This window comes from Pseudotamlana agarivorans, assembly GCF_018860245.1.
Lineage (GTDB): Bacteria > Bacteroidota > Bacteroidia > Flavobacteriales > Flavobacteriaceae > Pseudotamlana > Pseudotamlana agarivorans_A.
In genome coordinates this window covers 1-57,671 of sequence record NZ_JAHKPD010000011.1, presented here as the reverse complement: position 1 = coordinate 57,671, position 57,671 = coordinate 1, and the positions used below count along the sequence as shown (strand labels likewise).

The window sequence follows — 57,671 nt, the reverse complement described above, 5'->3', positions numbered from 1 at the left end:
AAATTTAGTGCTTTTTATTTTAGATATAATAGTTGTTATCAAAGTCACAATCTTTTCCAAGGTGTTCAAACTTTGCTAATTCTTCTATTAAACCATTGTTTACTTTTTCAAAAACTTCATAAGCTATTTTACCTAATGGTAAATGTATAGGGGCTTCGTCCAATTGTGCTAATTTATAAATAGCATCTGCGGCTTTAGCAGGATCTCCCGGTTGATTTCCACTTAAATTTTGAAGTGCCGTAATTCGTTCGCCTACGGTACTTTCGTAATCTTTAATTTTAGTGTTTTCGTAATCGGCAGAACTTCCAGCCCATTCTGTGCGGAATGGTCCAGGCTCAACATTTGTAACCTTAATATTTAAAGGTTTCAATTCAGCAGCAAGTGCTTCACCTATACCTTCTAAAGCAAATTTAGAACCATTGTAAATGCCTAATCCTTGTGAACCAACACGACCTGCAATAGAGGTGACATTGATTATATGTCCCGATTTACGAGCACGCATAGCTGGTAAAATTTCTCTAATTGTTGTTAGCACCCCGAAAACATTGACTTCAAATTGTCGTCTCACTTCTTCGTCTGAAACTTCTTCAACACTCCCCATAACGCCGTAACCAGCATTATTTACCAATACATCAATTTTACCGAATTGATCTAAAATGGATTTTACGCCACTTACAATCATCTCAGTTGATGCTACATCCATTAGGACACCAAAAGACTTTCCTGGAACTTCACTGTTAAAGGTTTCAACTTGTTCTTGTTTTCTAAAGGTACCTACTACAATTTGGCCTTGCGCTAATACTTCCTTTGCTAATTGTTTTCCTAAACCCGATGAAACACCAGTGATAAACCACACTTTTTCTTTAATATCCATTTTAATTTTAATCTATTAATTATAATAACAGAGCAATTTAATAAAAGAATTAAACTTTTTTGTGACTTGTTTTAATGTTTGGTAAATGAGGGTGAAATGATTACAATATTTAGATTTTTAATTTAATAATGGTAAATATTGAAACTTGTGGGGTTGCTTTAAATTTTGAATTGTTACTTAATTTTGGAGGAATTATAAACAACTGATAGTCAATCTATAACAAGCCGTTTTATCGATGAAGTGTTTTTTTAAGACGATTAAGTGTTGTTTTTCTTGCGGAAATTCGTTTTGTAATTTATTTTTACCGCTGAACCTAACTAATGTTGTTGGATGTCCCCATATCTAGCAATGAATGAAAAAAAGGATAGAAACCCAAATCTCTAACCTTTTTTAACCATTTTATAGTTAGGTTTTTTTTTATGCCTTATTTTTATTCTAAACTTTGCATGGCCACAAGCTTTTGGTATGCGCCTTTTTTAGCTAAAAGTTCACTGTGTTTTCCTTGTTCTACAATTTCGCCTTTACTCAGTACTATAATTTCATCTGCCTTTTGTATGGTTGAAAGTCTGTGAGCAATTACAATAGATGTTCTGTTTTTCATCATGTTGTCTAGGGCATCTTGTACTAAACGTTCACTTTCAGTATCTAGAGCCGAAGTGGCTTCATCTAAAATCATAATTGGTGGGTTCTTAAGTACCGCTCGAGCAATACTTAAACGTTGTTTTTGTCCGCCAGAAAGTTTGTTTCCAGAATCGCCAATATTGGTATTAATACCAAGAGGTAAGTCTTTTACAAATTCCCAAGCATTAGCAACTTTTAAGGCATCAATAATTTCAGCCTCTGTTGCTGTGTCCCTTCCAATTAGTAAGTTGTTTTTTATAGATTCGTTAAATAAAATAGAGTCTTGTGTAACAAGCCCCAATAATTCACGTAGCGAATGTTTTGTTAAATCGCGAATATCGATGTCATCAATGGATATATTTCCTTCATTAATATCGTAAAAACGTGTAACGAGATTGGCAATGGTGCTTTTTCCGCTACCAGATTGACCAACAAGGGCAACGGTTTTACCTTTAGGAACTTTTATAGAAAAGTTTTTTAAAACCAGCTCGTCTTCATATTTGAAAGAAATGTTGTTGATAGCTATACTTGATGTGAAATCTTTTTTAATGATAGCGTTTGGCTTATCTTCAAGAGGTGATTCGGTGTGTAAAACTTCCAAAACACGATCGGCAGCAGCGTTACCCGCTTTTACTTTATAACTAGCCTTGCTAATGGCTTTGGCTGGTGTTAATATTTGATAAGCTAATGCCATATAGGTGATAAAAGCACCACCTGTTAGTGTTTTTTCAATTAAAACCATGCTTCCGCCATACCAAAGTAAGGCTGCAATAGTTACAATACCTAAGAACTCACTAGTTGGTGAGGCTAAATTTTGTCTGTTTAAGAGGGTGTTGGAGTAATGATAAAAACGATTCGTAGATTCTTGGAATTTCTTATTGAATTTACTTTCAGCATTGAAGCCTTTTATGACTTTTAATCCACCCAAGGTTTCTTCTAAGGTAGAAATAAAGACGCCTTGTTCGGCTTGAACTTGACCCGATTTTCTTTTTAAACTTTTTCCTATTCTAGAAATTATAAATCCTGAGATGGGTATGAAAACAAATACAAAAATGGTGAGTTTTGGTGAGAGGGTAAACATCATTATTATGGCAAAAACAATGGTTAGTGGTTCTTTTACTATAAGTTCTAGAACCGCTAGTAATGAGTTTTTAACCTCACTGACATCACCAGAAATACGTGCTATAATATCACCTTTTTTCTTTTCAGAATAATATGAAATTGGTAGGGTGATAACCTTGTCATAGATAGCATTACGGATATCCTGCAATACACCATTTCGAAGAAAAGTAATAGAATAAAGAGCTAAATAATTAAATATGTTTTTAAGAAGAAATAAACTTATAATTAAAACAATCATGTATAACAAAGTGCGTTCTGGGCCTTCGTTAGCATTGGTTATTGTTACAAAATAATTTAAATAATCTTGAGCGTAGTCTTTAATGTGGCTAAGCCCTGGGTACACGGGCTTGGTTGTAAGCTTTTCGGTTTCACCAAATAAAACGCTTATCATAGGCATTAAAGCAACCATTGCTAGTGTGCTAAATAATGCATATAAAATATTAAAAAAAATATTTAAAAAACCGTACTTTTTGTACGGTTCTATAAAGCGATAAAGTTTTTTTAAATACTCCATTAAATGAGATTCATATCTTTTAAGATGGCTTCGGCCTTAGCATCTAGTTGCGCTTCGGCAGTTTTGAAATCACTTACATTTTCTAAAGCATCATTCACACTCACGTAGAATTTGATTTTAGGTTCTGTACCACTTGGCCTTAAAGCAACTTGGCTACCATCTTCAGTATAATAAATAATGACATTAGACTTAGGAATATCAATCGAATGAGTTTCGCCAGTCACCATATTTTTTGCAACTGATAAATCGTAATCTTCAATTTTAACAACTTTAGAGCCATTAATGATTTTAAGTGGATTTTCTCTAGCATCAATCATCATTTGTTTGATTTCTTCGGCGCCTTCAATACCTTTTTTAGTTAGTGAAACCAGTTTTTCTTTATAAAAACCATGTTCTGTGTACAGATTGATTAATTCTTTGAAAAAAGAACTGTTGTTCGATTTTGAAATCGCAGCAATTTCACAAGCTAAAAGAGTAGAGGTAACCGCATCTTTATCTCGAACAAAATCGCCAACCATAAATCCGAAGCTTTCTTCACCACCACCAACAAAATCTAATTCTGGGAAATCGTGAATTAATTTAGCGATCCATTTAAAACCGGTTAAAACAATTTTACTTTCAACGTTATAAGATGCCGCTAATTTGCTTAGCATTGGTGTTGAAACAATTGTAGAAGCAATAAACTCTTTGCCTTTAATTTTATCTTCAGCTTTCCATTGTTTAAGTAGGAAATCTGTCATCATTAACATGGTCTGATTTCCGTTAAGTAATTGTAATTCATTTTCAGAATTACGAACGGCAACACCTAAACGGTCACAATCAGGGTCGGTTCCTATAACAATATCAGCATTTACTTTTTCAGCTAATTCTAAGGCCATTTTTAAAGCTGCTGGTTCTTCTGGATTTGGTGATGTAACCGTAGGGAAACCACCGTCAGGAACTTCTTGTTCTTTTACAATATGTACATTTTTGTAACCAGCACGTTTTAAAGTTTCTGGCACAGCAGTAATAGATGTACCGTGAAGTGATGTGAAAACAATAGTTAAATTGTCTTTAGCGTTTTGTGTAGCTCCAACACTTCCGTTTTCAACTGAAGCATCAATGAAGATATCATCTACTTCTTTACCTATATAATGAATTAAGCTATCGTTTGCTTCAAATTTAATATTTGCGTATTCAATTGTATTTATAACATCAATAACACCCTTATCATGTGGTGGTACTAGTTGTCCGCCATCTTGCCAATAAACCTTATATCCATTGTATTCTGGAGGGTTGTGGGATGCTGTTAAAACAATGCCACAATGGCAATTTAAATGTTTTACTGCAAAAGATAATTCTGGAGTGGCACGTAAATCTTCAAATAAATAAACTTCCACACCATTTGCAGAAAACACATCGGCAACTACTTTAGCTAAGGACTTGCTGTTGTGTCTGCAATCGTAAGCAATAACGGCTTTAGGGGTTTCGTTAGGGAATTGTTGGTGTAAATAATCACTTAAGCCTTGGGTGCTTTTTCCAAGTGTATATTTATTAATTCTGTTGGTTCCAACTCCCATGATACCACGCATACCACCAGTTCCAAATTCTAAGTCTTTATAAAAACTCTCTTGAATGTCTTTAGGATTGAGTGCAATACTGTCTTTAATCGTATTTTGCGTTTCTTCGTCAAAAGCAGGGGTTAACCAGCTGTTTATTCTTTCTAAGATTTTTGGTTCAATGTGTATCATAATGTTGTGAAATAAAGGATTACAAAAATAAGCAATTCCTCTTTTTATTTAGTTGTTAATACAGAAAACATAAACAAATGATAATACTGTATTTTATAAAGTTAATTTAAATTTAATGCGGCTTTAATCGCATAGCGTTTTTTGTCTTGTTTCATTCTTAATATAATTTCACCTAAAAAGCCAGCAACAAAAAACTGGGTACCTATGATCATGGTTGTTAGTGATATATAGAATTGTGGTCGCTCGGTAATCAATCGCCCTTGCTGATTTAAAAAGAGTTTATCAATACCTAAGTAAAGCGCAAAAACAAAACCAATGGTAATCATTATGAAACCAAGGGCGCCAAACAAGTGCATTGGACGTTTTCCAAAACGAGATAAAAACCAAATGGTGATTAAATCGAGAAAACCATGAACAAATCTATCTATGCCAAATTTAGTAACGCCATATTTTCGAGCTTGGTGTTGTACCACCTTTTCGCCTATGTTGCTAAAACCAGCATTTTTGGAAAGCACGGGAATGTAACGGTGCATTTCTCCGTTAACATCAATGTTTTTTACAACTTCAAGTTTATAGGCTTTTAAGCCACAATTAAAATCATTTAATTTGACCCCTGATGTTTTTCTAGCGGCCCAATTAAATAATTTTGAAGGTAGATTTTTCGAGATTACTGAGTCGTAGCGCTTCTTTTTCCAGCCCGATACCAAATCAAAACCTTCGGTTTTAATCATGTGGTAGAGTTCGGGGATTTCATCAGGATTGTCTTGTAAATCGGCATCCATGGTAATAACGACCTCACCTTGCGCTTTTTCAAAACCAGCGTGAAGTGCTTGTGATTTCCCGAAGTTTTTTAAAAACTGAATCCCTTTTACATGGATGTCTTGTGAGGCTAATGTGGAGATAATCTCCCAAGAATTATCGGTGCTACCATCGTCAATAAAGATGATTTCATAAGAAAACTGATTGGAAAGCATCACTCTTACAATCCAATCATGTAATTCGGTTAAGGATTCTTGTTCGTTAAGTAGTGGAATAACTACAGATATGTTCATTTGAATATTTTCGAAAATAATATTCAAAAATACTGAATTTATTCGGCCTCTGGGTTACTTTTTTTCATTACTGCGGCAACTATAAGCCCGATAACACTAAAAAACACAAGATAACCAGCTAATCCTTTAGCAATGTTGCCTAACGAGTATTGGTTTTGAGATTCAATTTGTGTTACGGCTTTATCTATCGCGTCTGTAGGTGAATTAAAGCCTTCTAACATTTCAACGGTTTTTTCAATCGTTTTTTGTTTTAAAACTTCTGCGGCCTCAGTATCAATAAAATTGAATAATAAATAGGAGACGAAAGTGCTAATTAATAATCCAATTAAAACGGTAATAAAATATGAAGTAAAAGCCTGTTTAAAGGAAACAAAACCTGCTTGAGCTTGTTTTACTTTAGCCACGCAAATAATACCAAGAACAATTATGGCAATCATTATGAATATACCAACCCACATATTTGTTAGTAATTCCAAATCTATAGCATAGCATAGCACTGTGATTAAAGCTAGTAAAGCACCTAAATATAAGCCGTAATGCGTTGAGATCGATTTTAATGAATTTTCCATAATAATTTGATTGATTAATTTAGTTGTAATAATTAGATTTCAAATATAGTAAAACCTTATCTTTGTTTTTTTGAAATAAAAACAAAAAAAGTGTTGTGTAGTTGTAAAAAATAACTAAATTTGCACTCCAAAATTGAAAGTAACAATAAAGCATTTAGCGATGAGAAAAGGTATACATCCAGAAAATTATAGAATTGTAGCATTTAAAGATATGTCTAACGACGATGTATTCTTAACTAAGTCTACAGCAGATACTAACGAAACTCTTGAAGTTGATGGCGTTGAATACCCATTAGTAAAAATGGAGATTTCTAGAACATCGCACCCTTTCTACACAGGAAAATCTAAATTAGTAGATACAGCTGGTAGAATTGATAAGTTCAAAACTAAATACGCTAAGTTTAAGAAATAAGTTTAGCCAAAAATATATTTTTAAAAGCCTTTCTATTGTAGAGAGGCTTTTTTTATTTAATGAATTAAGCTATTTTTGGTCTACCAAACTTGAGTTAGGTGTTATTGATAAAATTCATGACAGCCTAACTTTTAATTTTATATCTAAAAATGAATTACATTCTTTTTGATGGTCCTTCGCGTAACAATTTGTTACCCTTTACTTATACTAGACCCGTAGCCGATATTCGTGTTGGTGTGTTAACCATTCGAGAAAAATGGGAGTCCTTTTTAGATTGCACAACTACGACAATTACTGAAGATTATCTCTCTGATAAATTTCCTATGGTTGAAATGGAAAATAATGTGATGATTAATGCATCCTACCTTCCTAATTATGAATTGGCAGAAATGGTTAAAGAACTTCAGGAAAATCAAGCCATTTTTAACGGAGAAGATGTCATCGCTTTTTTTGCCAAAGAAGAACAAGAGGATATCGATTTTGATGCATATGAGGCCATAGAGTTTGATGCAGATGCTATTCAAATAAATAATACATGGGATATTTTTTCTAAAAATGGAGAAGCGATTCAAGAAGATTTTGACTTAATTACTGACGGTAGAAAGTCTAAACCCATTCCTACAAGTAACCATGTTATTGCTGCTGAAAATATATTTATTGAAGAAGGGGCTAAGTTAGAGTTTGTAACCTTAAATGCTTCAAGCGGGCCTATTTATATTGGAAGAAACACCGAAATTATGGAAGGCGCAATTATTCGTGGGCCTTTTGCTTTGTGCGAAAGTGCTACTGTAAAAATGGGGGCTAAAATTTATGGGCCAACAACTGTGGGGCCTCATAGTAAAGTAGGTGGTGAAGTTAATAATTCGGTGTTGTTTGGGTATTCAAATAAAGGTCATGATGGCTTTTTAGGAAACTCTGTATTGGGTGAATGGTGTAATTTGGGTGCCGATACCAATAATTCTAACCTGAAAAATAACTATGCTGAAGTTCGATTATGGGATTATCAAACGGAAGGTTTTGCGAAAACGGGCTTACAATTTTGCGGACTCATGATGGGGGATCATAGTAAGTGCGGTATTAATACCATGTTTAACACAGGAACTGTTATAGGCGTAAGTGCCAATATATTTGGAAGTGGTTTTCCTCGTAATTTTGTACCTAGCTTTAGTTGGGGAGGTAGTAGCGGCTTTACAACTTATTTAACTAAAAAAGCATTTGAAGTGGCCGATGTTGTAATGTCAAGACGAGGGCCAAACCTTTCTGAACAAGATAAAGCCATTTTGGAACATGTCTTTGATGCATCTAAGAGGTTTAGGCGCGAGTAGGATACGACGTATAGCCAGAGTAATTAGTCTTATGGCTTTTAATAATAATGTTATTTAATAAATTTTTAATGTAAAGTGTTTATGGATATTAATTCCAAATAACGCGGCTTTTGTTGGGAATTCAAATTTTTTTGTACTTTGTCCGAGAATGTAATAGGTGTTCATTCCTTAAAACTGGAATCCATTATGCCCAAATTAAATGGTGTTTTAAAATTTTTAAAGGATAAAAGAAAGTTTGCAGTACTTTTTTTTGTCTTCCTAATTATAGATACGGTAGTTAAATCCAACTATCCTTGGCCTTATCGTTTCGTTTCTAAACCACCAGTTATATTACTTATTGTATTTTATTACTATTATAATTATAGTGCATCAAAAACGCGTAACTTTACTTGGGTTATGTTGGCGTTGGCTTGTTTTTTTATAGCAGATTTGTTAATTATAAATAGGGAGAATACGACGTTGTTAATTTCTAGTTTTGTGGTCTATACCTTAGCGAAGGTGTTTTTATGTTTCCGGTTTTCGCATAAATTCGACTTTAAAGTAAGTCGGTTAATTCCCTTTTCAATTGTCATCTTTATTTATACAGTTGGTTTAATAGTGTATATCTATGAAGGTCTTGGAAACTACTTTTTATTTGCCTTGATAAGCTATTTTATATCGCTTTTACTGTGCCAATTTGCTTATTTAAGAAAAGAGGCGGTAGATAAAAAAAGTTACCTATATGTGTTAATAGGTGTTTTATGTTATATGGTTTCCGAAGGGTTTACGATTGTGAACACTTTTAAAACTGACTTGCCTTATCAAGATTTTTGTATCATGTTCTTTTATGCAACTGGTATTTATTTAATAGTTCATGGGATCATTATAGAAAAAAGAATTACGCCTAAATATATTTTATAATTCGATATGGAATGCGCTCAAATTTTTTAATTCAATTTGAGTTGTAGTATTTAATCCTTTAAATCAATTTAATTCATTTCATCTAATGCATCCCTTAGCATGTTGAACATATTAAAAAATAAGAAAAAGTTTTTTATTGTTTTTTTTATCGTTCTATTTATAGATACTATTGTTAAAATCAATTTACCGATTTGGCCATATCGCTATGTCTCAAAACCACCGGTTATCGGATTATTGTTTCTATACTATTACTATAATAATTCAGCTTCCAAAAGTAATTTTTCATGGACGATGATTGCGCTTCTTTGCTTTGTTGTTGCTGACTTTTTAATAATAGATCATGAAAATATCTACCTTTTGGTTATTAGTTTAGTTATATATTCTGTAGGGAAATTATTTTTATGTTTTCGGTTTTCGCATAGATCAGATTTTAGGGTTCGCCGATTAATTCCGTTTTCTATAGTGATATTTATTTTTACCGTTGGCTTGGTAAGGTATATTTATGAAGATCTTGGGAATTTCTTTCTGCCAGCATTAATCAGTTATTTTATATCGCTATTACTGTGTCAATTTGCTTTTTTAAGAAAAGGTGTTGTAGATGAAAAGAGTTACCTTTTCGTGTTTGTAGGTGTGTTGTGCTATATGCTCTCTGAAGGTATTATGGTTATAAAAACCTTCAAAACCGATGTTCCATATCAAGATTTTAGCATTATGTTCTTTTATGCTACAGGTCTCTACTTAATTGTTCATGGGATTATAACAGAAAAGGTAATTGAGCCTAAAAGCCCTTTTTAACATACTTTAATTCTAACAGGTTTATAGGGTTAACGCCTAGGCCATTTATGTTTTTGCGAGTAAAACGAATCACTTCATCATAGTATAAAGGTACCATGAGTGCTTTTCGCATGGCTAAAGAGTCCATTGTCGTATAGATCTTTTTTCTTTTTTCGATATCGGTAACTGTAAAAGCTTTGTTATATAAGCTGTCAAACTTTTCATCCTTGTAATGAAAATAATTTGATCCATTTGGGGCAAAGTTTTTACTGTAAAATATGGATAGGTAGTTTTCGGCATCTAAATAATCGGCAATCCATGAACTTCTAAACATGTCTACCTTACCGTTTGATCGTGCCGAGCGCAATGAGGCTTCAGGCATCACGTCTACATGGATATTTAAGCCTGTTTTTTCAAGTTCACGTTGAATAAATTCACAAAAACTTAGGTAATTGCTTGTGGTAACTAAAGTGATTTGCGGATTGTTAATACCGGTTTCAGTAATAAATTGGGAAACAAGTTCCTTGGCTTTTTTTGGCTGGTAGGTATAGCCTATAGATGCGTTATACCCAGGAAGGCCAATTGGAATAAAACCACCGTTAGCAGGGTTCCCGATGCCGTTTCTTAAATATACAATCATTTTTTTGCGATCAAAACCATAGTTTATAGCCTGTCTAAGTAGTACAGATTGTATTTCTGGAGTTTCAGAATCTAAATAAAAACCTAAATATTCAGTGTTTAGGTAGGGACCGCGAATCATATTTACGGTTTCGGCGTATCGCGTTTGCAGTTTTCCGCTAGCGGTTAATAATTCATCTTTATAGGAAGCATCAAGCCCTGAAATATAGTCGATATTTCCTTGTGCAAACTGTAAAAACTCACTTTGTTTATCGGGGAGAAAAGTTATAGCTACAGCCTCTAAATAGGGTAGTGAGATTCCTTTTTTGTCTTTCTCAAAGTAATTAGGATTTTTTCTAAAAACTAATTTGATGTTTTCTTCCCAGCGTTTAAATTTAAATGGGCCTGTTCCAATAGGGTGGCTCCTGAAATCGGAACCATAAAAATTAGCAACTTCTTTAGGGATAACCGAGCAATATTTCATGGTTAATAGGCCTATAAATGCAGGAAAAGGTTGCTTCAGTTTAATTTCAAAAATCGTATCGTTAACAGCACTAAAGTCATCAACTTTATTTAAAACCCAGCTGCCTGGAGAAGCTATTTTTTCATCCCTTAAACGGTTCAAACTGTATTTGAAATCGGTAGCATTAACCGTTCTTGTGGAGTCTTTGCCAAATAATTCGTGATTATGAAAATAAACATCGCTCCGAAGGTTAAATTGGTAGGTCATGCCGTCTTCAGAAACGGTCCAGTTCTTAGCAATACATGGTAAGATGTTTAATTCATCATCCAGCTGTACTAATCCGTTAAAAATTTGATTGCATACCGAGTTGTCTTGAAGTGTTCTTGAAAAGGCAGGGTCTAAAGTGTTTATGTTGGCATATTCATTATACCTAAAAACCAAATGATCTCTGTTTATGTCGGAATTTGACTCGCAAGAAAAAAACAAAAGTGCTATATAACTAATTGATAAATAGTTGATTATTTGTTTGAGTTTAGGTTTTATCATATAACTAATTAGTTGTAAATTTGCACGCTCATATCGAGATGAACAAAGTGTCCTAATTTCCTGAAAGAAATTCTTCTTTTCGTTCATAATGAGAAAAGGTAAAGATAATTTTTAAAAGATCTTGAAACAAATTCGGGATAACAAAATACCATGAATAAGAAAGTCGCATTTTATACTTTAGGTTGTAAATTAAATTTTTCAGAAACGTCTACCATAGCAAGGGATTTTAGTAAGGAAGGGTTTGACAGGGTTGATTTCACGGAGAAAGCAGACATTTATGTTATTAATACCTGTTCGGTTACCGAGAATGCCGATAAGCGTTTTAAAACCATAGTTAAGCAAGCCCAAAAGGCAAATGAAGATGCTTTTGTTGCTGCTGTAGGGTGTTATGCGCAATTGAAACCTCAAGAATTAGCCGATGTTAATGGTGTTGATTTGGTGCTTGGAGCGACCGAAAAATTTAAAATTACCGATTACCTAAATGATTTAACGAAAAATGATTTTGGGGAAGTGCATTCTTGTGAAATTGAAGATGCCGATTTTTACGTGGGTTCGTATTCCATTGGTGATAGAACGCGTGCCTTTTTAAAGGTTCAAGATGGTTGCGATTATAAATGTACTTATTGCACGATTCCTTTAGCGCGAGGCATTTCAAGAAGTGATACTATGACTAACGTTTTAAAGAATGCTAAGGAAATTTCTGAGCAGAATATAAAAGAAATTGTTTTAACCGGAGTGAATATTGGTGATTACGGAAAAGGGGAGTTTGGGAATAAAAAACACGAACATACTTTTTTAGATTTGGTTACAGAATTAGATAAAGTAAAAGGTATCGAACGTTTAAGAATTTCTTCTATCGAGCCAAATTTATTAAAGAATGAAACCATCGATTTAGTAGCTAAATCAAGAGCGTTTGTACCACATTTTCATGTGCCATTACAATCTGGTACTAACGAAATTCTTAAAAAAATGAAACGTCGTTACATGCGTGAATTGTATGTAGATCGTATTTCAAAAATTAAGGAAGTGATGCCTCATGCTTGTATTGGTGCGGATGTTATTGTTGGGTTTCCTGGGGAGACTGATGAACATTTCTTAGAAACATATAACTTTCTTGCCAATCTTGATATTTCTTATTTACACGTGTTTACATATTCAGAACGTGATAATACGGAAGCCGTGGGTATGGAAGGTGTGGTTCCTGGAAATGTAAGATCTAAACGTAGTAAAATGCTTAGGGGATTATCGGTTAAGAAGCGTCGTGCTTTTTATGAAAGTCAGTTAGGTACAACCAGGACAGTGTTATTTGAAAGCGAAAATAAAGAAGGATATATTCATGGATTTACCGAAAATTACGTAAAAGTTAAAACACCTTGGAATCCAGAGTTGGTGAACACATTACATGATGTAGCACTTACGGAAATTGATGATGATGGTTTAGTGCGTTTCGAGTTTGTAGATGCACTTACAGCTTAAAACAAAAAAAATCTGAAGCGTAAAACTTCAGATTTTAATTCTATTATAAATCGATTTAGCGCTTATATTCTTACGCCAACAGGAAGCATACGTTTGTACTTTCTGTTGCCTCTTACAAATTTTGCGATTTCAGGGCTTGTTGGAACAACACTTAAATTGCGTTCTTGTATTTGTTCGAAAACTAAGGTTAGAAATTCTTTTGAAAAATTTTCATCGGTGATCTCCTCTGGGATAATCATTTTAGTTAGAAAAATTTTTCGTTCTTGTAAAGAGTATTCAATTATTGCTAAATGATCTTCAATCTTAATCTCATATTGACGTAGAAAATCATTGTCAATTAATTCTGCAGCTTCAACCATTTTGTCTTATTTTAGTTCTATAGGAATCTTAAATAGTGAGGGCTATTTATTCAAACTTTGCGCAAAAGTACGAAAAAAAATCGTTAAGAAAAAGTAAAATTATAGTTAATGCCTTATGAGTCAAGAGATAATACCTGTTTACCTCATGCCTGGGATGGCTGCCAGTCCAATTATTTTTGAATATATAGACTTGCCGGAAGATACATTTCAACTGCATTTTTTAGAGTGGATGCTGCCTTTAAATGAAGAGTCGCTTTCCAATTACGCTTTACGAATGACTAAGTGTATTAAGCATGAAAACCCCGTTTTACTTGGGGTTTCCTTCGGAGGCGTTTTGGTCCAGGAAATGAATAAACACATTTCAGTTCGTAAACTTATTATTGTATCTAGCGTTAAAACAAAGTTTGAATTGCCTAAAAGAATGCAATTAGCTAGGCTTACAGGGGCTTATAAAATAGTTCCAACGCAACTGGCAAGTAAAATTGATGTTTTTGAAAAATATGCCTGCGGAAAAGAAATGACCAAACGTTTAGAGCTTTATAAAAAATACCTTTCGGTAAACGATCCTAAATATTTAAGTTGGGCTATTAAAGAAATGGTCTGTTGGAATCAAGAAGAATGTACTTCCGATATCGTCCACATTCATGGCGATAAAGACCCGGTTTTTCCTATACAGTATATATCAAATTGTGTGACGATTTCTAAGGGCACACATATTATGATTATTAATAAATACAAGTGGTTTAACGCGAACTTACCTGGAATTATATTAGCAGAATAATTGATTTTTTTTTACCTTTAAAGGAAAATTGAAGAAATGAAAATGATACAAAAAGGACTGCTATTTATTGGGTTGCTTAGTTTATGTGGCGTGTTTATTTATGCCATGCAAGACGCCCCTACAGATGAAAATTTTGAAAAGCAAAGTGTTAATGGATATAATGTTTACGCTTTACAAGTTCCAGATAATTTGGATTTGGCGGGTGAACCTCTGCCTTTAAAAAATCCGGATATTTATGAGCGTATGGATAGAGAGCTACTAGTAAATACCTACTGGCAATCTAATGGTTTATTGATGTTTAAACGCGCGCATAAATACTTTCCTGTCATTGAGCCTATTTTGAAAAAATATGGTGTTCCAGATGATTTTAAATATTTAGCTGTTATAGAAAGCGGTCTAGTAAATGTAGTGTCTCCTGCTGGAGCACGCGGTGTTTGGCAAATTATGCCAGCAACCGCAAAAGAATACGGTTTAGAAGTTAACACTAATGTAGACGAACGTTACAATCTTGAAAAATCTACCGAAGCCGCTTGTCAATATCTTTTAGAATCTAAAAAACTATTAGGAACATGGACGCTTGCCGCAGCTGCTTATAACGCTGGAAATTCGGGGGTGTCAAGACGTTTAAAGGAACAAATGGTAACTGATTATTATGATTTATTATTGGGGGAAGAAACGGGGCGCTATGTTTTTAGAATTGTAGCCTTAAAAGAAATCTTATCTAACCCGCTTAAATATGGGTTCAATTTTAGAGAAAAAGATTTGTATAATGAAGTGCCAACTTATAAAGTAAAAGTAGATACAGCAGTGACCGATTTTGCGCTTTTTGCTAAAAAGTTTGATATCAACTATAAAATATTAAAACTTCATAATCCTTGGTTAAGAGAGCCAGAACTTAATAATGCCAGTAGGAAGCTGTATCAAATCGAAATTCCAGTGAAAGGTTCTTATCCGCAATAAATGTCGCAAGGCAATGAGATGATTTGTTTTTACATAAAAAAAGCTCAAAACTTTATAAGTTTTGAGCTTTTTATTTTTTTTGAAAGGATGATTTTTTACCCTCTACGCTTTTGCGCTCTTATCGATCCGCCAGCTCCATAATGTTGGTTTGGCATTTGAGCACGTTTCATATTATCCTTCATCATTTTTATTTGATCGGTTAACATGCCTTGTTTGTCAAGTTTCGTTGCTTCAGTTAATAGTTTTTGAGCTTCTTGTTTTCTACGTTTAGAAAAAGCAATACCTGCTAAATTCAATTTTGCCATCGCTAAATCATGATCCATAGATAAACCCAGATCAATGGCTTTTTTGAAATATTTTTCAGATTCGTTCATATTGCTTTGCGCCAGCATTACCCCATGAAGATAATTAAAGTACCCTTGTTGCTTTTTTACTAGAGCACCTTCTGGGTTTTTAATTTTATTCAACCATTTTTGAGCACCTTCAAAATCTTGCTTACGTAACTTTAAAAAAGCTAATAAGATAAACTCATTCTTAAAATAAAGGAAAATAAAAATTCCTGCTAATAAAATAAGCATGATACCATTTCCTATGTTACTTTCTGTAAATTGATAAATGGCATAAGCGAAAATGCCTGCGGCAATAATAAGTTTTATAATTTTATTGAACATATTGTCTTGTTTCGATTAACTTTGAAGTGTGTTTTTCTTGGAATTGACACTTTTTCGTTGGTTTAAGACTGCAAAGAAACTAAAATTTTATCAAATTCAATATAAAGTTGTATAACAAAAGGAAGGGCTTATCCTTAATATATAAAGGTCTTACATGCTTTTGGTTAGAAAATAAAATTTATTGAATTTTTTTTTAATTATGGTTTGTGAAAGTTAAAACTCTTTGTATATTTGCCCTCGGTTTTGAAGAAAGACCAAGGGTATAAAAAAATACATTTTCAGAATTAAAGATATAAGACAATGAGTAAAAGAACATTTCAGCCTTCTAAAAGAAAGAGAAGAAACAAACACGGTTTCAGAGAAAGAATGGCTTCTGCTAACGGTAGAAAGGTATTAGCACGTAGAAGAGCTAAAGGGAGAAAAAAATTGTCTGTATCTACTGAAACTAGACATAAAAAATAATAATGAACAATTGTTTATAATATAAAAGGTGTTACTTAAGTGTAACGCCTTTTTTTATATCTCCTTATTGTTACTTTTGTAAAATATTATAATACAACATAATAACTAGTAAAATGCCGAAAAATCCAAAACTTAAATCAATACTTATTATTGGGTCAGGTCCGATTGTAATTGGGCAAGCATGTGAATTTGATTATTCAGGAACTCAAGCATTACGTTCTCTAAGAGAAGATGGGATTGAAACGATTTTAATCAATTCTAACCCCGCAACTATCATGACAGATCCTACGATGGCCGATCATGTTTATTTGCTTCCTTTAACAACAAAATCAATTGTTCAAATCCTTAAAGAGCACCCTCAAATTGATGCTGTTTTACCTACTATGGGTGGGCAAACGGCATTAAACTTATGTATTGAGGCTGATGAAAAAGGTATTTGGAAAGATTTTGATGTAGAGATTATTGGTGTTGATATTGATGCGATTAATATTACCGAAGATCGTGAGAAGTTTAGAGAATTAATGCTTAAAATTGGGATTCCAATGGCGCCTCAAGCAACAGCGACTTCTTTCTTAAAAGGTAAAGAAATTGCTCAAGAATTTGGTTTCCCCTTAATCATTAGAGCTTCATTTACCCTTGGTGGAGCAGGAGCCTCTTTTGTATATAAAGAAGAAGATTTTGATGAGTTATTAAGACGTGGTTTAGAGATTTCTCCAATCCATGAAGTCATGATCGATAAGGCTTTAATAGGCTGGAAAGAGTATGAGTTAGAGTTGCTTAGAGATTCAAATGATAATGTTGTTATCATTTGTTCTATTGAAAATATGGACCCTATTGGTATTCATACGGGTGATTCTATTACCGTAGCTCCAGCGATGACTTTAAGTGATCGAACTTACCAAAAAATGCGTGATATGGCTATCCATATGATGCGTAGTATTGGTGATTTCGCCGGAGGGTGTAACGTGCAGTTCGCAGTTTCTCCAGATGAAAAAGAAGATATCATCGCCATTGAAATTAACCCTCGTGTATCACGTTCTTCTGCATTGGCGAGTAAAGCAACAGGATATCCTATTGCAAAAATTGCAGCTAAATTAGCCTTAGGCTACCATTTAGATGAATTAAATAATCAAATTACAAAATCTACTTCAGCTTTATTTGAGCCTACTTTAGATTATGTAATTGTAAAAATACCACGTTGGAATTTTGATAAATTTGAAGGGTCTGATAGAACTCTAGGGCTTCAAATGAAATCTGTTGGAGAGGTTATGGGAATTGGACGTTCGTTCCAAGAAGCTTTACACAAAGCCACCCAATCTCTTGAAATTAAACGTAATGGTTTAGGCGCAGATGGTAAAGAAAATACCAACTACGAGCAAGTTATTGAGAAGTTAACTTACGCATCTTGGGATCGTGTATTCATTATTTATGATGCGATTCGTATGGGTATTCCATTAAGTAGAATCCATGAGATTACTAAAATCGACATGTGGTTCCTTAAACAATACGAAGAATTACATTTCTTAAACAACGAAATCTCAACGTTTACTATCGATTCTATCAACAGAGAATTGTTATTAGAAGCGAAACAAAAAGGATATGGTGACCGTCAAATCGCTCATATGCTGAAATGTTTAGAGAGTCAAGTTTATAATAAACGTGAAGAATTAGGCATAAACCGTGTTTACAAATTAGTAGATACCTGTGCTGCAGAGTTTGAAGCAAAAACACCTTATTACTACTCAACTTTTGAAGGTGAGATGGAAACAGCAGGTGGTACGCCATTCTCTCATAATGATAGTGTCGTTTCAGATAAGAAAAAAGTGATTGTTTTAGGTTCTGGACCAAATAGAATCGGACAAGGTATCGAGTTTGATTACTGTTGTGTTCATGGTGTTTTAGCTGCCGCAGAAGCTGGTTACGAAACCATCATGATTAATTGTAACCCTGAAACGGTTTCTACCGACTTTGATACGGCCGATAAATTATACTTCGAGCCTGTATTCTGGGAACATATTTACGACATCATTAAGCATGAAAAACCAGAAGGTGTTATCGTGCAACTTGGTGGGCAAACAGCTTTAAAACTTGCTGAAAAATTAACTAAATATGGTATTAAAATTTTAGGAACAAGCTTTGAAGCACTTGATTTAGCTGAAGATCGCGGATTGTTCTCTAACTTATTAAAGGAAAATGATATTCCTTACCCTAAATTTGATATCGCTACAACAGCCGATGAAGCAGCTGCGATCGCAGATGTATTAGATTTCCCGATATTAGTACGTCCTTCGTATGTATTAGGTGGTCAGGGTATGAAAATTGTAATCAACAAAGAAGAATTAGAAAAACACGTTGTTGATTTATTAGGAAGAATGCCTGGTAACCAATTGTTATTAGACCATTATTTAGATGGTGCTATTGAAGCTGAAGCTGATGCGATTTGTGATGGTGAAGATGTGTATATCATTGGTATTATGGAGCATATCGAACCTTGTGGTGTACACTCTGGAGATAGTAACTCTTTATTACCACCGTTTAATCTTGGTGAGTTAGTAATGCAACAAATTAAAGACCATACTAAGAAAATTGCTTTGGCCTTAAATACAGTTGGTTTAATAAATATTCAGTTCGCTATTAAAGATGACGTCGTTTATATCATTGAAGCGAACCCTAGAGCTTCTAGAACGGTACCATTTATCGCAAAAGCTTACGGAGAACCTTATGTTAATTATGCGACTAAAATCATGTTAGGTGATAAGAAAGTTAAGGATTTTGATTTCCAACCTAAATTAGATGGTTTTGCAATCAAGCAACCTGTGTTCTCTTTCGATAAATTCCATAACGTAAATAAGAGATTAGGTCCAGAAATGAAGAGTACTGGAGAAAGTATTTTATTTATTGATAGTTTGAAAGATGATGCCTTTTACGAATTGTATGCAAGACGTAAAATGTACTTAAGTAAATAATAAAGTATACGAATTAATAGTATAGTGTAATACAAAAAAAAAAGCCGCTTTTAGCGGCTTTTTTTATAACTCTACTTGAGCATTTTGTGATTCTAAAAACTCCAAATGATCCTCAACTTTAAATTCTGAAGATTTGAATTGTGTTGTTCTAGTTTTTGCTTGCTCTTGCCTGGCAATACTCCTAGAGAAGCGCCTTACGCTTTGTATATCATTTAAAATTAAACCTGGAACCTTAACATTTTTGCCATTTTCATCTTTTGCAACCATGGTAAAATATGAGGAGTTACAGTGTTTAATTTCTCCCGATTGAATGTTTTGAGACTCTACTCGTAACCCCACAACCATTGATGTTTTACCAGTATAATTAACCGAAGCCTTTAGTGTTACTAACTCTCCTACTTCAATAGGGTTTAGAAAATCTACACGGTTTACCGATGCTGTGACACAATAATGCCTTGAATGCTTAGAAGCGCAAGCAAAAGCAATTTGATCCATTAAACCTAAAATATGGCCACCATGAATTTTACCACTAAAGTTGGAGTGGGAAGGTAACATGAGCTGTGTTATTGAAACCTGAGATTCTGTTGCGTGTTTAAACATATAATTACTATTTATTCGTTGGTTTGGTTAATCTTTTCATTCCTTTTTATTTTTTCAACTTTGGTTACAAAGTATTTGGTGTGCCCTAGCCAAAATAGGTCTCTGTAACGTTCGAAATAATGAAGTTTTACATATTCACCTTGATAACTATTAAGGTCGTCTATTACGGCTTGATTGCTTTTTTCAACCGAGAATTCAAAAAACTGAGATTCTGAAACCCCTTGACTTATTTGACCTTCCCAGGTTTTAATAATCAACCCTTTTTTTGTGAATTTTACCAATTCTCCGGCGCGAACACCTTCACTATACTTGGCAAAAAACACAAAACAGAAAAAACCTGTAGCGATGATAATAAGGACGATAATAATTTTAAAAAGAATTTTCATTTTGATATCATGTATTAAAAGTTGTCTTCTTGAGCACGTTTAATAATAGCTTCCGGAAGGGCTTTTTTAGCCTTAGCTCCCATTTTTTTAAGCTTTTCAATGCTGGTAATAATATTTCCTCTTCCGTCTACTAATTTATTCATTGCAGATGAATAATCACTTTTTGCAGCGTCAATTTTTTTACCAACGCCTGTTAAATCGGTTACTAAACCTTCAAACTTATCGTAAAGGGCGCCTGCTTGCCTTGCAATTTCAAGAGCATTACGTTGTTGTTTTTCATTGTTCCACATCGTATCAATGGTACGTAAAGTAGCCAATAGTGTAGAAGGGGTTACAATAACAATATTCTTTTCAAAAGCCTTGTTGTAAATCGAATTGTCTTCATGTACAACTACCGCAAAAGCAGGTTCTATAGGTATAAACATAAGTACGAAATCTGGCGATTCCATATCATATAAATCTTGATAGTTTTTCTCTGAAAGCTGGTCTACATGGCGTTTTATGGAATTCACATGGGCTTTTAAATGTAAAGACTTTGCCTCATCTTCAGCATTTACCAAACGCTCATAATCGGTTAGAGAGACCTTACTGTCAATAATCATTTTTTTACCGTCAGGTAAGCTCAAAACAACATCGGGTAAAACCCTGGAACCATCGGCTCTGGTAAAACTTTGTTGTACAAAATACTCTCTGTCTTTTTCTAATCCAGATTTTTCTAAAACGCGTTCTAAAACCAATTCACCCCAGTTTCCTTGCATTTTACTATCGCCCTTTAAGGCACGCGTGAGGTTGGTGGTTTCTTTGGTCATTTGTAGGTTTAAGTCTTTCAAGCCTAATAATTGCTCTTTTAAAGCGGAATGCATCATGATACTTTCCTTTTGAGAGGTGTCTACTTTTTCTTCAAACGTTTTAATTTTATCTTGTAGCGGACTTAATATATTCTTGATGTTTTCTTTATTCTGAAGGGTGAATTTCTCAGATTTTTCATCTAGAATTTTATTAGCCAGATTTTCAAATTCTTTTGTGAATTTTTCTTGCAGTTGTTCTACTTCAGCTTTTTGTTCATCATTTTTAAGTTGCAGACTTTCAAATTCAGCGTTTTTTCGGGTTAATTCCGTATTTAAAAAATCTTTTTCTCGACGAATAGCTTCGCGTTCGATTTCAACCTTAGCTATGGATTCTTTTAAATCTTCTAACTGATTGCTGAAGTATTCCTTTTCTTTTTGTTTTTCATTTTCGGTTTGCAACTTGATTTCAGAAAGCTGTTGCAACAAATTGGTGTTGCGTTCTTCCAGAGTACTCTTTTCACTCTTGCTTTTTAGTTGTGTGATAAGTCTGCCTATGTATACGCCAATAGCAGCAGCAATTAGGATGGCGATAAAGAGAATGATGTTGTCGTTCATTTAAAAAAGGAAATATTATCAAAGATAAATTTTTTAGCTTGAAGTTAGAAGTTGGTCGCGAGAAGATTTAACCTTTAGAATTTGATTTTTTAAATTCTTATTTTTTCAACCTTAATCTTCTTATTTTCTTATGAAATGTCATGGTCATTACACAAAGTTTGATTGGGGTGATTGTAAAAATGAATAGCTTTATAATATTGATGAATTTATCATGATATCCGAGTCGGCCCATGCCTTATCAAATTCTAGCTTAATTTCTTTTGCTTCGTCCGTTTTTCCTTGGGCCATTAGGCTATGATATAAGCCTATTAAAGACCACCCATTTTGACGCAGTTTTTCTAAATCTTCCCGATATACAGTTTCTGCTTCAACATAGTGTTTTGATTTTAAAAGCACATGACCTAAATTTTGTCTTGTTGGAATATACCAAGCGGCGGGTTCGTTATAAACTAAAGCATCTTCAATAGTTACGGCCTTCTTTAAATGCATTATAGCTAATTTGGGGTTTTTAGAATTGAAGGCGAGTTCCCCGGCAACAACTTCATAGGCTAGTTTCGCAATGGTTTGACTGGAGTCAAATCCAGAAGCCATAATGGTTTCTAATTCCGGATTTTCAGTCATGGTTTTAAGGGCCTCCAATTCTTCTTTCGCTTCTGTTACATTGTTTTTTCTAATAAATGCAATGCCTCTGGCATAATGCCAAATTAATTTTAAATGCTTGATATCATCATTGGGCTTTGGGGTGGTTAAAATATCATTCCATTTTCCAAATCTTGTATAAGCTAATAGAGGGGTTGCCGCAAAATTTTGTAAAAAAGGAAGTGCTTTCATTTCGCCCACAGGAACCTTTTCGGCAGTTTTTTTGGCAGCATCAATAGCAGTTTTACTGTCTCCTAATAAGCTTGCGGCAGACCATAAAAAGTGAATATTATGTGGGTAATACCCCAGAGGGTAAATGCCTTGAGCAAAACATTGAGAAATGTAGTCTTCATCAGCTAAAATCGCTTTTTGATTAGCAAGAACAGCATCTTTATAGCGTCCAACTCTAATATAAATATGTGAGGGCATGTGCACTATATGTCCCGCGGAAGGCATTAATTTTCCTAACTTTTCTGCGCTTGGTACTGCTAAATCTGGCTTTGGCAGTTCTACCATATGAATGTAATAATGATGTGCTCCTGGGTTGTTCGGATCTAATGCTATGGCTTTTTCTAAGGCATTTTTAGCTTCTTGTATATTTGGAGATGGACTACCATTCTTGTCCCAATAATTCCATGGAACGGTGTTCATTACTGAAGCCGCATATAAGGTTAAGATATCGGTGTCTTCGGTATAGTTATTTGCCACTTTTTCCATGGCTTTCATGTAGTCCATGTTTAGTTGAGCAATTTCCACGGTCAAATCTTCTGAGTACCTTTTTGAAAGCGCCTCAATTAAAGCACGTTCTTTAGGTGTGGTATTTCTCATTCGTTTTTTTGCTTTTGAAATAGCTTCGTTATATTTGATTTTTCGTTCATCATCAGGCGATGGGTCGTTTATGTTAGGGCCCAGTGTATAGGCTTGTCCCCAAAATGCCATAGCACACTCTGGGTCTAACCTAGAGGCTTCCATAAAAGAGCGGTGTGCTTCTGCATGATTAAATGCGTAAGTAAGTCTGAGGCCTTGGTTAAAGAATTTTTGAGCCAATTCGTTTGAAGTGTTTACTCTAAAACTATGATTTCCTAAGTTTTCAAATAGTGGGGCAATTTGCTTGGTGGTATCTACACCTGTAAGCATAAATTTTGCAGGTGTACAACTTATAGCGTTAGTGCCTACTTTTCTTGGGTATTCAAAACTATCGGTGTTATTAAGTTTAAAAACTAGTAGCGAAATTGGGATGAGGGTTGTTAAAAAGAGTATAAGTTTGCTTTTCATGATCTTGAATTTAGACCAAACAAAGGAAGTTGTTTTTCTACTAGTAGAATTTAAATGGGGATAAAGAACTTACTAAAGATACGAAAAAAAAGGTTTAGGCCTTTTTACTTTTTCACCTTAAAAGTTCCTGTTTTCGCATCAAAAGCTATTAAGTCTTCTGGGAATAAGGTGTTGAATGTGCCTTTTGAAATCAGGTTACAAGGGGCGTCTGAAACCACGGTTTCATCGGTCATTACAATGAGTTTGTCACAAAGCTGAATGGCCAAATCAATTTCATGAGACGAAAATAAAATCGTCTTTTGGGTTTCTCTAGCTAATTTTTGAAGTAGTTTTAAAATGTATGCTTTGTGATACATGTCTAAATGTGTGGTAGGTTCATCTAGAATAATCAAATCTGTGTCTTGAGCTAAAGCACGTGCAATCATGACCTTTTGAAGTTGGCCGTCGCTCAGTTCAAAACATTTTTTGTCCTTTAAGTTTTCAATTTTAATTTGTGAGAGGGAACGGTTTATAATTTGAATATCTTCTGCAGAAAAATTTCCAATCCAATTGGTGTATGGCTGTCTCCCTAAGGCTACCAGTTCAAAAACAGTAAGGTTTTTAGATGCTAACTTTTCGGTAAGTACTAAGCTTAAAACTTTAGCTAATTCTAAATTTGAATGAGCTTTCAAAAGCTTGTTATTTATAAATATATCACCAGATAATTGGGCTTGCACACCGGTTAACGAACGCAAAAGAGTCGATTTCCCAATACCATTCGCACCAATTAAACCAACCAATTGCCCTTTTTGCAAGGCAATATTAATATGGGATGCAATAACAGTAGATTCTTTTTTCGAGCTATAACCAATCGATAAATTCTCAGTTTTTAAAACGCTATGTGTGTTTGGATTTTCCATTAAAACATCATTTTACGTTTTCTTACCAATAACCAAATCACTACGGGAGCGCCAATTAAAGAGGTAATCGCATTAATTGGTAATGTATAATCGCTTGATGGTAATTGTGCAATACTGTCACAAATTAGCATGATTATGGCGCCAAATAAAAATACTGCAGGCAGTAATATTTTATGGTTGGAGGTGCTAAAAACCTGTCTGGTTATATGAGGAATAGCTAAACCTATAAATGCGATTGGCCCTGCAAAAGCGGTAATGGTCCCGGCTAATAGACTGGTTGAAGTGATAATAAGTAGTCGGCTTTTTTTGATGTCTAAACCTAAGCTTTTTGCATAATTTTCACCTAATAATAAGGAGTTTAAACTTTTTATCGCTGCTAAACTTAATAGGATTCCGGCGGCATAAAGTATAAAGAGTATGAGTAATTCGTTCCATGAAAGGTTTCCTAAACTACCAAAACCCCAGAAGAAATATTGTTGTAATTCTTCCGCAGAGCTAAAATAAGAAAGGACATTTACCACGGCTCCAGAAATACTTCCAAACATGAGCCCGATGATTAATATCGCCATAGCATCTCTAACTTTCGTAGATACTATTAAAACGGTTAGAAGCACTAGAAAACTACCTAAAGTAGCTGCCATAACTAAGGTCCATTTTGAAGCTAAAACGCCTAAAAGCAAACCGCCGAAAAGCGAAGTGCCCATTGTGACTATAGCAACCCCTAAACTCGCGCCAGAAGTAATCCCCAGCACAAAAGGTCCTGCTAAAGGGTTTCTAAAAAGTGTTTGCATCATCAACCCCGAAATACCTAAGCCAGAACCAACGATAATAGCGGTGAAGGCTTTTGGTAGCCTGTAGTCCATAATAATATGATGCCAAGACATATGGGCTGATTTTCCGAATATTGTTTTGAAAATTTCAACATTAGGAATAGAAATAGACCCCAAGCTAATGTTTATAAAAAAACAGAGGAGGAGTAGCAGAATTAATGCTAAAAATATAAGCTGGTATCTTTTGGTATTTTGCAACTAATCTAAACGTTTAAAAAAGTAATTTTCATAACCATCTAATAATCCAGGGTGTGAAATATTGATGATGTCCTTTAAAATAAGATCTGGACGTAAAGGCCCTAATTCATAAAAAAGTAAGCCCCCTTTCGGACCTATTTTTTTAGTATATGTGTATATGTTTTTATTTTTGAAAGCATTAAAATAGCTGTAGCCTTTATGGTTGTTTTTCATGGCCTCAAGTGTTTGAAAAGAGCCAGCTCCAATCCATAGTTCGGCTTGGTTGGCACGTTCTAAAACATTTTCAAAGTTAAGTTGAATACTACCATTCGACATATCGTCTTTCCACAAGTAATTGGTGTTGGCATCCTCAAAGTATTTGGCAATAAAACTTTTTCCTCCAGGAACATTCCAAACATCATTAAACATAGACCCCGAAAAGGTAACTGGTTTTTCATTGACCTGCAAAGCGAGTTTCTTCGCTTCTAAATAATCGGCTTCAATGTTATCAAAAATGGTGTTGGCTTCTTCCTGTTTGTCAAAAAGAGCACCCATAAATTTAATCCATTCGGCGCGGCCTAGAGGATGTTCTTCTGTCCACGAACCATCTAAAACGACAGGGAAACCAAATTTTTCAATTTGTTTAAGCGATTTGTTTTTTCCGTTTACGGTGAAAGCAATCACTAAATCGGGCTGCAACTCTAGAAATAATTCCATGTTAATTTCTAAATCGTTGTTTAAATCTTTTATTTGTCCGTTATCAATTAGAGCTCTCGTTTTTTCTGAAGAAATGTATTTTGTAGCCGGAAAACCAACCAATCGATTTTCTACATTTAAATATTCTAAAGCGGGAATATTGGTGGTGGACATAGCAACTACTTTGGCTACAGGTAGTTTAATAACTACAGCAGATTCACGAAAATCAGGAATGTATTTGTCATCCTTTACTAAAATGTAACGAAAGGCATCTTGACTTCCTGGCCATGGTGAAGTTACTATTAATTCGGTGTAATTTTTATGATTTGTAATTGAAAAACCTTCAGCATATTTAATGTTTTCAGGAGATACTTGAGTGACAGGAATGGTATGGTTTTCTTTTTTTTCATCCTTACAGGAAGTCAAAAAAAGGAAGCTAAGGGAGAGTAAAATTAAAAAACGCATGGACTAAAATTGAAGTTCAAAGGTCATTAATTTTTTTGTATTACGACAGACTTAAGGTTACTTTTGAGCAAATTAAATAAAAATAGATGAATTTTTTGTGTTCTTGGAGTGGTGGAAAAGATAGTTGTTATGCGTTTTATAAGGCAACAAAATTAGGGTTTAAGCCAGCTGTACTTTTAAATGTGATGAACGAATTTGGAGATCGATCACGGTCACATGGCATACCTAAACCTGTGTTAGAAGCCCAGGCTGAAGCCTTAGAATTACCTATCCACTTTTTTAGCAGCACATGGACAGATTACGAAGTCAAATACATAGAGAATTTACAACGAATTGTGAAAGATTACCCGATTTCGCATGCTGTTTTTGGTGATATTGATATTGAATCACATCGTGCTTGGGAAGAAAAGGTGTCCGCCGCAGCGAATTTGGAAGCCGTTTTACCTTTATGGCAGGGCAACAGAAAACAATTGGTTTTGGAGTTGGTTGAGGCAGGTATCGAAGCCGTTATTGTGTCTTGTAATCAAGAATTAGGTCCCGATTATTTGGGAAGAACCATTACAGCCGAACTGGTTGAGGAACTTGAAAACAAAGGGATTGATGCCTGTGGTGAAAATGGTGAATTCCATACCTTGGTGGTTAATGCACCTTTTTTTAAGCATAAAGTTGATGTTGAAATTACAGAAAAAGCGGTGTCTAGTAACTATAATTTTGCTGTTATGAGGCTTAAAAATAAGGAGGTAAGCTTATAACTTGTTACAATTTAACAGGCGTAATCAATTGAAATTTTCCATTTTCCAATTTCAAATGAAACACATCACCGTATTGTATTTTAATTTTGAAGGAATCTTTAAGCGGAATATCTAAAACATGAGCCAAAAAAGCACGCATCGGGCCAGCGTGGCAAACAATGATGTGGTCTTTTGGGTTGTTAGAATGCGCTAAATCTTCAAAATAAGCTTGCACCCGTGAAGCCAGTTGCACGTAAGATTCTCCGTTTGGAACGGCCACGTTTACAAAATCTGTCATCCAAGGCGCCATCGCTTCTTCCGGGATATCGTTCCAAGCTTGCATTTCCCAATCACCAAAGTTAAGTTCTTTCAAACGCGGTTCTAAAGTTGCGGTTTCACTGAATGTTTCGGCTAAGCTTGTACAGCGTTTTAACGGACTAGAAATCACGCGAAATTCTTTTTCCTTCGGAAGTTTTGATAAAATGGCTGCAAATTCTTCTTCGTGATTTTCAACGAGGTCTAAATCTGTTTGCCCGTAACAAATACCTTTTTCCACCGCAGGTGTGGTATGCCTGATTAAATAAATTTCCATAAAGCTAGAGCACTTAAATAAAAGATAACTTCTGAGAATTGTTGCACAGCACCAGCGCAGTCGCCAGTTTGGCCACCAATCCATTTTTTAAACTTCGCCGCTAAAAACATTTTAGCCAAATAGCAGGGGATGATGGTTAGAAAAATAAGTGGTGTTTTAAAAAAGAAAAGTGGTAGAATTCCAAAAACTGCCGAGCTCACTAACATGAAGAAACTCATGCTTTTTGCAGCAGGTTTGGCTTTACTGTCGTCGGTGTCGCGAACGTAAGGATGGGTGTAAATTAAAGTTGTGGCAATAAAACGGCTTAAACTGTGACCAGAAATGATGGTTAACGGAATTAATAACACCGGTGTGTCTGTAAGCGCTAGAAACTTTATACCTAGAATTAACCCCAACCCCGCAGCGCCATAGGTGCCCAATCGAGAATCCTTCATAATGAGTAGGATTTTCTCTTTGGTCCATCCACCGCCAAGGCCGTCGCAAACATCGGCAAAACCATCTTCGTGAAAAGCGCCTGTCGTATAAATAGTGGCTACCATGCTTAGGGCAATAGAAATTTCTGTAGAAAAAATAAATGAAGCGCCATAATAAACCAGGGCTCCAATGCTTCCAACGATAATACCTATTAAGGAGAAATATTTAGAACTTTTTGTTAAAAACTCAGGTTCGTGATTGACCCATTTCGGACAAGGAATACGGGTAAAAAACATCATGGCAGTAAGGAAAATTTGGAGCTCTCGTTTCATCAATTTTGTATTAAGATTCGTTACTTACACCAGCACTTTCAAAACTGGCCATATCACTTAAAAAATCTACAGAAGCTCTTAAAAGCGGAATCGCTAAAGCAGCACCTGTACCTTCACCAAGACGTAAGCCTAGAGATAAAAGTGGTTCAGCTTCTAAAAATGCTAACATTCTTTGGTGTCCTTGCTCGTTTGAGCTGTGTGCAAAAACACAGTTTTCAATAACCTCAGGTTTAATCGCCGTGGCGGCTAAAAGTGCTGCAGTGACAATGAAACCATCAATAACAATCACCATATTTAATTCGGCTGCTTTAAGAATTGCTCCACATAGCATGGCAACTTCAAATCCGCCAAAAGTAGCTAAGGCCTCTTGTGCTGTTTTAGGAGTATATTTATTATAAACTTCTGTTAGGATTTTTGCTTTTTTAGAAATGCCTTCAGGATCTAATCCCGTGCCAGAACCCACGCAGTCTTCAATAGGCGTTTTCGTGAAATAGCTCATTAATAAAGCTGCTGAAGAGGTATTGCTAATCCCCATTTCACCAAAACCAATGGTGTTACAACCTTCTTTTTGAAGCTCTTCAACAATAGCTCCTGCTTTAGTAAAAGCATCAGCACATTGTGCTTGGGTCATAGCAGGCTCTAATTGGTAGTTTTTTGTACCAAAATCAATTTTAGCATCAATAATATTTAATTCAGCATCAAAAGTATGGTTCACGCCAGCATCAACGACTTTTAATTCGATGTCGTTGGTTTTGCTGAATACGTTTATCGCAGCCCCCCCATTCACGAAGTTGTAAACCATTTGAGCGGTAACTTCCTGAGGAAACGGATTTACTTCACCTTTAGCTGCAATACCATGATCGGCAGCAAAAACAACAATCACTGGTTTTGAAATTTTAGGGGTTTCAGTATTTTGAATACAACCTATTTTAAAAGCCAAATCTTCTAGTTTACCAAGGGCACCTAGAGGTTTCGTTTTTGTGTCAATTTTGTGTTGAAGCGTTTGTTTTAAGTCGGTTTTAATCATGAGGGGTTATTTTAAAGTTAAGGGAATTCCTGATACCATCATCGTGGCTTTATTGGCATTTTTGGCAATGTGTTGATTCATCCAACCTTGAAGCTCTGTGAATTTTCTACCCACTTCAGTTTGGGCGTGTACCCCCATACCAATTTCATTGGAAATGATAATAATCGTGGCGTCAAGATTGAGGAGTTTGTTGAACTCTATCTTTGCTAATTTTAATGCTTCTTCGATATCATTTTTGGTATCGATGAAAAAATTGGTTAGCCATAAGGTTACACAATCAATCACCACAACTTCATTGGGGTTTATAAATTTAGCGAGCTCTTTTTCTTCTTCTACAGAAGTCCAACGTTCGTCGCGATCGGCAATATGGCGTTCAATACGTGCTCTGTGGTTATCGTCCCAAATTCTTGAGGTGGCAATGTATTTCGGACTGTTAGAAAAGGACAATGCTAAGTTTTGAGCGTAACTGCTTTTCCCTGAGCGTTCTCCTCCTGTGATGTAATAAATCATGAAATTTCAACTGTTAAATAGAATTACAAAGATTAATCTTTTTTTAAGAAATAACCTCCAAAAAAGATTTTGATTCTAAAAATAGATAGTACATTTGCAGCGAATTTTGGTTCTGTTTTAATATTAAGTTAAACGGATTAAAAGGGAATCTGGTGCAATTTTTAATTAATTCCAGAACTGTTCCCGCAACTGTAAGTTTATGCTGTTCCGATTGCTATCGGGATGTTCAGCACCTTTTAAAAGGATGTTATTAACTTCAATACCACTGGCTTTTAGCTGGGAAGGTGAAATAACATAAAACAAGTCAGGAGACCTGCCACATTCAAACAAAATAAGTTAAACTTTCGGGATAAAAGTTTGCGTATGTATTTCCATGCGATTCTCGATTAATAGTATTAAAATGCACAAAAAAACACATGTTTTTGGTATCCTATGTTTAGGGATGTCACTAGTTGGTATTGCTCAAGAGCAAGAAGATTCCACTAAATTGGAACAACTCGATGAAGTTGTAATTTCAGATTCACGATTTGAATTAAAGCGTGAAAATTCAGGAAAAACAGTTATTAAAATTTCTCAAGAAGAGATAGATAAAAATCAGGGAAGGACAGTCGCTGAACTGATTAACGCCCAATCTGGCATTGAAATTAACGGAAGTAGAAGTAATGCCGGACAAAATTTAGGCGTTTATGTTCGTGGAGGTCGTAACCGTCAAGTTTTAGTTATTGTTGATGGTGTACAAATAGGTGACCCCTCGCAAATTAATGGTGAGTACGATTTTAGGTTGTTAAACTTAAGTCAGATAGAATCCATTGAAATTATAAAAGGTGCAGCCAGTACTTTGTACGGAAGTGGTGCAGCTACGGCTGTTATAAATATTACAACAAAAAAAGCAAGCTCTAAAAAGATAAGTGCCGTTGTTGGCTCTAGTATTGGAACAAATCAATCACAAGACGATCAGGACTACGATTTAAGTGATTTCAATAACAGTGTCACTCTGGGCGGAACCTTAGATAAGTTTACTTACCGCGCAGCTTTTAGTCAGCAATACACAGACGGTATGTCTGCAGTTATTACTGATGCTAATGAAAAAGATCCGTTTTCAAAATTGGGTGTAGATGTTAATTTGGGTTACAATTTTAGTGATGCCTTTTCAATTGGCGTGTTTGGGAATTTTACAGATATTGAATCAGGTATCGATGGTTACGATGCTAGTTTTAGTTTAGCCGATACCGATGATCAGTTTAACAGTGATCAATCGCGTGTAGGTATGACCGCTAAATATAGGTATGAAAACGGAAGTGTGAATTTTAATGGCGCATATTCAGAATATAATCGTGAATTTATTTCCGATTATCCTTCAGTTTTCGAATCTAAGAATTACATATTCGACCTTTACAATAAGTATGTTTTCGACGAAACATTTTATACTATTGTAGGTGTAAATGTTCTTGAAAATGAAGCTTTATTTGATGAGGAAAAAAAGTTTACTATAGTAGACCCTTATGCTAATGTTGTTTATGTTTCTAAGTTTGGATTGAATGTGAACATGGGTGGGCGATTAAATAATCACAGTGAATATGGAACGCATTTTACTTATAATGTAAATCCTTCTTTTGTTTTCAAAAAGGATAACGATGCTTATAGTAAGGTTTTTGCTTCTTATAGCACCTCATTTATAGCACCGTCATTATCTCAACTACATGGTTATTTTGGTGCAAACCCTGATTTAAAACCTGAGGAAAACAAAACGATTGAAGGTGGTTTGGAGTTTAAATTTTCTAACAATTTTAGAGTTAGCGGACTTTATTTTAACAGGGAAGAAGAGAACTTTTTTATCTACGATTATACTCTAGGGTACTTAAATTCTGCCGATTTAGTTCGTTTTCATGGTGTAGAATTTGAAGTGAATGCCAAACCTATTAAAAACCTTAGTGTTACGGCGAATTATATGTTTGCTGAAAATAAAGAAGGACAGCCTGTAAGAATTCCAGAACATAAAGGAAACTTACTTGTAGGTTACGACTTTTGTACTAAGACATTTGCATCATTGTCTTACCAATATACGGGTGACAGGTTAGACAATGGAGATGTTACTTTAGATAGTTTTAGTTTGGTTAATTTTTATATCAGTCACACTGTGCTTGAAAATAAAATTAAATTTTTCGCAGGTATTGATAATATTTTAAATGAAGATTATTTAGAAATCTCTCAATACACGACAAAAGGGAGAAATGTTAGAGTAGGGCTGCAATTAACCCTGTAAGCGTTACTATAATCTAGTTTTTTAGGAGCGATTTAAAGTGCTGAATCTAAATTCAACACTTTAAATCGCTTTTTTTAAGGAATCAAATCACAATACCAAACCCCATATTTTTCAGAATCACTTTTGCATATCGAATCATTATCTTCCTTCTTAGGAGCATTGTATTCGCGTAATACTTTTTCGCCAATCGTAAATTCTACAGGGTTTTTAAAAATAGGGCCGTCAAAACAAAAGGTATGGAATTCACCATTTTCACCACAAGGATCTACGCCTTCTGGTAGGTTTTCAATGAAGTTTTTGTCAATGATTGTACCAACAAAATCTTCGCCAAAATATTTAGAATTGGCACAAACGATAATAGTTTTAAAGCCTAAGTCTAAAAATTCATTTAAAAGCGCTTTGGTGTCGCGTTTCCAAATCGGGAAAACCGCTGTAAAACCTTGTTTGGCTAATTGTTTTTCTCTGTAAACACGCAAATCTTCAAGAAAAATATCACCAAAGGCACTATGTGTAAAACCTTCGTCTTTTAGGCGGGTTACCATCTCTAGCATTTTTTGCTCATAAACTTCCATACTTGGCATTTCAGGAAGTTCAATAAGTCGTGCTGGAATGTTAATGGCATCGGTTTGCGCGGTTAGAAGTTCTTTTCTAAGGCCATGCATTGATACGCGATTATAATGACTATTTACAGTGGTAATTAATTCATCCACCTTGTAATTTTCATCTTGCAATAAATGGTATAAAGCTAAAGCAGAATCTTTACCAGAACTCCAGTTGAAGTAGGTTTTATTTTTGTTCAATTTAATATAGATTTGTTAGATGTAAAGGTAATTCTTTATCGACGTACATACCAGGTTGCACCATTTTAAAATCGTTACTATTCTCTAAAATATCAATTGGGTAACTTTTATGATTAGTCTTTTTTGCTGTGCCAGAAATATCTGATATGGCCGCAGAAAGTAGCGGTTCGTTCACATCTCCTAAAACGCCCAGGTTGAGAATGTTTTCGGCTATTTCTATCGTTGGATCAAGTCCTTCAAAGTAATCGGTCACACCATCTACGTTTAAAGATTTGTAAATTAATGGTTGCATGGCGTAGGTGTGTCCTGGGTTGGCTCCCTGACGTCTAAAATCAGGTGAATCATATATTGTTGTTGAAGCCTGGTATTTCCCAGCTGTTGTCGTACCAATTTGTACCACTTGAATATAAGGACTTAAGGCGTTTATAACCAGTTCGCTCGCAGAGGCGCTTCTACTTGTTGTTAGAATGTATACTTTTGACAGGTTTAGACTTTGTAGCGAAGTACCATTGTAGTTGTCTACAAAACGGTTGATAAGTTGCTCAGGCTCGTTTTTTTCAAAAGCAGCTTGGAATTCTGCATTCCATTGTTCTGTGGAGAATATTTCACCTGTATACTGCCCCGTAATCATACTAGATAATAAAATTGCAGTGTTTACCGAACCACCAGAGTTGTATCGTAAGTCTAAAACTAGTTCATTTACGGTTTCAGTTTTAAAATTTGCAAAAACATTGTTTAATTCGTTGTTATAGGTTTCCGTTCCGGTGAAACCATTGTACATCAAGTATCCAATTTTTCTATTATTAACGGTTAGCACTTGGTCAATATAAATAGGGTTTTCAGAATATTGAGCCTTTGTTAGCGCGATATTTTTATCAAGAGGCGTAATGACATCATCGTCCCTTTCATCGGTACCATTATCATCATAAAAACCAAGGTCAATACTATAATTACTTCGACCTAAAAGTTGTGAGTAGTTGCTCGTATCAAGTAAAGTACCATCAATAGCATAAAACAAATCGCCACGAATTAGGCCTTGATTATTAGCCGTAGTATTTGGTAAGACATGGGTGATTACCCCAAAAACCCTTGAGTCTGTAGTAGAAAATCGATACAGTTGAAACTCCATACCGTTGGTTATACTAACGCCTTTAAATGATTCTTCTAAAGCAATAAAATCATCTACAATCCAGCTAAATCGGTCTACAGTTTGTCTGTTGTAAATTAAACTTTCAAATAAATCTTCGGGGTTAGAAAAACCATCTAGATAACTGGCGTATTCTCCTGTACTAATTGAAAATCGATTGTTAGCTAAATTAGGTACATTATCTTTATACAAATAAAAATGATTCATACCACTCCAAACAAAATCATTAATTTCATTAGTTGTAGTAATCTGGTCGTCTAAGTCTTCAAAACAACTAATTGTTAAGCAGCTGCACAGTAATAAGAAGGTAACCTTAATTCGATTCATTAAAATGGGGTGTAGGTCGTTAGTTGATTTTTAAAGTTGTGTACATGCCATTTCTTAAAGGATTAAAGTCTTTAGACCCTCCAATATGTTTTACATCTAAACCTATAAAAGCTTTATTTGCTTGGCTAGCTTTTGTGGTTGTACCTGTGATTAGAGATAAGGCTTTAGCTAAAAAAGGTTCGTTAATATCACCAAGTGTACCAAGGTTTAATAGGTTTTCACCTTCTGCTGTTGCACCGGTACTTGTTTGGTAAGTCATTAAGTAATCTGGTGTTAAACCATTAAAATAATCTGAAACACCATTTACATTTGCCGATTTATATACTAAAGGTTGTAAGGCATAGGTGTGGTTAGGGTTGGCATTTGTTTCTCCAAAATTTTCAGAATCATATAAGGTTACCGAAGCCGTGTATTTTCCTGTCGTATTTGTTCCAATTTGAACCACGTCAATATATGGATCCAAGCCATTAATAATTAATTCACTTGCAGATGCTGTTCCGTCTGTAGTTAGAATGTAAACTTTATTTAAGTTTAAAGATGAAATTGAAGTACCATCTAAAAGGGCGTTAGGGAAGCGGTTTATTAAATATTCTGGATCTTCCTGCTCAAAATAACTCTGGTATTTCGTGTTCCATTGTTCTTTAATTAGAACATCACCATTAAATTGACCTGTAATCATGCTGCATAATGCTAATGCCGAAGTTACTCGGCCTCCCGGGTTGTACCTTAAATCTAAAACGAGTTCTGTAATTCCTTGAGATTTTAAATCGGTAATAGCTGTATTGAGGTCGTTGTCAAAATTAGCTATAAAACTATTATACATAAGATAGCCTACCTTGATTCCTTGGGTTTCTATAACTTTACTTATGTGTATTGGGCTTTCTGTAAATTCTGTTTTGGTTAATGATATGTTTTTACCATTATGTTCGATGGTATTATTAGTAATGGTTGCCATTCCTAAGGTGTAGGAAGCATTGTCACCAAATAATAAATCACCATAATTGTCAACGGTGAGCTGTTGGTTGTCCACAGACAGGAAAAAGTCACCTCTTTTAATGTCTTTTGAAGCGGCATCAGAATTATTTGCAACATAAGAAACAAAGCCAAAGATATCATTTGTATTGCCTAATCTCACCAAACCAATATCTAAACCATTACTTTTAGAAATGCCTTGAAAAGCATTGTTTAATGCTCTATAGTCATCTACAATAAAACTAAATTTATCAACGTCGCCACGTTTATAAAGTAAATCTTCAAATAGGTTTTCTGGCGTATCATACGTGTTTAAGAATGTATAATATTCATCGGTGTTAGAAAATTTATCATCTGCGAGGTTGGCAATTTCATTCTGCCACAAATAAACTTCGTTTAAACCTAACCATACAAAATCATTAACTTCATTGCTTAATACAATAGGTTGTTCTGTTTCATTTTCCTCAGGAGGTATAACTTCTTCTACAACATCAATAACATCATCAGTTTTAGAACAACTAAGTGTTAAATTGAATAAACATATTGTTAAAGTAAGGAAGGTAATAAGTTTGATTTGTTTCATATAGGATTAAGATTTAATTAGTTTTTAAGTTAGCCCTCAAATAAACTCTAAATTTACAGAGATTATTGCGTACTAAAAAAATAATGAAGGCCTTTAATAATTTAATTGTAACAAAAAAGCCTGGTGTTCGTCGTAATAACAAATAGACCTATAAAGCTGTTTATCAACCAAAACTAAAAATGACTCCAACTGAATTTTTACATATTGTAACACCGTTTAAAGATAAAGTGTTTCGTTTGGCAAAGCGTTTATTGGTTTCTACAGAAGAAGCTGAAGACGCTACCCAAGAGGTACTCATTAAACTATGGAACAATAAGGCAAAAATTAAAGCGTATAAAAATGTGGAGGCTTTTTCTATGACGATGACAAAAAATTATTGCTATGATAAGCTGAAATCGAAGCAATCTCAGAATCTAAAAATTGTGCATAGCAATTACGAAGACAAGCAAATGGCATTGCAAAAGCAAGTTGAATTGAATGATAGTCTAACTTGGGTTGAAAAAATAATTGAAAATTTGCCAGAGCAACAACGGTTAATTATTCAATTAAGAGATATTGAAGCGTATGATTTTGATGAGATTGCCAAAATGTTAGACATGAACCAAACAGCGGTTCGCGTGGCCTTATCAAGAGCAAGGAAAACGATTAGAGAAAAATTGACTCATACCCATAATTATGGAATCAAATAAAATAGAAACCTTATTAGAAAAGTACGATAACGGAGAATCTACCCTAGCCGAAGAGCAAGAGTTAAAGCGTTATTTCACTAAAGAGAACGTACCAGAACACTTAGACGTTTACAAACCTTTGTTTGCTTATTTTAAAGTAAATCAAGAGGAGGTTTTTACGAAACAACTTCCTTTAAAAACGCAGCCTAAGTCTGTTTTAAAGTGGATTTCTATAGCTGCAGCAGTTGTTTTATTATTAGGTTTTTATTTTAGTGACTTTAATGAAAGTCAAGACTTAGGGACTTTTGAAGATCCAGAATTGGCTTATTTAGAAGTAACGAAATCCTTGGAAATGATTTCGGAGAAACTCAATCAAGGTGCGGCAACTGTTGGTTATCTTGAAGCAGTAAATAAAGGCACGGCAACCTTAAATTATCTTAATGAATTAGAAAGTGCAACCCAAATTATATTTAAAAAACAAAAACAGTAAAACCATGAAAATTTCAAATCACATAAAAACAAAAACCATGAAAAATAAATTTTTAGCACTAATTTTAGTGGTCCTGCTATCACCGCTTACAGGGTGGGGACAAAGCGATATATTCGAGAAATATAGCGATAATACAGATGTGACCTACGTGTCAATTAAACCAAAAATGTTTCAAATGATAGCCAAAATGGGCATTAATGTAGACGATCCTGAAGCTGAAGCTTATATGGATATGGTTAAAAGTATTACCAGTTTTAAAACCATTGTAACAGCCAACAAATCGATTGCTGGTGATATCTCGAAATGGGTGTCTTCACGTTCTAATACTTTAGAAGAATTAATGGAGGTGAAGGACGAAGGTACCGATGTTAAGTTTTACGTTAAAGAAGGTAAAAATGCCGATCATGTTAAAGAACTTTTAATTTTTGTAAATGGTGTTGATAAAATTCTGAAAGATCAAGGTGTTGAGGTAAACGGTGAAAAGCGAGACATTGAAACTGTTGTGGTTTCTCTAACAGGAGACATTGATTTAAAGCAAATTTCGAAGCTTACCGATAAGATGAATATCCCTGGAGGAAAACACCTTGAAAACAAGAAATAAATCAATAAAATTATGAAACAATCCAGCCTATTTTGCATCTTAATAATTTGTATAACATTTTGTTTTACAAGCTGCAGTGATAAAACCAGTTTACAGCATTATTTTGTAGCGCATCAGGAAACTAAAGATTTTATTTCTCAAGATTTTCCTTTATCTATGATCGAAGTAGATAAATCTGAATTTACTGAAAAGCAATTGGAGGCCTATCACTCCGTTGATAAATTAAATTTTATTGGATTCAAATTGAATGAAAATAATTTGGACACCTTTAATACGGAAATAGCTAAAGTAAAAAGCATTTTAAAGGATGAAAAGTATAACGATTTGATGACGTTTAATATTAAAGGTGATCGTATTTCGGTGAAGTATTTAGGGACCGATGATGTCGCGGACGAACTGATAATTTTTGGAAGTTCTCAAGAAAAAGGATTCGGTATTGTGCGCGTATTGGGCAGTGATATGAATCCTGAAAAGTTAGTAACCTTAATTGAAGCCATGCAGAAATCTGATTTTGATAAAGCTAAAGTCGAAGAAATCATGAATTTCTTTAAGTAAAAAAGGAACTTATAATTATCAATAAAATAAAAATTATTTTGAGAATTTTTCAGATCTTTTTAGGTTTTTAGTGGCAGAAAGGTCTAGTTTTTCTAATATTTCAAGCGTTTATTGAAGACTTATTTTTATATAAATAATCACTATAAAAAAAAGGCTATTTGAATACCTTCAAATAGCCTTTTTTATGTTATGTAACGGTTATATTATTTTTCTGAGTTGCGACGTGATTTTTTCTGAACCAAAATCAAATTAATAACCACAGTAAAAAATATAATTGTTAGAATGGTTAAGACAATAAAATTATCTAAGATGTCAAGAATTCCAAAAGAGAAAATTCCAGCTACCATCATCATGGTAAGAATCAAAGATTGTTTATCGCTTAGCATATATTATTAAATTCCAGTGTAGTTACTAGGTGTAATACGTTTTAATTCGTCTTTTATTGTGTTAGAAACCTCTAAAGTGTCAATAAAATTTGAAATAGACTCTTGGTTTATTTTCGAATTTGTACGTGTTAACCCTTTTAAAGCTTCATAAGGGTTCGGGTAAGCCTCACGACGTAAAATTGTTTGAATAGCTTCAGCAACTACAGCCCAATTGTTTTCTAAATCTTCAGCAAACTTAGCTTCGTTTAAAAGTAATTTATTTAAACCTTTTAAAGTCGATTTAAAACCAATTAATGTGTGTCCTAAAGGCACGCCAACGTTACGTAAAACCGTGCTATCTGTTAAATCACGTTGTAACCTAGAGATAGGTAATTTAGCCGAAAGGTGCTCGAAAATCGCATTAGCAATACCTAAGTTTCCTTCAGAATTTTCAAAATCAATAGGGTTTACTTTATGTGGCATTGCAGAACTTCCTACTTCACCAGCTTTAATTTTTTGTTTGAAATAATCTGTAGACACGTAAGTCCAAATATCTCTATCTAAATCGATAATGATCGTGTTAATGCGTTTTAAAGCATCAAACAAAGCCGCCATAAAATCGTAGTGTTCTATTTGTGTTGTTGGGAACGAGTGGTGTAAACCCAATTTTTCTTCAACAAAATGACTTCCAAAAGCTTTCCAATCGTTATTTGGGTAAGCCACATGGTGGGCATTAAAGTTTCCTGTTGCGCCACCAAATTTAGCAGCATTAGGAATATCTTTTAAAATATTGAATTGTGCTTCTAAACGCACCACAAAAACTTCAATTTCTTTTCCTAAACGTGTAGGGGAAGCTGGTTGTCCGTGGGTTCTTGCCAACATAGAAACAGCAGCCCAATCTTTAGATAAATCTTTTAATTTATTAAGAATAATCGTGTATTCTGGAATGTAAACATCGTTTATAGCTTCCTTGATACTTAAAGGAATGGCCGTGTTGTTAATGTCCTGAGAGGTTAATCCGAAGTGGATAAACTCTTTGTATTCAGCTAATCCTAAAGCATCAAATTTTTCTTTGATGAAATATTCCACAGCCTTAACATCGTGGTTAGTTACGCTTTCAATTTTTTTAATAGCTAGCGCATCTTCCGTAGAAAAATCTTTGTATATCGCTCTTAAACTGTCAAATACAGATGCATTAATCGATTCTAATTGAGGCAACGGAATTTCGCAAAGCGCAATAAAATATTCTATTTCAACTAAAACGCGGTATTTTATTAAAGCTTCCTCAGAAAAATAAGGAGCCAATTCGCTAACTTTACTTCTATAACGACCATCAATTGGAGAGATGGCATTTAATGCTGATAATGACATAAATTTTAGATTTTAAGAAGTTGCAAATATAGGTTTTTTCAACGGAAGACGGAATGCTAAAAGCTTAAGTTTTTGGTTTTAAGTTTTGCGTTTTTTCATCTTTTTTAGAATATGTCTTGCTCTGGCTTTAAAAGCGGCACTTTGTATTGCAAAATCACGATTTAGTATGATTTCTAATTCGGGGTGTACCCAGTCGTATTCATGTCCGAGCATGAAAAGGGTAGTCATACCATAGGCTTTTGCAGCCACCTTTTCATCGTTAATCATATAATCAAAACAAGTTTCAATAATACGTTCTTTATGCGCTGCTGTTAAAACCGTTTTCACGGAATTGTCTTCTTTTGAAGTATAGAGGGTTGCGAGCAATTCACATATTTTGGCCACAGGACGAACAGCCGAGTCCAAATGTACTTTATGAATGTTTTCTGTAAAAAGGTCTAAATAGGGCAGCAGTGGTTCTACGTTTTCGCTACACATAAATTCTAAAACCCAACCCGCTTTAGGAGACATTTTATCGTCTACCATAAATAGAATATTTAATATTTTTGGTAGTAAATCTGGGTTTGATAATATCAAATTGGCGTACTGTAACCGCTTTTCTTTGGAGTGGTTTACCTTATTTAATTCTTCGTAAAGTTGATTGGTAGTCAAAAGGATTTCTTATTTTTATTTTTTTAAAATTAAAAAATTGAAGATAATGAAAAAAGTGTTTTTAGCCTTACTCGTGTTAGTTGTAATTGCTCAGTTTTTCGGACCAGAAAAAAATGAAGGCGATTTAAAATCGGTTGAACCCTTTTTGGCCGAAACTAAACCGCCAGAAGATGTAAAACGAATTTTAGAAGCAACCTGTTATGATTGCCACAGTGATGTGACGCGTTACCCATGGTATAATAATATTACGCCTGTAAATTACTGGTTGGCTAGCCATGTTAAGGACGGAAAGAAGCATTTTAATTTTTCTGATTGGGTTGATAATTCTACCAAAAGGAAAGACCATAAGTTTGATGAACTTATCGAAATGGTTGAAGAAAAAGAGATGCCATTAAATTCATATACATGGACACACACAGAGGCGAAACTTAGTAATGAACAAATTGAAGCCGTTATAGAATGGGCAAAATTAGTGCGTGTAAAATATGGACTTGAGCCAAAACCGGAGTGAGGGTAATAATTAAAAATGAAGAATTAAAAATGAAGAATTAAAAATGAAAAGTTAATAATTAATAGTTATCACTTTTTATAATTTTTTTTAACCAACAACCAACAACCAACAACCAACAACACTAATGTCAAAACATCTATTAATCATTGGTTTTGTATGGCCAGAACCAAAAAGTTCTGCAGCTGGCAGCAGAATGATGCAGCTTATTGAAACCTTTCAATCTGATGGCTATGATATTACTTTTGCCAGTCCCTGTGCAAAAAGTGACAATGCTTTTGACTTAAAAACTATTGGGGTTTCCCAAGTGGCTATTGAGCTGAATAATGATAGTTTCGATAGGTTTATTTTAGAATTAAACCCCAGTGTGGTACTGTTTGATCGTTTTATGATGGAAGAACAATTTGGCTGGCGGGTCTCAGAACAATGCCCAAATGCCATAAAAATTCTTGATACCGAAGATTTGCATTGTTTACGAAAGGGCAGACAGCAAGCTTTTAAAGATGGAAAACCTTTTGACAAAAGTTATTTGTTTAATGATGTGGCCAAACGAGAAATTGCTAGTATTTACAGGTGTGATTTAAGTTTAATGATTTCAGAAGCTGAAATGGATATCCTCAAAAATCAGTTTAAGGTGGATGCGGCTTTATTGATGTATTTACCATTTATGTTGGAAGGCATTTCCGCGGAAGCGATACAAGCATTGCCAAAATTTGAAACCCGTGAACATTTTATCACCATCGGAAATTTTCTTCATGAACCCAATTATAACGGGGTTTTGTATTTAAAAGAAACCATTTGGCCACTCATAAAAAAACAATTACCAAAAGCAGAATTACATATTTATGGCGCTTATGCCACGCAAAAAGTCACCCAACTCCATAGTGAAGAGCAAGGCTTTTTAATAAAAGGTTTTGCTGAAGATGTGAATGCTGTGATGCAAAAATCAAAAGTCTGTTTGGTGCCAGTTCGTTTTGGAGCGGGTTTAAAAGGCAAGCTCGTTGATGCCATGCAAAACGGAACACCATGCATGATGTCTAGCATTGCTACGGAAGGCATGTTTGGTGATTTTGAACCTAACGGATTTATTGAAGATAATCCGCAGGAATTCGCTAATCAAGCGGTTGAAATATATCAAAATCAAGCACTTTGGACTGAAAAGCAACAAAACGGATTCCCGGTTATAAATAAGCGTTTTAGTAAAACTGAGTTTCAAAAAACGTTTTTAAATTTATTAAATGATACTTTTTTGAATCTTGAAGAAAGGCGCTTAAATAATTTCACCGGACAAATGTTACAGCATCATAGCATGCAAAGTACTAAGTTTATGAGTAAGTGGATTGAAGAAAAGAATAGGGTTTAGTGGTTTTGTATGGTTTTTTTAGAATAGCACGCGTTGAAAACGAGCGCTAGCACACATTTTAATAATAAGTATTTTAATCTAAATTTCGTTTTTTCAAAATGGCTTCCAACCCTTCATCTTTTGTAGAGTTATTTACTAGTTTATAAATCAAAAAAACAGGAATAAGCGTGACTAGTCCCCAAGTATTTTCAGCGACACTGTAAACTATAATTCCAATACAAAAACCGATAAGTGCAGCATTAATGAGTTTAGAACGTTTTAGAGATTTCTTTTTATCTAATAATGCTATCAGATAATTGTTCTAAGTTGTTTTTGGTCATTGGTTGATAGTTAGCTGGTTCTTAATACGTTTCCAAATTAATCATCACTTTTCTAAGCCCCGCTGTAGCGGTGTCAGCAATTACGGTCAAGTTTTTTCCACTTCCAATATTAGGTTTAGGGTCTATAAAATAGGTTGGTGTGTTTTCGGGAACATAATCTTTTAGACTCGCAGCGGGGTAAACTTGCATAGACGTGCCAATAATCATTAAAATATCGGCGGTTTCACATAGGTCTATGGCTTTTTCAATCATAGGAACCGCTTCTCCAAACCAAACGATATGCGGACGCAATTGATGTCCGTTTTTACAAAGGTCACCAAGAATTAAATCCTTATCCCAAAGCAGAATGTCATTATCGTCAAGAGTGCTTTTAACTTTGCGTAGTTCGCCGTGTAAGTGAATCACAATGGTACTGCCTGCACGTTCATGTAAATCATCTACATTTTGGGTAATAATGCTGACTTTGAAGTTTTTTTCTAATGCAGCTAAATCATAGTGTGCTTGATTGGGTTCAACTTCAAAGAGTTGCTTGCGACGCTGGTTGTAAAAGTCTAAAACCAGTTCCGGATTGGCAGCAAAACCTTCTGGTGTAGCGACTTCCATAACATCATGGCCTTCCCATAAACCATCGGCATCTCTAAAAGTATTGATGCCACTTTCGGCACTCATGCCCGCTCCTGTAAGTACAACGATGTGTTTCATCTATTAGTTTTTTTCCATTCCCGCGAAGGCGGGAATCCATCCCACCAAATATACTAACTTTAGAATTTACGACTAAAGACTATCAAGACGTTTTGCGCTTCCTATTAACATTACCTATTTTTGAACTATGATTGATTTAAAACTTCTAGAACACCTAGAATCGTACCTTACCGAAAACCGAAAACAACGTTTTGATACGGTTTTACCTAATAGAACAAAACATTTTACAGTCGCTACCGAAGACGTCTATCAACTGCATAATACCAGTGCGGTGATGCGAAGTTGCGATGTGTTTGGTATTCAGGAAGTGAACATTATAGAGGAACAAAATTCTAAAACGATAGATCGTGAAATTGCCATGGGGGCCCAGAAGTGGGTTGATTTGAATCGCTATCAAAATGTAAAAACCTGTATATCCGATTTAAAACAAAAAGGCTATCAAATTGTAGCCACTACGCCTCATGCAAATGACTGTGAGTTGCATGATTTCGACATCACTAAAAAGTCCTGTTTTTTCTTCGGAAGGGAAACAGAAGGTTTATCGCAAGCCGTTTTAGATGAAGCCGATTGCTTTTTGAAGATTCCCATGGTTGGTTTTACCGAAAGTTTGAATATTTCCGTTTCAGCCGCCATTATTTTACAACATGTCACAACAAAGTTGAGACAAAGCAATATTTCTTGGCAACTTTCTGAAGCTGAAATTAACGAAAAGCGCTTAGATTGGTGTAAAAAAACGATTAAGAGTTATGAAGATGTGGTGAGTCGTTTTTATTCAAAGGAAGGTTAGAAAACGGTTTTTAAGTGTGCACTGAAGGTTTTCCACTGTTTAATAAACGATCGCTTTTTAATTTATTTGACAAGCTGATAATTATTCACAAGAACAGAAGCAGAAATATTTAGAACATGCTCTAATGCTCTAATCATCTCAACAGTTAAACGCTTTTTTTTATTTAAAACTTCAGAAACTCTACTTTTTCCTCCAATTACTCCAATCAAATCTTTTTGTTTAAGGTTCATTTCTTCCATTCTAATTTTAATGGCTTCAATAGGGTCTGGTGCTTCAATGGGATAATGTTTATTTTCGAAATTCTCAATTAACAAGGATAAAATTTCAGCTTCATCACCTTCTTTTGAATTTGGAGTAGCATCAAAAATGACTTCAAGCCTTTCAAGAGCTTCATTATAATCTTCTTCCGTTTTTATAGGTTTAATGTTCATAATTTAAATCGTGTTTGCGTCAATTTTGTCATATTCCGAGTGGGTTCCAACAAATCGAATAAAAGCCCATTGTCTCTCGTAGTTGAACTTTACAATAATTCTATATGAATTTCCTTTAATATTGAAAACAACTCTACTATCTTTTAAAATACTCGCATTGATGTAAGTTTTTTTAACATCATTTGGAGCATTCCAATTTGAGTTTTTTGCAGTTTCATACTAAGTTTTTAAATATTGTTCTGAATCTGAATGCTGTTTCCAAAATTCACGTAAAGTTATTTTAGCTATAATCCGTTTCATTTGTCATCTTCTGCTACAAATATAGAATATTTGTTCTCAAAAAAAGAACTTTTAAACGGATTTTTAATAAAAAGAGAGGGGCATGTTTTCTTAAATCTTACGATTCCTACCGCGACTTAATACTTTGTATTCTTCGTAGCATTCACTGATAGCATCAAGAATTTGAAGATCGTTGGCAGAATGAATGAAACCTTTAGAGTAGTTACACTGACTCACAATTTCGTCTAAATCCACGCGGTCAACTTGCAGTAAAACGGTAAGCATTTCTCTATCAAAACGAGAAGCTAAAAGGTTTCTAATCTCATCGTCTTCCTTCATTTTTTTAAGCTTTTTAAGCTCGTTTGGTTTATTTCCAAACATGCGGTGTAAGAAATCGGCAGGATTAAAGAGTGAGCCAATCACTTTGTTTAAACCAGATTTTTTACTGGCTTCGTAACCAGTGCCTTCAAGTCCGGAAATTTGATAACGGTAATTGTCGTTTATAGCAGGAACTTGTTTGATGTCTACTTCTAAATAACCAGTAAGTCTTAGTTGATTGACAACAACTTCTTCAAGAGCTAGTGCCAATTCGGTTAATTCAATTTCGGCACTTCCAAACTTTAACCAGTCGTTCGTAACACGCACTTTAATTGATTTAAACCCTAGATAGGATAAATGAAGCGTATCGTTAACTTTTGCTGAAATGGAAAACTCACCGTTAGCATTGGTAGTGGTACCAATTACCTGATTCAAGTTCACAATATTTACGCTTTCTAATTTCGCATCGTTTGATGCATTTATAACCACACCAATAACTTTATCTGCTACTTCTTGTGAGAAACCCACAGCAGAAATAAATAGTACGGTTAATAAAAAGAGATAGCGTTTCATAAAAGCATAACGTTGATTAGGGGGTAAAAGTAATAAACTAAATGTTTGAAAAATATTTATAGTTTTATTTTGACTTAAAATTAACAAAAAGGTATAGCGGTGAAGATATTAAATCTCTGTATTTAAAGCAAAAACCCCGATTTTATAATCGAGGTTTTTATGTTTGTATATTTTATCTTCTTGAACGTCTTGGTCTAGAGAAATTTCCGCCTCCAGAATCACCTCCAGAATCTGAACGTCTTGGTTTAGACGATCCTTCGCTACGTCGTCTGTCACTTCTGTTTCCAGACGCCCCTTTTCTGTCGTCACGTCTTCCGCCACCACGATTTCCACCGTCACGACGTTTTCCGCCGCCACCGCCACGTCTGTCGTTACGTCTTCCACCACCGCGATTTTCAGAAACTTCAACATTTACAAAACGACCTTCATGTTTAAAATCTGTAAAGAAGGCTAAAACTTTTTCCTTCGTTTCGTTTTCCGTATTAAAGAAAGAGAAACTGTCTTTTACTTCAACTTTAAAGACATCATCTCTACCTAATTCGAGTTGTTCTTTTAAGAAATCTTTCAATTTCATCCAATCGAAACCATCTTTAGAACCTACATTAATGAAATAACGGGTTGAATCGTTTCCACCACGGTTAAAATCACGTCCGCCTTCTCTATCTTGAGAACCTTCAGCAACATTTAAGTTTTTAGATTTTTGGTAGTAATTAAAGAAACGCGTAAACTCAACAGAGAAGAATTTTTTAATTAACTCATCTTTTGAAGTGTCTTCAAACATTTCATTAATACTGGTAAGGTATTTTTCAATTTCATCATTAACCTCAGTCGTATGAATTTTGTTTGCTAACGACATTAATTGTACCTCGCAGATTTCCATACCATCTGGAATATCTTTCTTATCAAACTGACGTTTAATAATACGTTCGATACTTTTAATTTTACGAACTTCACTTTTAGAAACAATCACCATCGAAACCCCTGTTTTACCAGCACGTCCTGTACGTCCAGAACGGTGCGTATAAGTTTCAATTTCATCTGGTAATTGGTAGTTAATAACGTGTGTAATGTCGTCTACATCAATTCCACGAGCAGCAACATCGGTCGCTACAAGCATTTGAATTTGATTTTTACGGAAAGCGTTCATCACCAAATCACGTTGGTTCTGACTCAAATCACCGTGTAAAGCCCCGGCATTGTAACCATCTTCAATAAGTTGTTCGGCTACTTTTTGAGTATCACGTTTTGTTCTACAGAAAACTACCGAAAAGATATCAGGGTTTGCATCTGCTAAACGTTTTAACGCGTTATAACGATCTCTGGCGTTTACTAAATAGTATTCGTGAGATACGTTACTGGTACTTTCGTTTTTATTTCCAACAGTAATTTCCTGTGGATTGTTCATGAATTTTTTAGCAATAGAAGCTACTTCACGAGGCATGGTTGCAGAAAACAACCAAGTGTTTTTATCTTCTGGTGTGTGTGATAAAATATCTGTGATATCTTCTTTGAAACCCATGTTTAACATTTCATCGGCTTCATCTAAAACAGAATATTGAATTTTAGAAATATCAACCATTCTACGGTTAATCATATCTTTCATTCTACCAGGCGTCGCTACAATAATTTGTGCGCCACGTTTAATATCTCTGGCTTGATCAGAAATACTAGATCCACCGTAAACAGCAACGACATTAAGGCCTTTGCAATATTTACCATAGGCTTTCATTTCGTTGGCAATTTGCAAACAAAGTTCTCTAGTTGGAGATAAGATTAAACCTTGAGTGGTTCTGCTATCCACATCAATTTTTTCTAACATTGGAAATCCGAATGCTGCAGTTTTTCCTGTTCCCGTTTGGGCTAATGCCACTAAATCGGTTTCAGAATTTAATAAAATGGGGATGGCTTTGTTTTGAACTTCACTAGGTTCTGTAAATCCTAAATCTGTAATTGCTCGCAATAGGTCGTCATTAAGACCTAATTCTTGGAATGTGCTCATTCTTAAATATAAGTATTCGATTGTTTTATGTGGTGTTACATAAGAAGCGAATCGACATACTTAACCTTAAACTCCTAGTAACACATCCTCACTCTGAGGAATTTAAACCCATTTTTCTGAGTTTCAAGCGGCAAAGATAGTCTTTTATTTTTCAATAGAACTAATTTGTGATTTCCTTATGAATTAAAGCGAGCACTTTTGTTAAAATAGGATTGCTGTTGTCTTTCTTCCAAATGGCTGAAAGCGAGGTGCGTTGAGGTATCATATCCAATTCTATACATTTTATTTTTGGGTTGTTTGATGTCGTTAAAGATTTTGGAACAATAGAAATTCCGAACTCCTTTTCAACCAATTTGTAAATAGAATCGGCGTGAATGGTGTTATGTGAAACCATAGGCGTGAAGCCGTTATCATCAAAAATACCCATCACTTTTTCATAATAAGAGGCGCTGTATTCAGGGTCAAATAATATAAAAGATTCGTTTTTTAGCTGAAGTATATTTTTAAAATTTGAAGCACTAATGGGATGATTTCCGGGTAAAACCAAGCAAAAAGGCTCTTTTAAAATAAGTGTGCTGTCCAAACCTCTAGGAATGCGTTCCAGTCTCACAAAACCAATATCAATGTCTTGAGCTAAGAGTGCTTCAATTTGTTTGATGTTGCCCATTTCCTTCAAGCTGAATAAAACTTTAGGATGATTTTTAGTGAATTTTATAAGCAATTCGGGGATAATGTGTTGCATGGCAGAACCCACATAACCAAATTTCAGTTCACCATCTTTACCTTCTTCCAGATGTTTAGCGTGGTTTAAAATAATGTCGAGATGCTTTAAATTCTTCGAAAGTTCTTCTTTTAAATAAACTCCAGCAGGGGTTAGAAGGACTTGGCGATTATGCCTATCGAAAAGTGTAACACCCAAGGCTTCTTCCATATCTTTTATCTGCCGACTTAATCCAGGCTGTGAAATAAATAGTTTTTCCGCAGCCTTTCTAAAGTGTAATGCTTCAGCAACAGCTAAAAAATATTTAATGTGTCTTAGTTCTATTTGATAACTCATAGTTATTAGTTTATTAAACTAATGGTCTTATTTGGTATCAAATTTATAGATAATTTTGTAGGTAGTCAAAAATAGTATGCCGTCACCCTGAATTTATTTCAGGGTCTCATCGTATGTTTTTGATTTACAAATTTAATGAGATACCGAATCAAGTTCGGTATGACGACATAGAAGCATTATGACAATAAAACGGATTTCAGTAAAATTAATACCATAAAATCATGTTCAAATACGGAATAGATACCTTAACTGTAAACAAAGTGCTGGCCATTGCAAAAGGCACGCTAAAAGCCACTATTTGTGAAGAAGCGGTGACCCAAATTGAAAATTGTCGCGCTAAAGTTGAAAAAATGGCCAGTTCCAATAAGGCGGTTTATGGTATAAATACAGGGTTCGGACCGTTATGCGACGTGCAAATTACGCCCGAAGAAACCAATAAACTGCAGGAGAATTTGCTAATTACACATGCGGTAGGAGTGGGAAACCCGATTGATAAGGAATTATCTAAAATCATGATGATTTGTAAAGTACATGCTTTAAGTCGTGGATATTCTGGCGTACGTTTAGAATTGATTGAACGTATTTTATATTTTATAGAAAATGATTTACTGCCAGTGGTTCCAGAACAAGGTTCTGTGGGTGCTTCGGGAGATTTAGCACCGTTATCACATTTGTTTTTACCACTTTTAGGTGAAGGTGATTTTTGGGTTGGCGATAGCATGCAACATGCAAAAGCCGTTCTAATTCAGCATAACTTAGAGCCTATGGCGCTTCAAGCAAAAGAAGGTTTGGGCTTAATTAACGGCACACAATTTATTTTAGCTCACGCGATTGTAGGCTTAAAAAAAATGGAATATTTGCTAGATCTCGCCGATGTTTGTGGCGCCATGAGTATTGAGGGCTACCAAGGCAGTTCGCAACCATTTCGTGATGAATTACATAAAATTCGTCCGTTTAAAGGTTGTATTGAAGTCGCCGAACGTATGACCATGTTATTGTATTCTTCCCAGAATGTGAATTCTCATGAAAACTGCGAGCGCGTTCAAGATCCGTATTCCATGCGTTGTATTCCGCAAGTGCATGGGGCCTCAAGAAACGCCTATTACCATGTGTTGGAATTGGCAGAAATTGAAATGAATTCGGTTACCGATAACCCAATTGTATTAAGTGATACCGAAGCGATTTCGGGAGGTAATTTCCACGGGCAACCTCTTGCTATGGCTTTAGATTATGCGTCTATCGCTTCCGCGGAATTGGGCAATATTTCAGATCGACGCTGTTATCTTTTAATTGAAGGTAAGTTCGGGTTGCCACGTTTATTAACCACGGGTGGCGGCTTGAATTCTGGATTTATGATTCCGCAATACACCACCGCAGCTTTAGTTACTGAAAATAAATCCTTGTGTTTTCCGCCTTCCGCAGATAGTATTCCAACCTCATTGGGTCAGGAAGACCACGTCTCAATGGGAAGCATTTCCGGACGAAAGTTCAATCAAATTTTAGGAAATTTAGAAAAAATACTGGCCATAGAACTTATGTATGGCGCTCAAGCCCTTGAGTTTAGGCGTCCGAATACTTTTTCAGATATTATTGAAGACAATCATCGTATTATTCGCGAAATCGTTCCTAAATTAGAGAGCGACAGACTTTTAAAGGATGATATTCAAAACATGGTGCATTTGGTGAAAACGCAAGCGTTCAATTTAAAGTAGAAAAGCAATGACATTTCAAGAACAGATATTACAAGGTATTCCAAGTAAAATGCCTTCAAAATATAATTACCCGAAGGATGCCAACCGCGCACCAAAACGAAAAGATATTTTATCTACTGAAGAAAAACAACTGGCGATAAGAAATGCGTTGCGTTATTTTCCTAAGGATTGGCACAGTACTTTAGCTTCAGAATTTGCAGAAGAACTCAAGGCTTACGGTCGTATTTACATGTACCGGTTCAAGCCTGATTATAAAATATATGCTCGTGGCATTTCAGAATATCCTGCAAAATCAACGCAATCGGCTGCTCTTATGTTGATGATTCAGAATAATTTAAACCCTGCAGTGGCACAACATCCCGAAGAATTAATCACTTATGGTGGTAATGGCGCGGTATTTCAAAATTGGGCACAATACCTGTTAACCATGCAGTATTTGGCGAACATGAGCGATGAGCAGACGCTTCATATGTATTCTGGTCATCCTATGGGCTTGTTTCCGTCATCTAAAAATGCACCACGCGTTATTGTAACCAACGGTATGATGATTCCGAATTATTCCAAACCCGATGACTGGGAGAAATTCAATGCTTTGGGGGTGACGCAGTACGGACAAATGACTGCCGGTTCGTTCATGTATATTGGTCCGCAAGGCATCGTACACGGTACCACGATTACGGTTATGAATGCCTTCAGAAAAGTGTTAGAAAAAGCAGATACTTCCGCAGGAAAAATATTTTTAACAGCTGGTTTAGGCGGCATGAGTGGCGCGCAACCTAAAGCGGGAAATATAGCAGGTTGTATTACTATTTGTGCTGAAGTGAATGCCAAAGCGGCAACCAAACGTCATGAACAAGGTTGGGTGGATGTGTTGATTGATAATTTAGATGATTTAGTCGCACGCGTAAAAGCAGCGCAGGCTACAAAAGCAGTGGTTTCCATAGCATTCATTGGAAATGTGGTTGAAGTTTGGGAACGTTTTGATGATGAAAATATATTCATTCATGTGGGATCCGATCAAACCTCTTTGCATATTCCGTGGACAGGCGGATACTATCCAGCTGGTTTGTCGTATGAGGAATCAAACCGATTAATTCGTGAAGCCCCCGAGGTTTTTAAAGATAAAGTGCGTGAATCATTAAGACGACATGCCAAAGCGATAAACAATCACGTCGCTAAGGGCACTTATTTTTTCGATTACGGAAATGCCTTTTTGTTAGAAGCCTCACGTGCTGGCGCCGATGTGATGGCTGAAAATAATATCGATTTTAAATACCCGTCTTATGTGCAAGATATTTTAGGACCGATGTGTTTCGATTATGGATTCGGACCCTTCCGATGGGTGTGTGCTTCAGGGAAATCGGAAGACTTGGACAAAACCGACGCTATCGCAGCTCAAGTTCTTGAAGACATCATGAAAACGGCTCCTGAGGAAATTCAATTGCAAATGCAGGATAATATCACTTGGATAAAAGATGCTAAGAAAAATAAAATGGTGGTGGGCTCTCAAGCGCGTATCTTGTATGCTGATGCCGAAGGTCGCGCAAAAATAGCTGAAGCTTTTAATAATGCGGTGGCAAATGGCGACATCGGTCCTGTAGTTTTAGGTCGTGATCATCATGATGTGAGTGGTACCGATTCGCCGTATAGAGAAACTTCAAATATTTACGACGGTAGTAAATTTACTGCCGATATGGCGATTCATAATGTCATTGGTGATAGTTTTAGAGGCGCCACATGGGTGTCCATTCATAATGGCGGTGGCGTAGGTTGGGGCGAAGTGGTGAATGGCGGCTTTGGAATGTTGTTAGATGGTACCAAAGAAGCGGAAGCACGCCTTAAAAGTATGTTGTTTTTTGATGTGAATAACGGTATTGCACGTCGCAGTTGGGCCAGAAACGATGAAGCTTTGTTCGCCATAAAACGCGAAATGGAACGCACGCCAAATTTAAAAGTGACCATTCCTAATTTAGTAGATAATCAATTATTAGAAAACTTATTTTAATGAAAACCTTATTTAAGAATATTAAAGAATTGCTTCAAGTTAGAGATGAACACACACGTTTTGTTTCAGGGAAAGCCATGGCAGAACTACCAACCATTAAAAATGCCTTTCTTTTAGTTGAAAATGATATTATTCGTGATTTCGGACCAATGCATGATTGTCCAAATGATGCTGCTGTCGACCAGGTAGTCCATGCTGAAGGAAAAATGATGTTACCAACGTGGTGCGATTCGCATACACACTTGGTTTATGCAGGAAATAGAGAAGGGGAGTTTGTAGATAAAATTAAAGGCTTGAGCTATCAAGAAATTGCTGAAAAAGGCGGAGGTATTTTAAATTCAGCTAAAAAAGTACAAGCGATTACAGAAAGTGAATTATATAAAGAAACCAAAAATCGTCTCGATGAAATTATAGCTTTAGGAACAGGTGCTGTTGAAATTAAATCCGGCTACGGCTTAACTTTAGAAGCTGAATTAAAAATGCTTAGCGTAATTAAGCGTTTAAAGGAAAATTATAATTTACCTATTAAAGCGACCTTTTTAGGCGCGCATGCCGTTCCTGAAAATTTCAAAAACAACAAAGAAGGTTATGTGGATTATCTTATTAGCGAAATGATCCCTTTGGTGGCTGAAGCCAAGCTTGCCGATTTTGTTGATGTTTTTTGTGAAACAGGTTATTTTTCGGTGGAAGATACCCATCGTATTTTAGAAGCAGGAAAAAAACACGGATTAAGCGCTAAAATACATGTTAATCAATTCACGGCGATTGGCGGTGTACAAGCAGGCGTTGCAAACCAGGCCTTGTCTGTTGATCATCTAGAAGAAATGCGTGATGAAGATATTGAAGCCTTGAAAAACACATCAACCATGCCGGTGGCACTGCCGGGATGTTCTTTCTTTTTAGGCATTCCATACACGCCTGGTCGAAAAATGATTGATGCCGGATTGCCACTAGCCATAGCAACCGATTATAACCCAGGATCATCCCCTTCAGGAAATATGAATTTTGTGGTTTCCGCAGCCTGTATTAAAATGAAATTAACCCCCGAAGAAGCCATAAACGCCGCAACGATAAATGGCGCTTATGCGATGGGACTTGAAAAGCAAGTAGGATCAATCACCAAAGGAAAGCTCGCGAACCTGATACTCACAAAGCCAATACATTCGTATTCGTTTATCCCATATTCTTTCGGAAATAATCAAATAGAAACGGTTTATTTAAATGGTGTTGAGGTGGTTTGATGTTTCTTTGTTGAATGAAATAGCGCATGCTTTTACAATAATAATCACACTTCTCGACTGCGCTCCTTTAGATTAGCAAAGTGTAAAAATCATTAAATTTATAGAAAAGAGAAAAGGAAGCTTAAGTAAACTATGACACGCGCTCTGAGACTGGAATCTCGTTCTTCGATTTAGACTTAAGCCTCCTATTCATCAAAAACTCAAATAGAAATTCGGGATATAAAGCCCATTATTAAGGAGTTAAGTAATTGATGATTTTTCTCATTTCGTTTCACTTAAAAGCTAATTTATGAAAAACATTATTATCGGTATTGACATCAGTAGCAAAACTTTAGATATCTGTGTAAAAGAGGCAAGTCAAATTGAATATTACAAGATAGACAATACCCAAAAAAGTATTAGGAAGTTTTTTAAAACTTATAATGGATTAAAATTGATTGTTGCTATGGAGAACACAGGAAGGTATAACTGGGAGCTTTATAAGGTTTTGCCTGAGTTTAACTTCACTGTATTTGTCATCAATCCATTGCATCTATCTAAAAGTCAAGGCTTAGTTAGAGGTAAAACTGATAAAGAAGATGCATATCGAATAGCCTTATTTATAGAAAAAAACAAAGAAGATTTGTCTGTTTGGAAACCTTGTTCTGAGGTTATTAGAAAGATTAAAGTTTTAATGACAGAGCGAAATGCTAGAATTAAAACCAGGAGAAGGTTAGTTCAACAAAAGCATGACTATAAAAAGATGAAGGAATTAGGTCTAACTCAAACACTTACTAATTGGTGTTTACAGCAAATAAGTCAGTTAGAGAAACAAATTAAGAAAATAGAAGAATTAATTCAACAGGCTATTATGGAAGACCCAGAACTCAAAAAACAACAAAAATTAATGCTTAGTATACCTGGAGTTGGAAAAGTAACTAGTTGGACTATAATTGTTAAAACAGAAGGGTTTATAAAGATAACTGACCCGAGAAAAATGGCTTGTTATTCTGGTGTTATCCCTTTTGATCATCAATCTGGAACATCTGTTTACAGGAAACCTCGAGTCTCTGTATTTGCCGATAAACAGATAAAATCCATATTGCATTTAGCTGCAATGAGTGCCATTCGTTTAAAAAATGATTTACAAGTTTATTACCTAAGAAAAGTTAAGGAAGGTAAAAATAAAATGTCCGTACTAAATGCTGTTAGAAACAAAATTATACATCTTATTTTTGCCATTGTAAAATCTGAAAATTTATATCAAAATCGTTTGGTTACGTCATAGAAATCGAACACCGTAATTAAGCAGTTTTAGAACCGGTGTTCTAGCGAAGTCGAGAACCTTTCTGACTAATAAATTAATCAGTGAAAATCAGTGAAATCTGTGTCTTAATATTTCTTAGTTTAGCTCTGCGAAATCTCAGCGCATCTCCGTGTAACAACCCACAAGAGTAAGCCTTCCAAAAACCAAAAACCAGCAACTAATAAATTAATCTGTGTCTAAAACTCCTCAGTGAATCTCTGCGAAGCCTCTGCGCATCTCCGTGTAACAACCCGCAAGAGTAAGCCTTCCAACAACCATTAACTAACAACCAACAACTAATAAATTAATCTGTGAAAATCAGTGAAATCTGTGTCTTAATATTTCTCGGTGTAGCTCTGCGAAATCTCTGTGCATCTCCGTGTAACAGTAAATATTTCTCGCCAAGACGCTAAGTCGCCAAGAAGTAGTACGTAAAAATTAGTGTTAATTAGTGAAATTCGTGTCTAAAAAAAACTCAATGAGTCTCCGTGTAACAACCCACAAGAGTAAGCCCCCAAAAACCAGCAACTAACAACCAGTAACTAATAAATTAATCTGTGTCTAAAACTCCTCAGTGAATCTCTGCGAAATCTCTGAGTACCTCCGTGTAAAAACCCCGCAAGAGTAAGCTCCAATAACTAACAACCAGCAACCACCAACCAAAAATCAACTCCGAATCACAAAATGCTCCTTAACCTGTTCCTTTCTAAAAAAGACAAGTCCCCAGAAAAACGTATCAATACTCACGGTTACTTTGGGATGTTCCTTTATGGTTTCCCAAGCTTCGGTCATGCCTTCCGACCAATAAATGTCATCAAAAATAAAAACCGAATCGTTGGTTGCTGTTTCTAATAAGGTCTCAAAATAGTATAAAGTAGAAGCCTTTTGATGATTGCCATCAAAGAAAATGAGGTCATAGGTGTTTGAAGTTCGTTTTTCAATTTCAGCAGAAAAATCCCCTTGAATACTTTCAATATTATGAAGGTTTTCGCCTTTAAAACACCCTTTTGAAAATTCTGAAATATTAGAACACCCTTCAATAGTTGAGATGTGTGACTTCGGGTTCCCTAAACTTAAGGCCTGCGTGGCGATACCCAAGGAAGTACCCAATTCTAATATGTTTTGAGGTTTTAAATAAGCACTAATTCGGTATAATAATTTAGCACGCTTTAGAGTTGTTCCTGCGTTCTTAGCCATTTGACTTACCAAGCGTTCTTGCTGCTTCATGGTGTGTGAACCAGCGCCTAAATCGGTGACCTTGATGCTGCCATTGTTTTGTAGCAGGTTTTTTTTGTAGTTTTTAAGGGCTTTATAAGCCTCGTGCCGACTACGGTCATAAAAACACTTCGTTACCAAATTATATACAAAAGGGGAGTGCACCCCATGCTGATTGGTCGATTTTAAAAGGAATTTAAAGTATTGGGTTGCTTGGTATAGCATGATCGTATTTCGAAAGTCGGGATTGTGGCGCAAAGCTACTTAAAAACATTTAGTTGTTGGTTGCTAGTTGTTAGTTATTGGTCACTTACTCTTGCGCTGATTTTTTTAGTGAAAAATTACCTGATATTAGAAGTTAGATATTAAATATTAAGTTAAGAGTTAAGAGATAGGAGTTGAGAGTTTTAAACCTAGTTGTCAGTTCAACGGTTAAACGAATAAACGAATAACCAGTCCCAGTCTCAGTTTTCAGTCCCAGTCGTTGGTTTAACGAATAAACGATTAAACAAATAAACAGTCGTTCAATTAATAATTAAAAAGGAAAAATTAAAAATTAACCAGGAAGTTGAAAGTTCAGTAAATAGTCAACAGTCAACAGTCAAAGGTGAACGAATAAACGATTCAACAAATAAACAGTCGTTCAATTAATAATTAAAAAGGAAAAATTAAAAATTAACCAGGAAGTTGAAAGTTCAGTAAACAGTCAACAGTCAACAGTCAAAGGTGAACGAATAAACGATTCAACAAATAAACAGTCGTTCAATTAATAATTAAAAAGGAAAAATTAAAAATTAACCAGGAAGTTGAAAGTTCAGTAAATAGTCAACAGTAAACAGTCAAAAGTGAACCAATAAACGATTCAACCAAAAAAAAATAGTTCAAGTGAAAAAAAAAAAAAAAAAAAAAAAA

52 protein-coding genes, 1 pseudogene and 1 riboswitch are annotated in these 57,671 nt (G+C 35.1%); of the genes and pseudogenes, 22 read left to right on the top strand and 31 right to left on the bottom strand.

The window, feature by feature from the left end; all coding sequences use genetic code 11:
• Positions 1-19: 19 nt before the first annotated feature.
• The 5 genes from KO493_RS05105 to KO493_RS05085 all read right to left on the bottom strand — a co-directional run bounded on the left by KO493_RS05105 (position 20) and on the right by KO493_RS05085 (position 6,482).
• Positions 20-874, bottom strand: a complete 855-nt coding sequence (locus tag KO493_RS05105) for an oxidoreductase (protein ID WP_216066871.1) — start codon at positions 872-874, stop codon at positions 20-22.
• A gap of 430 nt (positions 875-1,304) precedes the next feature.
• Positions 1,305-3,131 carry an ABC transporter ATP-binding protein gene (locus KO493_RS05100; RefSeq protein ID WP_216066870.1) on the bottom strand — a complete coding sequence of 609 codons (1,827 nt, stop codon included), beginning with the start codon at positions 3,129-3,131 and terminating at the stop codon, positions 1,305-1,307.
• The gene (locus tag KO493_RS05095) at positions 3,131-4,861 is read right to left on the bottom strand and encodes a phospho-sugar mutase (RefSeq protein WP_216066869.1); all 1,731 of its coding nucleotides are present in this window, start codon (positions 4,859-4,861) and stop codon (positions 3,131-3,133) included. Before KO493_RS05095 ends, KO493_RS05100 begins: the two co-directional genes overlap by 1 nt.
• Positions 4,862-4,962: 101 nt before the next feature.
• Positions 4,963-5,913 carry a glycosyltransferase family 2 protein gene (locus KO493_RS05090; protein WP_216066868.1) on the bottom strand — a complete coding sequence of 317 codons (951 nt, stop codon included), beginning with the start codon at positions 5,911-5,913 and terminating at the stop codon, positions 4,963-4,965.
• 38 nt (positions 5,914-5,951) lie between these two features.
• A complete protein-coding gene (locus tag KO493_RS05085; RefSeq protein WP_216066867.1) occupies positions 5,952-6,482 on the bottom strand; it encodes a DUF4199 domain-containing protein in 531 nt (176 codons plus the stop codon).
• 160 nt (positions 6,483-6,642) lie between these two features.
• On the opposite strand from KO493_RS05085, the gene KO493_RS05080 reads away from it, so the two are divergent.
• The 4 genes from KO493_RS05080 (at position 6,643) to KO493_RS05065 (ending at position 9,914) form a co-directional block, all read left to right on the top strand.
• The gene (locus KO493_RS05080) at positions 6,643-6,894 is read left to right on the top strand and encodes a type B 50S ribosomal protein L31 (protein WP_216066866.1); all 252 of its coding nucleotides are present in this window, start codon (positions 6,643-6,645) and stop codon (positions 6,892-6,894) included.
• 149 nt (positions 6,895-7,043) lie between these two features.
• Positions 7,044-8,219, top strand: coding sequence for a GlmU family protein (locus KO493_RS05075; protein WP_216066865.1), 1,176 nt, complete (start codon positions 7,044-7,046; stop codon positions 8,217-8,219).
• Positions 8,220-8,405: 186 nt separating this feature from the next.
• On the top strand, positions 8,406-9,119 hold the full coding sequence (locus KO493_RS05070; protein WP_216066864.1) for a lysoplasmalogenase family protein: 714 nt from the start codon (positions 8,406-8,408) through the stop codon (positions 9,117-9,119).
• 99 nt (positions 9,120-9,218) lie between these two features.
• The gene (locus tag KO493_RS05065) at positions 9,219-9,914 is read left to right on the top strand and encodes a lysoplasmalogenase family protein (RefSeq protein ID WP_216066863.1); all 696 of its coding nucleotides are present in this window, start codon (positions 9,219-9,221) and stop codon (positions 9,912-9,914) included.
• Here the strand turns inward: KO493_RS05065 and KO493_RS05060 are convergent.
• A complete protein-coding gene (locus KO493_RS05060) occupies positions 9,898-11,520 on the bottom strand; it encodes an ABC transporter substrate-binding protein (protein ID WP_216066862.1) in 1,623 nt (540 codons plus the stop codon). The genes KO493_RS05065 and KO493_RS05060 overlap by 17 nt on opposite strands.
• 150 nt (positions 11,521-11,670) lie before the next feature.
• Between KO493_RS05060 and mtaB the strand changes: the two genes are divergently transcribed.
• Positions 11,671-12,996 carry a tRNA (N(6)-L-threonylcarbamoyladenosine(37)-C(2))-methylthiotransferase MtaB gene (mtaB, locus tag KO493_RS05055; RefSeq protein ID WP_216066861.1) on the top strand — a complete coding sequence of 442 codons (1,326 nt, stop codon included), beginning with the start codon at positions 11,671-11,673 and terminating at the stop codon, positions 12,994-12,996.
• Positions 12,997-13,058: 62 nt separating this feature from the next.
• On the opposite strand, the gene KO493_RS05050 is transcribed toward mtaB, so the two are convergent.
• Positions 13,059-13,355: an N-acetyltransferase gene (locus KO493_RS05050; RefSeq protein WP_216066860.1), complete on the bottom strand. Its 297-nt coding sequence runs from the start codon at positions 13,353-13,355 to the stop codon at positions 13,059-13,061.
• A gap of 115 nt (positions 13,356-13,470) precedes the next feature.
• Here KO493_RS05050 and KO493_RS05045 point away from each other — a divergent pair, with 115 nt between their 5' ends.
• Both KO493_RS05045 and KO493_RS05040 read left to right on the top strand, forming a co-directional pair.
• Positions 13,471-14,136, top strand: coding sequence for an alpha/beta hydrolase (locus KO493_RS05045; protein ID WP_216066859.1), 666 nt, complete (start codon positions 13,471-13,473; stop codon positions 14,134-14,136).
• A 36-nt stretch (positions 14,137-14,172) separates the two neighbouring features.
• Positions 14,173-15,096 carry a lytic transglycosylase domain-containing protein gene (locus tag KO493_RS05040; protein ID WP_216066858.1) on the top strand — a complete coding sequence of 308 codons (924 nt, stop codon included), beginning with the start codon at positions 14,173-14,175 and terminating at the stop codon, positions 15,094-15,096.
• Positions 15,097-15,191: 95 nt separating this feature from the next.
• Here KO493_RS05040 and KO493_RS05035 read toward each other — a convergent pair whose 3' ends face one another.
• Complete coding sequence (locus tag KO493_RS05035; RefSeq protein WP_216066857.1) at positions 15,192-15,767, bottom strand: DUF2892 domain-containing protein; 576 nt, start codon at positions 15,765-15,767, stop codon at positions 15,192-15,194.
• A 300-nt stretch (positions 15,768-16,067) separates the two neighbouring features.
• Between KO493_RS05035 and rpmH the strand changes: the two genes are divergently transcribed.
• Positions 16,068-16,229: a 50S ribosomal protein L34 gene (rpmH, locus tag KO493_RS05030; protein ID WP_042495769.1), complete on the top strand. Its 162-nt coding sequence runs from the start codon at positions 16,068-16,070 to the stop codon at positions 16,227-16,229.
• A gap of 113 nt (positions 16,230-16,342) precedes the next feature.
• Positions 16,343-19,195 (top strand): carbamoyl-phosphate synthase large subunit, encoded by a 2,853-nt coding sequence (gene carB / locus KO493_RS05025; RefSeq protein ID WP_216066856.1) that lies wholly within the window; start codon positions 16,343-16,345, stop codon positions 19,193-19,195.
• Positions 19,196-19,258: 63 nt separating this feature from the next.
• Here the strand turns inward: carB and KO493_RS05020 are convergent, their stop codons facing one another.
• From KO493_RS05020 to KO493_RS04990, 7 genes are all read right to left on the bottom strand, one after another.
• Positions 19,259-19,795, bottom strand: a complete 537-nt coding sequence (locus KO493_RS05020; protein ID WP_216066855.1) for an acyl-CoA thioesterase — start codon at positions 19,793-19,795, stop codon at positions 19,259-19,261.
• 11 nt (positions 19,796-19,806) lie between these two features.
• Positions 19,807-20,181 carry a 6-phosphogluconate dehydrogenase gene (locus KO493_RS05015; RefSeq protein WP_216066854.1) on the bottom strand — a complete coding sequence of 125 codons (375 nt, stop codon included), beginning with the start codon at positions 20,179-20,181 and terminating at the stop codon, positions 19,807-19,809.
• A gap of 14 nt (positions 20,182-20,195) precedes the next feature.
• Positions 20,196-21,584 carry a DNA recombination protein RmuC gene (rmuC, locus tag KO493_RS05010; protein WP_216066853.1) on the bottom strand — a complete coding sequence of 463 codons (1,389 nt, stop codon included), beginning with the start codon at positions 21,582-21,584 and terminating at the stop codon, positions 20,196-20,198.
• 189 nt (positions 21,585-21,773) lie between these two features.
• Complete coding sequence (locus KO493_RS05005; RefSeq protein ID WP_216066852.1) at positions 21,774-23,498, bottom strand: tetratricopeptide repeat protein; 1,725 nt, start codon at positions 23,496-23,498, stop codon at positions 21,774-21,776.
• 104 nt (positions 23,499-23,602) lie between these two features.
• Positions 23,603-24,397 carry an ABC transporter ATP-binding protein gene (locus KO493_RS05000; protein ID WP_216066851.1) on the bottom strand — a complete coding sequence of 265 codons (795 nt, stop codon included), beginning with the start codon at positions 24,395-24,397 and terminating at the stop codon, positions 23,603-23,605.
• On the bottom strand, positions 24,397-25,425 hold the full coding sequence (locus tag KO493_RS04995; protein ID WP_216066850.1) for a FecCD family ABC transporter permease: 1,029 nt from the start codon (positions 25,423-25,425) through the stop codon (positions 24,397-24,399). Before KO493_RS04995 ends, KO493_RS05000 begins: the two co-directional genes overlap by 1 nt.
• Positions 25,426-26,526: an ABC transporter substrate-binding protein gene (locus KO493_RS04990; protein ID WP_216066849.1), complete on the bottom strand. Its 1,101-nt coding sequence runs from the start codon at positions 26,524-26,526 to the stop codon at positions 25,426-25,428.
• A gap of 125 nt (positions 26,527-26,651) precedes the next feature.
• Here KO493_RS04990 and KO493_RS04985 point away from each other — a divergent pair, with 125 nt between their 5' ends.
• On the top strand, positions 26,652-27,317 hold the full coding sequence (locus KO493_RS04985) for a diphthine--ammonia ligase (protein WP_216066848.1): 666 nt from the start codon (positions 26,652-26,654) through the stop codon (positions 27,315-27,317).
• A 4-nt stretch (positions 27,318-27,321) separates the two neighbouring features.
• Here the strand turns inward: KO493_RS04985 and cobC are convergent, their stop codons facing one another.
• Genes cobC through KO493_RS04965 form a run of 4 tightly spaced genes read right to left on the bottom strand, consistent with a single transcriptional unit; the run spans position 27,322 to position 30,171 of the window.
• Positions 27,322-27,888 carry an alpha-ribazole phosphatase gene (gene cobC, locus KO493_RS04980; RefSeq protein WP_216066847.1) on the bottom strand — a complete coding sequence of 189 codons (567 nt, stop codon included), beginning with the start codon at positions 27,886-27,888 and terminating at the stop codon, positions 27,322-27,324.
• On the bottom strand, positions 27,873-28,634 hold the full coding sequence (locus KO493_RS04975) for an adenosylcobinamide-GDP ribazoletransferase (RefSeq protein ID WP_216066846.1): 762 nt from the start codon (positions 28,632-28,634) through the stop codon (positions 27,873-27,875). The genes cobC and KO493_RS04975 overlap by 16 nt, the downstream gene beginning before the upstream one ends.
• A 10-nt stretch (positions 28,635-28,644) precedes the next feature.
• Entirely contained in the window at positions 28,645-29,661 is a 1,017-nt protein-coding gene (gene cobT / locus KO493_RS04970) for a nicotinate-nucleotide--dimethylbenzimidazole phosphoribosyltransferase (protein ID WP_216066845.1), read from the bottom strand.
• A gap of 6 nt (positions 29,662-29,667) precedes the next feature.
• Entirely contained in the window at positions 29,668-30,171 is a 504-nt protein-coding gene (locus KO493_RS04965) for a bifunctional adenosylcobinamide kinase/adenosylcobinamide-phosphate guanylyltransferase (protein WP_216066844.1), read from the bottom strand.
• A gap of 90 nt (positions 30,172-30,261) precedes the next feature.
• Positions 30,262-30,506: riboswitch (cobalamin riboswitch) on the top strand.
• Between the two features lie 65 nt (positions 30,507-30,571).
• Here KO493_RS04965 and KO493_RS04960 point away from each other — a divergent pair.
• Positions 30,572-32,434, top strand: a complete 1,863-nt coding sequence (locus tag KO493_RS04960) for a TonB-dependent receptor plug domain-containing protein (protein ID WP_216066843.1) — start codon at positions 30,572-30,574, stop codon at positions 32,432-32,434.
• Between the two features lie 74 nt (positions 32,435-32,508).
• Here KO493_RS04960 and KO493_RS04955 read toward each other — a convergent pair whose 3' ends face one another.
• Genes KO493_RS04955 through KO493_RS04945 form a run of 3 tightly spaced genes read right to left on the bottom strand, consistent with a single transcriptional unit; the run spans position 32,509 to position 36,263 of the window.
• Positions 32,509-33,234 (bottom strand): adenine nucleotide alpha hydrolase, encoded by a 726-nt coding sequence (locus tag KO493_RS04955; protein ID WP_216066842.1) that lies wholly within the window; start codon positions 33,232-33,234, stop codon positions 32,509-32,511.
• A 1-nt stretch (position 33,235) separates the two neighbouring features.
• Positions 33,236-34,708, bottom strand: a complete 1,473-nt coding sequence (locus KO493_RS04950; protein ID WP_216066841.1) for a S41 family peptidase — start codon at positions 34,706-34,708, stop codon at positions 33,236-33,238.
• Between the two features lie 19 nt (positions 34,709-34,727).
• Complete coding sequence (locus tag KO493_RS04945; protein WP_216066840.1) at positions 34,728-36,263, bottom strand: S41 family peptidase; 1,536 nt, start codon at positions 36,261-36,263, stop codon at positions 34,728-34,730.
• A 179-nt stretch (positions 36,264-36,442) separates the two neighbouring features.
• On the opposite strand from KO493_RS04945, the gene KO493_RS04940 reads away from it, so the two are divergent.
• From KO493_RS04940 to KO493_RS04925, 4 genes are read left to right on the top strand one after another with little or no spacing between them, the layout of a single operon-like run.
• The gene (locus tag KO493_RS04940; RefSeq protein ID WP_216066839.1) at positions 36,443-36,952 is read left to right on the top strand and encodes an RNA polymerase sigma factor; all 510 of its coding nucleotides are present in this window, start codon (positions 36,443-36,445) and stop codon (positions 36,950-36,952) included.
• Complete coding sequence (locus tag KO493_RS04935) at positions 36,939-37,421, top strand: hypothetical protein (protein WP_216066838.1); 483 nt, start codon at positions 36,939-36,941, stop codon at positions 37,419-37,421. The genes KO493_RS04940 and KO493_RS04935 overlap by 14 nt, the downstream gene beginning before the upstream one ends.
• Before the next feature lie 37 nt (positions 37,422-37,458).
• Entirely contained in the window at positions 37,459-38,022 is a 564-nt protein-coding gene (locus tag KO493_RS04930) for a DUF4252 domain-containing protein (RefSeq protein ID WP_216066837.1), read from the top strand.
• Positions 38,023-38,034: 12 nt separating this feature from the next.
• Entirely contained in the window at positions 38,035-38,577 is a 543-nt protein-coding gene (locus tag KO493_RS04925) for a DUF4252 domain-containing protein (protein ID WP_216066836.1), read from the top strand.
• A 392-nt stretch (positions 38,578-38,969) separates the two neighbouring features.
• Here the strand turns inward: KO493_RS04925 and purB are convergent, their stop codons facing one another.
• A complete protein-coding gene (purB, locus tag KO493_RS04920; protein ID WP_216066835.1) occupies positions 38,970-40,313 on the bottom strand; it encodes an adenylosuccinate lyase in 1,344 nt (447 codons plus the stop codon).
• Between the two features lie 78 nt (positions 40,314-40,391).
• Positions 40,392-40,964, bottom strand: a complete 573-nt coding sequence (locus KO493_RS04915) for an adenylosuccinate lyase (protein ID WP_216066834.1) — start codon at positions 40,962-40,964, stop codon at positions 40,392-40,394.
• Between the two features lie 37 nt (positions 40,965-41,001).
• Here KO493_RS04915 and KO493_RS04910 point away from each other — a divergent pair, with 37 nt between their 5' ends.
• Together KO493_RS04910 and KO493_RS04905 are read left to right on the top strand one after the other, a co-directional pair.
• A complete protein-coding gene (locus KO493_RS04910) occupies positions 41,002-41,475 on the top strand; it encodes a heme-binding domain-containing protein (protein WP_216066833.1) in 474 nt (157 codons plus the stop codon).
• Positions 41,476-41,599: 124 nt separating this feature from the next.
• Positions 41,600-42,835, top strand: coding sequence for a glycosyltransferase family 4 protein (locus tag KO493_RS04905; protein ID WP_216066832.1), 1,236 nt, complete (start codon positions 41,600-41,602; stop codon positions 42,833-42,835).
• Between the two features lie 341 nt (positions 42,836-43,176).
• On the opposite strand, the gene KO493_RS04900 is transcribed toward KO493_RS04905, so the two are convergent.
• On the bottom strand, positions 43,177-43,857 hold the full coding sequence (locus KO493_RS04900) for an SIR2 family NAD-dependent protein deacylase (protein WP_216066831.1): 681 nt from the start codon (positions 43,855-43,857) through the stop codon (positions 43,177-43,179).
• 127 nt (positions 43,858-43,984) lie between these two features.
• Between KO493_RS04900 and KO493_RS04895 the strand changes: the two genes are divergently transcribed.
• Complete coding sequence (locus KO493_RS04895) at positions 43,985-44,644, top strand: TrmH family RNA methyltransferase (RefSeq protein ID WP_216066830.1); 660 nt, start codon at positions 43,985-43,987, stop codon at positions 44,642-44,644.
• Positions 44,645-44,706: 62 nt separating this feature from the next.
• Here the strand turns inward: KO493_RS04895 and KO493_RS04890 are convergent, their stop codons facing one another.
• From KO493_RS04890 to KO493_RS04870, 5 genes and pseudogenes are all read right to left on the bottom strand, one after another.
• Positions 44,707-45,075 (bottom strand): helix-turn-helix domain-containing protein, encoded by a 369-nt coding sequence (locus KO493_RS04890; RefSeq protein WP_216066829.1) that lies wholly within the window; start codon positions 45,073-45,075, stop codon positions 44,707-44,709.
• Positions 45,076-45,078: 3 nt separating this feature from the next.
• Positions 45,079-45,375 (bottom strand): annotated as a pseudogene (locus tag KO493_RS04885) (type II toxin-antitoxin system HigB family toxin).
• 90 nt (positions 45,376-45,465) lie between these two features.
• On the bottom strand, positions 45,466-46,245 hold the full coding sequence (locus tag KO493_RS04880) for a carboxypeptidase-like regulatory domain-containing protein (RefSeq protein ID WP_216066828.1): 780 nt from the start codon (positions 46,243-46,245) through the stop codon (positions 45,466-45,468).
• A 172-nt stretch (positions 46,246-46,417) separates the two neighbouring features.
• Positions 46,418-48,244, bottom strand: a complete 1,827-nt coding sequence (locus KO493_RS04875; protein ID WP_216066827.1) for a DEAD/DEAH box helicase — start codon at positions 48,242-48,244, stop codon at positions 46,418-46,420.
• A gap of 160 nt (positions 48,245-48,404) precedes the next feature.
• Positions 48,405-49,301: a LysR family transcriptional regulator gene (locus tag KO493_RS04870; protein ID WP_216066826.1), complete on the bottom strand. Its 897-nt coding sequence runs from the start codon at positions 49,299-49,301 to the stop codon at positions 48,405-48,407.
• Between the two features lie 221 nt (positions 49,302-49,522).
• Between KO493_RS04870 and hutH the strand changes: the two genes are divergently transcribed.
• The 4 genes from hutH to KO493_RS04850 all read left to right on the top strand — a co-directional run bounded on the left by hutH (position 49,523) and on the right by KO493_RS04850 (position 55,526).
• Positions 49,523-51,013, top strand: coding sequence for a histidine ammonia-lyase (gene hutH / locus KO493_RS04865; protein ID WP_216066825.1), 1,491 nt, complete (start codon positions 49,523-49,525; stop codon positions 51,011-51,013).
• A gap of 7 nt (positions 51,014-51,020) precedes the next feature.
• A complete protein-coding gene (locus tag KO493_RS04860; RefSeq protein ID WP_216066824.1) occupies positions 51,021-53,018 on the top strand; it encodes a urocanate hydratase in 1,998 nt (665 codons plus the stop codon).
• Positions 53,018-54,259, top strand: a complete 1,242-nt coding sequence (hutI, locus tag KO493_RS04855) for an imidazolonepropionase (protein ID WP_216066823.1) — start codon at positions 53,018-53,020, stop codon at positions 54,257-54,259. The genes KO493_RS04860 and hutI overlap by 1 nt, the downstream gene beginning before the upstream one ends.
• A 289-nt stretch (positions 54,260-54,548) precedes the next feature.
• Positions 54,549-55,526 carry an IS110 family transposase gene (locus KO493_RS04850; protein WP_216066822.1) on the top strand — a complete coding sequence of 326 codons (978 nt, stop codon included), beginning with the start codon at positions 54,549-54,551 and terminating at the stop codon, positions 55,524-55,526.
• Between the two features lie 684 nt (positions 55,527-56,210).
• On the opposite strand, the gene KO493_RS04845 is transcribed toward KO493_RS04850, so the two are convergent.
• The gene (locus tag KO493_RS04845; protein WP_216066821.1) at positions 56,211-56,984 is read right to left on the bottom strand and encodes an O-methyltransferase; all 774 of its coding nucleotides are present in this window, start codon (positions 56,982-56,984) and stop codon (positions 56,211-56,213) included.
• Positions 56,985-57,671: the final 687 nt, after the last annotated feature.

Coding starts and splice junctions, on each gene's coding strand:
- KO493_RS05105 (WP_216066871.1), bottom strand. CDS start 874: ATGGATATTAAAGAAAAAGTGTGGTTTATCACTGGTGTTTCATCGGGT.
- KO493_RS05100 (WP_216066870.1), bottom strand. CDS start 3,131: ATGGAGTATTTAAAAAAACTTTATCGCTTTATAGAACCGTACAAAAAG.
- KO493_RS05095 (WP_216066869.1), bottom strand. CDS start 4,861: ATGATACACATTGAACCAAAAATCTTAGAAAGAATAAACAGCTGGTTA.
- KO493_RS05090 (WP_216066868.1), bottom strand. CDS start 5,913: ATGAACATATCTGTAGTTATTCCACTACTTAACGAACAAGAATCCTTA.
- KO493_RS05085 (WP_216066867.1), bottom strand. CDS start 6,482: ATGGAAAATTCATTAAAATCGATCTCAACGCATTACGGCTTATATTTA.
- KO493_RS05080 (WP_216066866.1), top strand. CDS start 6,643: ATGAGAAAAGGTATACATCCAGAAAATTATAGAATTGTAGCATTTAAA.
- KO493_RS05075 (WP_216066865.1), top strand. CDS start 7,044: ATGAATTACATTCTTTTTGATGGTCCTTCGCGTAACAATTTGTTACCC.
- KO493_RS05070 (WP_216066864.1), top strand. CDS start 8,406: ATGCCCAAATTAAATGGTGTTTTAAAATTTTTAAAGGATAAAAGAAAG.
- KO493_RS05065 (WP_216066863.1), top strand. CDS start 9,219: ATGTTGAACATATTAAAAAATAAGAAAAAGTTTTTTATTGTTTTTTTT.
- KO493_RS05060 (WP_216066862.1), bottom strand. CDS start 11,520: ATGATAAAACCTAAACTCAAACAAATAATCAACTATTTATCAATTAGT.
- mtaB (WP_216066861.1), top strand. CDS start 11,671: ATGAATAAGAAAGTCGCATTTTATACTTTAGGTTGTAAATTAAATTTT.
- KO493_RS05050 (WP_216066860.1), bottom strand. CDS start 13,355: ATGGTTGAAGCTGCAGAATTAATTGACAATGATTTTCTACGTCAATAT.
- KO493_RS05045 (WP_216066859.1), top strand. CDS start 13,471: ATGAGTCAAGAGATAATACCTGTTTACCTCATGCCTGGGATGGCTGCC.
- KO493_RS05040 (WP_216066858.1), top strand. CDS start 14,173: ATGAAAATGATACAAAAAGGACTGCTATTTATTGGGTTGCTTAGTTTA.
- KO493_RS05035 (WP_216066857.1), bottom strand. CDS start 15,767: ATGTTCAATAAAATTATAAAACTTATTATTGCCGCAGGCATTTTCGCT.
- rpmH (WP_042495769.1), top strand. CDS start 16,068: ATGAGTAAAAGAACATTTCAGCCTTCTAAAAGAAAGAGAAGAAACAAA.
- carB (WP_216066856.1), top strand. CDS start 16,343: ATGCCGAAAAATCCAAAACTTAAATCAATACTTATTATTGGGTCAGGT.
- KO493_RS05020 (WP_216066855.1), bottom strand. CDS start 19,795: ATGTTTAAACACGCAACAGAATCTCAGGTTTCAATAACACAGCTCATG.
- KO493_RS05015 (WP_216066854.1), bottom strand. CDS start 20,181: ATGAAAATTCTTTTTAAAATTATTATCGTCCTTATTATCATCGCTACA.
- rmuC (WP_216066853.1), bottom strand. CDS start 21,584: ATGAACGACAACATCATTCTCTTTATCGCCATCCTAATTGCTGCTGCT.
- KO493_RS05005 (WP_216066852.1), bottom strand. CDS start 23,498: ATGAAAAGCAAACTTATACTCTTTTTAACAACCCTCATCCCAATTTCG.
- KO493_RS05000 (WP_216066851.1), bottom strand. CDS start 24,397: ATGGAAAATCCAAACACACATAGCGTTTTAAAAACTGAGAATTTATCG.
- KO493_RS04985 (WP_216066848.1), top strand. CDS start 26,652: ATGAATTTTTTGTGTTCTTGGAGTGGTGGAAAAGATAGTTGTTATGCG.
- cobC (WP_216066847.1), bottom strand. CDS start 27,888: ATGGAAATTTATTTAATCAGGCATACCACACCTGCGGTGGAAAAAGGT.
- KO493_RS04975 (WP_216066846.1), bottom strand. CDS start 28,634: ATGAAACGAGAGCTCCAAATTTTCCTTACTGCCATGATGTTTTTTACC.
- cobT (WP_216066845.1), bottom strand. CDS start 29,661: ATGATTAAAACCGACTTAAAACAAACGCTTCAACACAAAATTGACACA.
- KO493_RS04965 (WP_216066844.1), bottom strand. CDS start 30,171: ATGATTTATTACATCACAGGAGGAGAACGCTCAGGGAAAAGCAGTTAC.
- KO493_RS04960 (WP_216066843.1), top strand. CDS start 30,572: ATGCACAAAAAAACACATGTTTTTGGTATCCTATGTTTAGGGATGTCA.
- KO493_RS04950 (WP_216066841.1), bottom strand. CDS start 34,708: ATGAATCGAATTAAGGTTACCTTCTTATTACTGTGCAGCTGCTTAACA.
- KO493_RS04945 (WP_216066840.1), bottom strand. CDS start 36,263: ATGAAACAAATCAAACTTATTACCTTCCTTACTTTAACAATATGTTTA.
- KO493_RS04940 (WP_216066839.1), top strand. CDS start 36,443: ATGACTCCAACTGAATTTTTACATATTGTAACACCGTTTAAAGATAAA.
- KO493_RS04935 (WP_216066838.1), top strand. CDS start 36,939: ATGGAATCAAATAAAATAGAAACCTTATTAGAAAAGTACGATAACGGA.
- KO493_RS04930 (WP_216066837.1), top strand. CDS start 37,459: ATGAAAAATAAATTTTTAGCACTAATTTTAGTGGTCCTGCTATCACCG.
- KO493_RS04925 (WP_216066836.1), top strand. CDS start 38,035: ATGAAACAATCCAGCCTATTTTGCATCTTAATAATTTGTATAACATTT.
- purB (WP_216066835.1), bottom strand. CDS start 40,313: ATGTCATTATCAGCATTAAATGCCATCTCTCCAATTGATGGTCGTTAT.
- KO493_RS04905 (WP_216066832.1), top strand. CDS start 41,600: ATGTCAAAACATCTATTAATCATTGGTTTTGTATGGCCAGAACCAAAA.
- KO493_RS04900 (WP_216066831.1), bottom strand. CDS start 43,857: ATGAAACACATCGTTGTACTTACAGGAGCGGGCATGAGTGCCGAAAGT.
- KO493_RS04895 (WP_216066830.1), top strand. CDS start 43,985: ATGATTGATTTAAAACTTCTAGAACACCTAGAATCGTACCTTACCGAA.
- KO493_RS04890 (WP_216066829.1), bottom strand. CDS start 45,075: ATGAACATTAAACCTATAAAAACGGAAGAAGATTATAATGAAGCTCTT.
- KO493_RS04880 (WP_216066828.1), bottom strand. CDS start 46,245: ATGAAACGCTATCTCTTTTTATTAACCGTACTATTTATTTCTGCTGTG.
- KO493_RS04875 (WP_216066827.1), bottom strand. CDS start 48,244: ATGAGCACATTCCAAGAATTAGGTCTTAATGACGACCTATTGCGAGCA.
- KO493_RS04870 (WP_216066826.1), bottom strand. CDS start 49,301: ATGAGTTATCAAATAGAACTAAGACACATTAAATATTTTTTAGCTGTT.
- hutH (WP_216066825.1), top strand. CDS start 49,523: ATGTTCAAATACGGAATAGATACCTTAACTGTAAACAAAGTGCTGGCC.
- KO493_RS04860 (WP_216066824.1), top strand. CDS start 51,021: ATGACATTTCAAGAACAGATATTACAAGGTATTCCAAGTAAAATGCCT.
- hutI (WP_216066823.1), top strand. CDS start 53,018: ATGAAAACCTTATTTAAGAATATTAAAGAATTGCTTCAAGTTAGAGAT.
- KO493_RS04850 (WP_216066822.1), top strand. CDS start 54,549: ATGAAAAACATTATTATCGGTATTGACATCAGTAGCAAAACTTTAGAT.
- KO493_RS04845 (WP_216066821.1), bottom strand. CDS start 56,984: ATGCTATACCAAGCAACCCAATACTTTAAATTCCTTTTAAAATCGACC.